Origin of the sequence: Sphingopyxis fribergensis (assembly GCF_000803645.1) — a bacterium.
In the GTDB taxonomy this organism is placed as follows: Bacteria; Pseudomonadota; Alphaproteobacteria; order Sphingomonadales; family Sphingomonadaceae; genus Sphingopyxis; species Sphingopyxis fribergensis.
Window position 1 is genome coordinate 1,910,232 of record NZ_CP009122.1, and the last position, 57,671, is coordinate 1,967,902.

At 64.5% G+C, this 57,671-nt stretch carries 50 protein-coding genes (2 of these 50 cut by a window edge); 24 read left to right on the top strand and 26 right to left on the bottom strand.

All coding sequences use genetic code 11. From position 1 onward, the window contains the following. The 3 genes from SKP52_RS08880 to SKP52_RS08890 form a co-directional block, all read right to left on the bottom strand. A protein-coding gene (locus tag SKP52_RS08880; RefSeq protein ID WP_039574049.1) for a DUF3419 family protein crosses the window boundary here: on the bottom strand, positions 1–387 show its beginning. It extends 831 nt beyond the left edge of the window; the window shows 387 of its 1,218 coding nt (coding positions 1–387); its start codon is at positions 385–387; its stop codon lies off the left edge, out of view. Positions 388–507: 120 nt separating this feature from the next. Continuing rightward, complete coding sequence (locus SKP52_RS08885) at positions 508–960, bottom strand: hypothetical protein (protein ID WP_228383875.1); 453 nt, start codon at positions 958–960, stop codon at positions 508–510. A 50-nt stretch (positions 961–1,010) separates the two neighbouring features. Then, the gene (locus SKP52_RS08890; RefSeq protein ID WP_039574053.1) at positions 1,011–2,000 is read right to left on the bottom strand and encodes a threonine ammonia-lyase; all 990 of its coding nucleotides are present in this window, start codon (positions 1,998–2,000) and stop codon (positions 1,011–1,013) included. Positions 2,001–2,065: 65 nt separating this feature from the next. On the opposite strand from SKP52_RS08890, the gene SKP52_RS08895 reads away from it, so the two are divergent. The 3 genes from SKP52_RS08895 (at position 2,066) to SKP52_RS08905 (ending at position 4,936) form a co-directional block, all read left to right on the top strand. Next, on the top strand, positions 2,066–3,274 hold the full coding sequence (locus tag SKP52_RS08895) for a saccharopine dehydrogenase family protein (protein WP_039574057.1): 1,209 nt from the start codon (positions 2,066–2,068) through the stop codon (positions 3,272–3,274). A 121-nt stretch (positions 3,275–3,395) separates the two neighbouring features. Continuing rightward, positions 3,396–3,746, top strand: a complete 351-nt coding sequence (locus tag SKP52_RS08900) for a DMT family protein (RefSeq protein WP_039574060.1) — start codon at positions 3,396–3,398, stop codon at positions 3,744–3,746. 17 nt (positions 3,747–3,763) lie between these two features. Beyond that, a complete protein-coding gene (locus SKP52_RS08905) occupies positions 3,764–4,936 on the top strand; it encodes a carboxynorspermidine decarboxylase (protein ID WP_039574063.1) in 1,173 nt (390 codons plus the stop codon). Positions 4,937–4,943: 7 nt separating this feature from the next. Here the strand turns inward: SKP52_RS08905 and SKP52_RS08910 are convergent, their stop codons facing one another. Then, positions 4,944–5,684 carry a hypothetical protein gene (locus SKP52_RS08910; RefSeq protein WP_039574065.1) on the bottom strand — a complete coding sequence of 247 codons (741 nt, stop codon included), beginning with the start codon at positions 5,682–5,684 and terminating at the stop codon, positions 4,944–4,946. A gap of 56 nt (positions 5,685–5,740) precedes the next feature. Further along, positions 5,741–7,438 (bottom strand): FAD-dependent oxidoreductase, encoded by a 1,698-nt coding sequence (locus tag SKP52_RS08915; RefSeq protein WP_228383876.1) that lies wholly within the window; start codon positions 7,436–7,438, stop codon positions 5,741–5,743. A 219-nt stretch (positions 7,439–7,657) separates the two neighbouring features. On the opposite strand from SKP52_RS08915, the gene SKP52_RS08920 reads away from it, so the two are divergent. The 5 genes from SKP52_RS08920 (at position 7,658) to SKP52_RS08940 (ending at position 12,433) form a co-directional block, all read left to right on the top strand. Beyond that, on the top strand, positions 7,658–8,851 hold the full coding sequence (locus SKP52_RS08920) for a type III PLP-dependent enzyme (protein ID WP_039574067.1): 1,194 nt from the start codon (positions 7,658–7,660) through the stop codon (positions 8,849–8,851). A gap of 87 nt (positions 8,852–8,938) precedes the next feature. Next, positions 8,939–10,264 carry an MFS transporter gene (locus tag SKP52_RS08925; RefSeq protein WP_039574069.1) on the top strand — a complete coding sequence of 442 codons (1,326 nt, stop codon included), beginning with the start codon at positions 8,939–8,941 and terminating at the stop codon, positions 10,262–10,264. An 81-nt stretch (positions 10,265–10,345) separates the two neighbouring features. Then, positions 10,346–11,491 (top strand): CaiB/BaiF CoA transferase family protein, encoded by a 1,146-nt coding sequence (locus tag SKP52_RS08930; protein ID WP_039574072.1) that lies wholly within the window; start codon positions 10,346–10,348, stop codon positions 11,489–11,491. A 62-nt stretch (positions 11,492–11,553) separates the two neighbouring features. Next, positions 11,554–11,985, top strand: a complete 432-nt coding sequence (locus SKP52_RS08935; RefSeq protein WP_039574074.1) for an MAPEG family protein — start codon at positions 11,554–11,556, stop codon at positions 11,983–11,985. Between the two features lie 13 nt (positions 11,986–11,998). Then, entirely contained in the window at positions 11,999–12,433 is a 435-nt protein-coding gene (locus tag SKP52_RS08940) for an MAPEG family protein (protein ID WP_039574077.1), read from the top strand. Here SKP52_RS08940 and SKP52_RS08945 read toward each other — a convergent pair whose 3' ends face one another. Genes SKP52_RS08945 through SKP52_RS08980 form a run of 8 tightly spaced genes read right to left on the bottom strand, consistent with a single transcriptional unit; the run spans position 12,434 to position 22,203 of the window. Next, entirely contained in the window at positions 12,434–13,633 is a 1,200-nt protein-coding gene (locus tag SKP52_RS08945; protein ID WP_039574080.1) for a class I SAM-dependent RNA methyltransferase, read from the bottom strand. 1 nt (position 13,634) lies between these two features. Next, positions 13,635–14,987 carry a bifunctional ADP-dependent NAD(P)H-hydrate dehydratase/NAD(P)H-hydrate epimerase gene (locus SKP52_RS08950; protein WP_039574083.1) on the bottom strand — a complete coding sequence of 451 codons (1,353 nt, stop codon included), beginning with the start codon at positions 14,985–14,987 and terminating at the stop codon, positions 13,635–13,637. A 25-nt stretch (positions 14,988–15,012) separates the two neighbouring features. Beyond that, the gene (locus tag SKP52_RS08955) at positions 15,013–15,402 is read right to left on the bottom strand and encodes a hypothetical protein (protein WP_039574086.1); all 390 of its coding nucleotides are present in this window, start codon (positions 15,400–15,402) and stop codon (positions 15,013–15,015) included. Beyond that, positions 15,399–17,261, bottom strand: coding sequence for a dihydroxy-acid dehydratase (gene ilvD / locus SKP52_RS08960; RefSeq protein ID WP_039574088.1), 1,863 nt, complete (start codon positions 17,259–17,261; stop codon positions 15,399–15,401). Before ilvD ends, SKP52_RS08955 begins: the two co-directional genes overlap by 4 nt. Before the next feature lie 59 nt (positions 17,262–17,320). Next, the gene (locus SKP52_RS08965; protein ID WP_039574091.1) at positions 17,321–18,052 is read right to left on the bottom strand and encodes an N-formylglutamate amidohydrolase; all 732 of its coding nucleotides are present in this window, start codon (positions 18,050–18,052) and stop codon (positions 17,321–17,323) included. Then, positions 18,049–18,897 carry a 4-(cytidine 5'-diphospho)-2-C-methyl-D-erythritol kinase gene (locus SKP52_RS08970; RefSeq protein WP_039574093.1) on the bottom strand — a complete coding sequence of 283 codons (849 nt, stop codon included), beginning with the start codon at positions 18,895–18,897 and terminating at the stop codon, positions 18,049–18,051. Before SKP52_RS08970 ends, SKP52_RS08965 begins: the two co-directional genes overlap by 4 nt. Next, entirely contained in the window at positions 18,894–20,504 is a 1,611-nt protein-coding gene (locus tag SKP52_RS08975) for a hypothetical protein (RefSeq protein WP_228383877.1), read from the bottom strand. Before SKP52_RS08975 ends, SKP52_RS08970 begins: the two co-directional genes overlap by 4 nt. A gap of 43 nt (positions 20,505–20,547) precedes the next feature. After that, positions 20,548–22,203: an electron transfer flavoprotein-ubiquinone oxidoreductase gene (locus tag SKP52_RS08980; protein WP_039580433.1), complete on the bottom strand. Its 1,656-nt coding sequence runs from the start codon at positions 22,201–22,203 to the stop codon at positions 20,548–20,550. Positions 22,204–22,321: 118 nt separating this feature from the next. Here SKP52_RS08980 and SKP52_RS08985 point away from each other — a divergent pair, with 118 nt between their 5' ends. Genes SKP52_RS08985 through SKP52_RS09000 form a run of 4 tightly spaced genes read left to right on the top strand, consistent with a single transcriptional unit; the run spans position 22,322 to position 26,529 of the window. After that, entirely contained in the window at positions 22,322–23,116 is a 795-nt protein-coding gene (locus SKP52_RS08985) for a uracil-DNA glycosylase family protein (protein ID WP_039574096.1), read from the top strand. Between the two features lie 12 nt (positions 23,117–23,128). Beyond that, positions 23,129–24,880 (top strand): lytic transglycosylase domain-containing protein, encoded by a 1,752-nt coding sequence (locus SKP52_RS08990; protein WP_052208916.1) that lies wholly within the window; start codon positions 23,129–23,131, stop codon positions 24,878–24,880. Then, positions 24,870–25,394, top strand: coding sequence for a molybdenum cofactor biosynthesis protein B (gene moaB / locus SKP52_RS08995; protein ID WP_039574101.1), 525 nt, complete (start codon positions 24,870–24,872; stop codon positions 25,392–25,394). The genes SKP52_RS08990 and moaB overlap by 11 nt, the downstream gene beginning before the upstream one ends. A 46-nt stretch (positions 25,395–25,440) precedes the next feature. Further along, positions 25,441–26,529: a PA0069 family radical SAM protein gene (locus tag SKP52_RS09000; RefSeq protein ID WP_187337289.1), complete on the top strand. Its 1,089-nt coding sequence runs from the start codon at positions 25,441–25,443 to the stop codon at positions 26,527–26,529. On the opposite strand, the gene SKP52_RS09005 is transcribed toward SKP52_RS09000, so the two are convergent. From SKP52_RS09005 to tpiA, 9 genes are all read right to left on the bottom strand, one after another. Further along, on the bottom strand, positions 26,526–28,130 hold the full coding sequence (locus SKP52_RS09005; RefSeq protein WP_039574103.1) for a long-chain fatty acid--CoA ligase: 1,605 nt from the start codon (positions 28,128–28,130) through the stop codon (positions 26,526–26,528). The genes SKP52_RS09000 and SKP52_RS09005 overlap by 4 nt on opposite strands. Positions 28,131–28,341: 211 nt before the next feature. Then, positions 28,342–31,827, bottom strand: coding sequence for a DNA polymerase III subunit alpha (gene dnaE / locus SKP52_RS09010; protein ID WP_039574106.1), 3,486 nt, complete (start codon positions 31,825–31,827; stop codon positions 28,342–28,344). 152 nt (positions 31,828–31,979) lie between these two features. After that, positions 31,980–32,456, bottom strand: a complete 477-nt coding sequence (locus SKP52_RS09015; RefSeq protein WP_039574109.1) for a glutathione peroxidase — start codon at positions 32,454–32,456, stop codon at positions 31,980–31,982. A 27-nt stretch (positions 32,457–32,483) separates the two neighbouring features. After that, positions 32,484–33,161: an ABC transporter ATP-binding protein gene (locus tag SKP52_RS09020; protein WP_039574112.1), complete on the bottom strand. Its 678-nt coding sequence runs from the start codon at positions 33,159–33,161 to the stop codon at positions 32,484–32,486. Continuing rightward, positions 33,154–34,404 (bottom strand): lipoprotein-releasing ABC transporter permease subunit, encoded by a 1,251-nt coding sequence (locus SKP52_RS09025; protein ID WP_039574115.1) that lies wholly within the window; start codon positions 34,402–34,404, stop codon positions 33,154–33,156. Before SKP52_RS09025 ends, SKP52_RS09020 begins: the two co-directional genes overlap by 8 nt. A 524-nt stretch (positions 34,405–34,928) precedes the next feature. Next, positions 34,929–35,612 carry a Crp/Fnr family transcriptional regulator gene (locus tag SKP52_RS09030; RefSeq protein WP_039574118.1) on the bottom strand — a complete coding sequence of 228 codons (684 nt, stop codon included), beginning with the start codon at positions 35,610–35,612 and terminating at the stop codon, positions 34,929–34,931. Between the two features lie 26 nt (positions 35,613–35,638). Continuing rightward, the gene (locus tag SKP52_RS09035) at positions 35,639–37,270 is read right to left on the bottom strand and encodes a CTP synthase (RefSeq protein ID WP_039574121.1); all 1,632 of its coding nucleotides are present in this window, start codon (positions 37,268–37,270) and stop codon (positions 35,639–35,641) included. A 108-nt stretch (positions 37,271–37,378) separates the two neighbouring features. Further along, positions 37,379–37,825 carry a preprotein translocase subunit SecG gene (gene secG, locus SKP52_RS09040; protein WP_039574124.1) on the bottom strand — a complete coding sequence of 149 codons (447 nt, stop codon included), beginning with the start codon at positions 37,823–37,825 and terminating at the stop codon, positions 37,379–37,381. A 70-nt stretch (positions 37,826–37,895) separates the two neighbouring features. After that, positions 37,896–38,648 (bottom strand): triose-phosphate isomerase, encoded by a 753-nt coding sequence (tpiA, locus tag SKP52_RS09045; protein WP_039574126.1) that lies wholly within the window; start codon positions 38,646–38,648, stop codon positions 37,896–37,898. 179 nt (positions 38,649–38,827) lie between these two features. Between tpiA and SKP52_RS09050 the strand changes: the two genes are divergently transcribed. The 9 genes from SKP52_RS09050 to lexA all read left to right on the top strand — a co-directional run bounded on the left by SKP52_RS09050 (position 38,828) and on the right by lexA (position 48,321). Further along, entirely contained in the window at positions 38,828–40,774 is a 1,947-nt protein-coding gene (locus SKP52_RS09050) for a peptidylprolyl isomerase (protein ID WP_039574128.1), read from the top strand. A gap of 4 nt (positions 40,775–40,778) precedes the next feature. After that, positions 40,779–42,296: an anthranilate synthase component I family protein gene (locus SKP52_RS09055; RefSeq protein ID WP_039574131.1), complete on the top strand. Its 1,518-nt coding sequence runs from the start codon at positions 40,779–40,781 to the stop codon at positions 42,294–42,296. 35 nt (positions 42,297–42,331) lie between these two features. Further along, positions 42,332–43,396, top strand: coding sequence for an alpha/beta fold hydrolase (locus SKP52_RS09060; RefSeq protein WP_039574135.1), 1,065 nt, complete (start codon positions 42,332–42,334; stop codon positions 43,394–43,396). Positions 43,397–43,547: 151 nt separating this feature from the next. Next, on the top strand, positions 43,548–44,138 hold the full coding sequence (locus SKP52_RS09065) for an anthranilate synthase component II (RefSeq protein WP_039574138.1): 591 nt from the start codon (positions 43,548–43,550) through the stop codon (positions 44,136–44,138). Then, positions 44,135–45,133: an anthranilate phosphoribosyltransferase gene (gene trpD, locus SKP52_RS09070; protein WP_039574141.1), complete on the top strand. Its 999-nt coding sequence runs from the start codon at positions 44,135–44,137 to the stop codon at positions 45,131–45,133. The genes SKP52_RS09065 and trpD overlap by 4 nt, the downstream gene beginning before the upstream one ends. Next, a complete protein-coding gene (gene trpC, locus SKP52_RS09075) occupies positions 45,130–45,924 on the top strand; it encodes an indole-3-glycerol phosphate synthase TrpC (protein WP_039574144.1) in 795 nt (264 codons plus the stop codon). The genes trpD and trpC overlap by 4 nt, the downstream gene beginning before the upstream one ends. Then, entirely contained in the window at positions 45,921–46,391 is a 471-nt protein-coding gene (moaC, locus tag SKP52_RS09080; protein ID WP_039574147.1) for a cyclic pyranopterin monophosphate synthase MoaC, read from the top strand. The genes trpC and moaC overlap by 4 nt, the downstream gene beginning before the upstream one ends. Beyond that, positions 46,388–47,578 carry a molybdopterin molybdotransferase MoeA gene (locus SKP52_RS09085; protein WP_039574151.1) on the top strand — a complete coding sequence of 397 codons (1,191 nt, stop codon included), beginning with the start codon at positions 46,388–46,390 and terminating at the stop codon, positions 47,576–47,578. The genes moaC and SKP52_RS09085 overlap by 4 nt, the downstream gene beginning before the upstream one ends. A 65-nt stretch (positions 47,579–47,643) precedes the next feature. Beyond that, positions 47,644–48,321, top strand: a complete 678-nt coding sequence (lexA, locus tag SKP52_RS09090) for a transcriptional repressor LexA (RefSeq protein WP_039574154.1) — start codon at positions 47,644–47,646, stop codon at positions 48,319–48,321. On the opposite strand, the gene SKP52_RS09095 is transcribed toward lexA, so the two are convergent. Beyond that, positions 48,275–50,434, bottom strand: coding sequence for a ComEC/Rec2 family competence protein (locus tag SKP52_RS09095; RefSeq protein ID WP_039574157.1), 2,160 nt, complete (start codon positions 50,432–50,434; stop codon positions 48,275–48,277). The genes lexA and SKP52_RS09095 overlap by 47 nt on opposite strands. Positions 50,435–50,493: 59 nt before the next feature. On the opposite strand from SKP52_RS09095, the gene gltX reads away from it, so the two are divergent. Together gltX and SKP52_RS09105 are read left to right on the top strand one after the other, a co-directional pair. Next, entirely contained in the window at positions 50,494–51,972 is a 1,479-nt protein-coding gene (gltX, locus tag SKP52_RS09100) for a glutamate--tRNA ligase (RefSeq protein ID WP_081997274.1), read from the top strand. Positions 51,973–52,010: 38 nt separating this feature from the next. After that, a complete protein-coding gene (locus tag SKP52_RS09105; RefSeq protein ID WP_039574161.1) occupies positions 52,011–53,294 on the top strand; it encodes a citrate synthase in 1,284 nt (427 codons plus the stop codon). A 58-nt stretch (positions 53,295–53,352) separates the two neighbouring features. Here the strand turns inward: SKP52_RS09105 and SKP52_RS09110 are convergent, their stop codons facing one another. Genes SKP52_RS09110 through SKP52_RS09120 form a run of 3 tightly spaced genes read right to left on the bottom strand, consistent with a single transcriptional unit; the run spans position 53,353 to position 56,885 of the window. Then, entirely contained in the window at positions 53,353–54,720 is a 1,368-nt protein-coding gene (locus SKP52_RS09110; protein WP_039574162.1) for a sensor histidine kinase, read from the bottom strand. Further along, on the bottom strand, positions 54,713–55,612 hold the full coding sequence (locus SKP52_RS09115; RefSeq protein WP_039574164.1) for a hypothetical protein: 900 nt from the start codon (positions 55,610–55,612) through the stop codon (positions 54,713–54,715). The genes SKP52_RS09110 and SKP52_RS09115 overlap by 8 nt, the downstream gene beginning before the upstream one ends. A 58-nt stretch (positions 55,613–55,670) precedes the next feature. Next, a complete protein-coding gene (locus tag SKP52_RS09120; protein WP_039580440.1) occupies positions 55,671–56,885 on the bottom strand; it encodes a hypothetical protein in 1,215 nt (404 codons plus the stop codon). 304 nt (positions 56,886–57,189) lie between these two features. Between SKP52_RS09120 and gyrA the strand changes: the two genes are divergently transcribed. Continuing rightward, a protein-coding gene (gene gyrA / locus SKP52_RS09125; protein WP_267128056.1) for a DNA gyrase subunit A crosses the window boundary here: on the top strand, positions 57,190–57,671 show its beginning. 2,182 nt of this gene lie beyond the right edge of the window; the window shows 482 of its 2,664 coding nt (coding positions 1–482); the start codon lies at positions 57,190–57,192; its stop codon lies off the right edge, out of view.

A 57,671-nucleotide genomic window follows, 5' to 3' on the forward strand; every position in this document is an offset into this window, starting at 1 on the left:
GAAGGCGCGATAATCGGCAATGTTCGCTTCATTGTCGGCATCGGCGAAAAAGCGGTGCAAGCTGCCGTGATCGGGCAGCCGCTGGATCGCCACGCGCTTGAGGTTGTTCAGCGCGACATGCGCCGTGTTGAGGTCGACCGCGATGATCTCGGCGGGGTCAGCCGTCAGATAGGAAAAGACATTGCAGCCACCGCTCGCGATCGTCGCGATTCGGTTGCCCGGTTTTATCGCCAGGGCCTCCATGTCGACAACGGGATCTTCCCAGATCTGGGCATAAACAAGACCTTTGAAGGCCAGCGCAAAGGCGCGGTCGAGCAGGCGCTGCTTCTGTTCGCCGTCCTCGCGAACGACGGCGGCGGCGATCTTGCGATTAGGTAGGCTTGCCATGCGAACGGGTTCCCCGGAATGTTGATCCGGGGCCGCCCATGACAGGCTTTCATGCCATTCCCGTGCCGGTTCGATGACAGTCCGGCGACAACATCAAAAACATGTGTCGCCGGAGTGGCTTCAGTCGCGGCAATAGCCCTCGCCTTCCTTGACGATCAGGCATTCCTTCTTGCCGGCGAGGTATTTGAGGCCGGTTTCGTCGCCGTTTCCGCGGCGCAGGCTCAGTTCTTCGGTGCCGCGCTTGAACTTGATGCCATGTTCGCTGTCTTCGCCGTCATAAGTCCCCTTGGTGTCGAGGTCCGACTGCATCTCGAGCTTATATTTGCCGGGCTCGCCTGGCGTGATCGTGGCGTACATGCCCTCAACCCCGGTCCATTTGCCTGCCCAGCTTGCGAAGCGGTGCGGCGCGGTTGCGGGATCGGTCGCCTCGGCGCCTTCGGGCGGCATAGTCTCGACCGGAACCTCGGTCGTCGTTGCATCGGTCGGCGTCGGTGCGGGCGCCTCGGCCTTTTCGCAGCCTGCCAGCAGCACCAGCGCCGCGGCGCTCGCCAAAATTACACTCTTCTGCATCATGCTTCTCCTTCCCCGTCCAAACGCATGCCGGCGGATAAGTTTCCGCCAGCCTATTCGGTGATAATCTCCGCGAATTTCAACGGATCGACATTGCCGCCCGACAGGGTGACGAGCGTCGCGTCGGTCAACGGCACCTTACCCGCCAGCACCGCGGCGAGCGCCGCCGCGCCGCCGGGCTCGACGACGAGGTGCAATTTCTCGAACACCGTGCGCATAGCGTGGCGTACCTCGCTGCGCGTCACGACGACACCGCGCACCCCGCGCGCCTGCAACACCGCAAAGTTGATCGGCCAGGTTTCGGGGGTCTGAAGCGCGTCGCACTCGGTGGGATAAGCCATGTCCTCGACTGACAGGATTTCGCCGGCGGCAAGGCTGCGCGTCACATCGTCCCAGCCCTCGGGCTCGACCGCGACGATCTCGGCATCGGGCAGCGCAAGCGCGAGGCCCGCCGAAAGACCGCCGCCGCCGCAGCAAGCCACGACCTTATCGGGACCGGCAATCCCGCGCGCCATCATCTGCGCCTTTGCTTCGGTCCCGGCGCTTCCCTGCCCCTCGATGATCCACGGATCGCCATAGGCATGGACGAGCGTCCCGCCGCGTTCTTCGAGTAATTTGGCCGCGACCGAATCACGCGATTCGGTGACGCGGTCGTAGAGTACGACCTCGGCGCCCAGCCCGCGCGTCGCCGCCAGCTTCATCGCCGGCGCGTTGCTCGGCATCACGATCGTCGCCTTGATCCCCAGCCGTTTCGCCGCCCAGGCGACGCCCTGCGCATGATTGCCGCTGGACACGCCGACGACGCCTTCGTTCGCCTGTTCGGGGCTCAGGTCGGTCAGGCGGTGCCACGCGCCGCGAATCTTGAACGCGCCGACGGGCTGCAGGCACTCGGCTTTGCACCAGATTGTCCGGCCCTCGATTTCGAGCGGCAGCAGCGGGGTTTGCGGCAGCAATGCAGCGACTTTCGCCGCCGCGCGTTCGACCCCTGCGAGCGTGGGTGCACGGCGCGGGTCGATCAGGGCTTCGGGGCTTTGCTGTGTCATCGCTTCGTCCTATAGGGCCGGGCATACAAGACAAGCCGCATAGCTAGGCGCAGGAGATTTTTCACATGAGCAAGGTTCTGGTGATCGGCGCAGGCGGCGTCGGTTCGGTCGCGGTGCACAAGATGGCGATGAACCCCGATGTTTTTCCCGACATCACGCTGGCCAGCCGCCGCAAGTTTAAGTGCGACGCGATTGCCGACTCGGTGAAGCAACGCACCGGCGTCACGATCCAGACCGCCGAAGTCGATGCCGACCATATCGATGCGACCGCGGCGCTGATCCGCCAGATCGGCGCAACGCATGTGGTAAACCTCGCGCTCCCCTATCAGGACCTCACGATCATGGAGGCGTGCCTGTCGACCGGCGCGCATTATCTCGACACCGCCAACTATGAACCGCGCGACGAGGCAAAGTTCGAATATCATTGGCAGTGGGCGTATCAGGACCGCTTCAAGGACGCCGGCCTGATGGCCTTGCTCGGCTCGGGCTTCGATCCGGGCGTGACGAGCGTGTTCACGACCTGGCTCAAGAAGCATCATTTCGACCGCATCGACACGCTCGACATTCTCGATTGCAACGGCGGCGATCATGGCCAGCATTTCGCGACCAACTTCAATCCGGAGATCAATATCCGCGAAGTGACCGCGGTCGCGCGTCACTGGGAAAATGGCGACTGGGTCGAAACCCCGCCGATGTCGGTGAAGCAGAAATTCGACTTCGAAGCCGTGGGCGAGAAGACGATGTACCTCATGTATCATGAGGAAATCGAAAGCCTCAAAACCCACTTGCCCGAAATCCAGCGCATCCGTTTCTGGATGACCTTTGGCGAAGCCTATATCACCCACCTGACCGTGCTGCAGAATGTCGGCATGACGCGCATCGACCCCGTGATTTACGAAGGCCGCGAGATCGTCCCGCTGCAGTTCCTGAAGGCCGTGCTCCCCGAACCGTCGAGCCTCGGCGAGACGACGAAGGGCAAGACCAACATCGGCGTCATCGCGACCGGCCTGGGCAAGGACGGCAAGGAAAAGACTCTCTATCTCTACAATATCTGCGACCACGAGGACGCCTATGCCGAGACCGGCAATCAGGCGGTGAGCTATACCACCGGCGTTCCCGCGATGATCGGCGCGGCGATGATGGTCACGGGCACGTGGAGCGGCGACGGGGTGTTCAACATGGAACAGATGGATCCCGACCCCTTCATGGAGATGCTGAACAAGCATGGCCTGCCGTGGCAGGTGAAGGAATTGGACGGTCCGCTCGATTTCTGACGCCAGTGAAGTCCATTCCGACCTGTCCGTTGAGACAGGTCGGGCCATCTTTGAGAGGAGCTTGTGCGGCGTCCGGGTTCGGCGCAAAGCGTGACGCTTTGCCGCTTACGAAAGACCCCAAATGACCGCCTATCTCGCGCCGATTGGCCTGCTGTTCGTATCGAACATCTTCATGACCTTTGCCTGGTATGGACAGCTCGGCGCGGTGTCACGCCCGATCTGGCTTGCGGTGCTGATCGCGTGGGGAATCGCCTTTTTCGAATATTGCCTCGTCATCCCCGCAAACCGCATCGGCTACGGCGTTTACAGCGCCGCCGAACTCAAGACCTTGCAAGAAGTCATAACCCTGATCATATTCGCCGGGTTCGCGGTCTTCTGGCTCGGTGAGAAGCTGACCTTGAACCATCTCGTCGGCTTCGGTCTGATTGCGGCGGGGGCGTTCTTCATCTTCAAGGGACCAATTGCGGTCTGACAGGAATATACAGCGACATGGAAACCCGTGCCGGCGATCCCGGAGCCTTTGCCCGCTTCGACCTGACAAGCGTGCCCTCTCCCGCCTTTGTCGTCGATGCCGCCAAAGTGCGCGCCAATCTGTCGGTGCTCCGCCACATCGGCGATGCGTCGGGCGCGCGCGTGCTCGCCGCGCTCAAGGCTTTTTCGATGTGGTCACTGGGGCCGGTGGTTGCCGAATATCTCGATGGGGTGTGTGCGTCGGGCCTCTATGAAGCCCGGCTTGGCCACGGCGAATATGGCGGCGAAGTCGCGACCTATTGCGCGGGCTACAAGGAAGCAGACCTGCCCGAGATCGCGGCGCTCTCCGACCATCTCATCTTCAATTCGCCGGGTCAGATCGCGCGCTTTCGTCCGCTACTTGATGACCTCCGCGCCAAGGGTGCGAGCTTCGACATTGGCCTCCGCATCAACCCGATGCACAGCGAAGGCGAGGTTGCCAAATATGATCCCGCCGCGCCGTGCAGCCGCCTCGGTTTCCCGGTCACCCAGCTCCTTCCCGAACATATGGAGGGGATCGACGGCATCCATATGCACAGCCTTTGTGAACAGGATTTTCCGCCGCTCCAGCGGACATGGGAATCGGTGCAACCGATGCTGCGCCCCTTCTTCAACCAGCTCAAGTGGATCAACTTCGGCGGCGGGCACCATGTGACGCGCGCCGATTATCAGGTCGACGATCTGATCGCCTTCCTGAAGCAGGTCCGCGCCGCGACCGACTGCGACGTGATGATCGAACCCGGCGAGGCGATCGCGCTCGACGCCGGCATCCTCGTCGGCGAGGTACTCGACCTGTTCGACAATGGCATGCCGATCGGTATCACGGACATTTCGGCGACCTGCCACATGCCCGACGTGATCGAAGCGCCCTATCGCCCCGCGATGCTGGGCGAAGGTGACGAGGGTATGCCCGTCCGCCTCGGCGGCCCGTCGTGCCTCGCGGGGGACGTCATCGGCGACTACCGCCTGCCTGGCGGCGCTCGCATAGGCCAGCGCTTCGCTTTCCTCGATCAGGCGCATTATTCGATGGTGAAGACGAACACCTTCAACGGCGTCCCGCTGCCGTCGATCTGGCTGTGGGACAGCGAAACCGACGAACTGAAGCTGATCCGCGAATTCGGTTACGAGGATTTCAAGACGCGGCTGGGGTGACCGCGCATCAGAAATGCGAGCCGTCGAAGATCAGTGCGACCGCGCGCCCGCGCGCGTCGGTCGCCGCGAGCGCGTTCCAGACGTCTTCGCACTCGAACCCGCATGAAATCGTTCGGTTCTCGTAGCGCGCGGTGATCTTGTAACGTCCGGCGGCCGCCTCGCGGCAAGAATTGGCGGTTCGCGCCTTGGTGAATGCCGCGGTGCGCGTAGCCTCGCTGCCCTTCGCCGGAATGGCGCGGACGGCCGCCCGCGCGCCCTCGACCGTCGAGCAGAGATAGAGCTTGTCCATCGTCGCCGGATCGTGGTTCAGCACGCCATCGGGCATGAACTCAGCAAGCCAGCGCTCGAATTCGGTGCGCGGATGCCTGGTGTTGCCTGTCTCGTCGACGATTCCGACGACCCGGGCTCCGCTTGCGTTTACCCCGCGATAGACGAGATAGGTTTCGCGCCCCGGCGCGAGCGCCAGCGTCCGGCGGTGCAGGGCCTGCTGAATCGTGATCGTCGATTTTGCATCGGGGCTGTTTTGCGTACAGCCGGTCGCCGCCAGTCCCTTGAAAAACAGGCCGGTATCGATCGTGTGATTACGCGGCGCCGACTGGACGCCATAATAGCTACCGAGCATCTCGCGGGCTGCCGCCTCGGTCGGGCAAATGACGGTCGAAAAATCGTTCGGGATATCGGTTTTCGACGGCAGCGGCTCGCCGCCCCCTTGCGCCGCCATCATCATCGCCAACGCTGCCAGGCTCATCCGAGACTCCCTTTTCGGTTCGAAGACAGGAGTTTACCGCTCTAACAGATGTAAGGTCAACCGACGGGAGTGCCCGTCTCCGCTAACGCCTGATGGATGTGGCTCACTACCACAGATCCCTCGCCGACCGACGACGCAACGCGCTTCACCGATCCCTTGCGCACGTCGCCGACGGCGTAGATACGCGGCCAACTGGTTTCGAGATGGCTCGGCATGCGGTCAAGCGACCAGCCCGCCTTGACGAGTTCGAGCGGTGCAATGTCGGCACCGGTCTTCACGAAACCGCGCTCATCGCAAACCATTTCCTTGGGCAGCCAGCGCGTGTTCGGGCTCGCGCCGAGGAAGAGGAACAGGAACTTGCAGTCGCAATGGTCCTCCGCACCGGTCTCGCGGCAGCGATAAGTCACCCCGGCCAGATGCTCCTCGCCGTGCAACGCGACGACGTCGGTCGAGGGGATAATCTCGATATTCGGATGCTCTTCGAGCCGTTTAACCAGATATTCGGACATCGTATCGCGCAGGCTAGACCGGCGGAAAATGACATAGACCTTCTTCGCGACGCTCGCGAGATAGATTGCGCCCTGCCCCGCCGAATTGCCCGCGCCGACGACGCTCACCTCGGCATCGCTGCAGAGCTGCGCTTCCATCGGCGTCGCGCCGTAATAGATGCCGCGGCCCTCGTAGGATTCGATGCCCTCGATCGGCAGGCTTTGATATTTGGCGCCGCTCGCAATCACCACCGCGCGGCTGCGCAACTTGCGTCCGTCGGCAAGGTGCAGGCAATAGGCGTCGGCGTCGTCGCGGTTGATCGATGCCGCGCTGACCGGCGACACCAGTCGGGCGCCGAATTTCTGCGCCTGCACCGTCGCGCGGCGCGCCAGTTCGTTGCCCGAAATCCCGGTGGGAAAGCCCAGATAATTTTCAATCTTCGACGAAGTACCCGCCTGCCCACCGGGCGCCAGCGCGTCGAGCGCAATGACCGACAGCCCCTCCGACGCGGCATAGACCGCCGCCGCCAGCCCGCCAGGACCGCTGCCGACGACGATGACGTCGGCCGTGGCGCCATCGGGAAGCAGGTCGAGCCCCAGCCCCGCCGCCAGTTGCTCGGGCGTCGGTTGGATCAGCACGTCGGCGGCCCCCAGTATGGCGACCGGTAAATTATCCTCGGTCAACCCGCGCTCGGCCAGCAGATGTCCCGCAACTGGCCCGTCGGCTGGGTCAAACCAGCGATGTGCGACGCCATGCTTCATGAGGAGGTCTCGTAGCGCATAAACGCTGCGATCCATCGCCGCTCCGATGACGATCGTCACCGCAAAGCCGCGATTCTTGCTGAACTCGCGCCGCGCCGACAGCACGCGGATGAAGATGTCCGAATAATAGCTGTTGCCCGCGATCAGCCGCTGAAAATCGGCATGGACAATGCGAAGAATCTCACCATCGGCGCCCATCTCGACGCGCGACAAATGCCGTTGTCCGGTGAGCACCGACAGGTCGCCCGCGAACTGCCCACGTTCCATCCAACCGACGCGCTTGCGCCCTTCATCGGTCGAGGCGAAAATGTCAGTGTGCCCCGACAAAGTGATAATGCAATCGGGCGCCATCGCGCCTTCCTCGATAATCAGGTCGCCCGCCTTGTGCGATTCGATCGCGCCGAACGCGCGTAGTTCGTCCAGTTCCGCGTCGGTGAAGTTATAGTTGACGTCGGCGCGAGACACCATGGCGAACGGATCCTTTCCGGGTTCGAGAACGTTCATCTTTAGCGCCGCAGAGCGGCCTTGTCTTGCGTTTGCGCGGTTTGGCGTGCGTCTGCCCCGGTTCGCCCTTCATGTTACCGCTCTATTACAAAATTGCGCGATAGGGACTTTACAGGGGGGACCCCCCTCCATATATGCGCCTCCGCTGCCCCAGGGGGACTTCCAATAACCGCAAGGCAGCCTTGTCGTTTACCGTTACACTTTTGGGGGTCCCTTGCATTGCACCAGCATCATAGCGCCCACGGGCTGATTCAGGCACTTTCGCCGGTCGAACCTGTTACGCTTGTCCGCCCGCACGCGGCGCGGCGCGCAGCGCGTTTCTTCATCGACCGCTTTCCCGGCACGACCATGTATGCGGTCAAGGCGAACCCTTCCGCCGACCTGCTGCGTGTGCTGTGGGATTCGGGTGTCACGCATTATGACGTCGCCTCGATCGCAGAGGTCCGGCTTGTCGCGCGCACGCTTCCCGCTGCGACGCTTTGCTTCATGCATCCGGTAAAGGCCGAGGAAGCGATTTCCGAAGCCTATTGGAAGCATGGCGTGCGCACCTTCTCGCTCGACACGCTCGACGAACTTGAAAAGATCGTTCGTGCGACCGAAGGCGCGCAGGACCTGAACCTGCTCGTGCGCCTCCGCGTCTCGTCGGATCATTCGAAGCTCAGCCTCGCCGCCAAATTCGGCGCCGAAGCCGACGAGGTCGTCGAACTGCTAATGGCAACGCGGCAGGCGGCCGACGCGCTCGGCATCTGCTTCCACGTCGGCAGCCAGGCGATGACCCCGCATGCCTATGCACAGGCGATGGAACGCGTCCGCGCGGCGATCGTCGCGGCGTCGGTCACCGTCGATATCATCGATGTCGGCGGCGGTTTCCCCTCGTCCTATCCGGGCATGGAGCCCCCGCCGCTCGACGCCTATTTCGAGACGATCCACCGCAGCTTCGAAAGCCTGCCGATCAGCTACTCCGCTGAACTCTGGTGCGAACCGGGCCGTGCGCTGTCGGCCGAGTATAGCTCGCTGATCGTCCGCGTCGAAAAGCGCCGCGGTGAGGAATTGTATATCAACGACGGTGCCTATGGCGCGCTGTTCGATGCCGCGCATGTCGGCTGGCGCTTCCCCGTCACGCTGCAGCGCGACGTGGACAGCGATGCCGAGATGGTGCCGTTCAGCTTTTATGGCCCGACGTGCGACGATCTCGACCATATGGCAGGCCCCTTCTTCCTGCCGGCGGATATCAAAGCGGGCGATTTCATCGAAATCGGCATGCTCGGTGCCTATGGCTGCGCGATGCGCACCAAGTTTAACGGCTTTGGCGCCGACGAGACGCATGTCGTCAGCGACGAGCCGATGGTCAGTCTCTACACCGGCGAAGTCGAACAGGAACGCCGGAGCGCGACAGTAACCAAGTTGTTCTGACGAACCGCGACCGCTGAACAGAAAGGCCGGCGCAGCGATGCGACCGGCCCTTTCGCTTTTGGGCGAGGCCGCTAGATTGCGCGCCCCATGCAGCCTTTCCATCATCTCCTCGCCAATAATCTGGTCGCCAACATCACCAACTTCACGGTGTGGTTCGCGCTGACCTTTTGGACCTTCCTCGAAACCCAGTCGGTGTTCGCGACGGGGATGATCGCGGGCATCTATCTGGTGCTGACCGCGATGCTGGGCATCTGGTTCGGCAGCCTTGTCGATCATCATCGCAAGCGCAGCATGATGATGGTTTCGAGCATCGCATCGCTGATCCTCTACGGGGTCGCGCTCGCCGGCTATCTGCTCGATCCCGATATCCGCAATGCTGATGTGCGCAGTGTGACGCTCTGGCTCTTCATTCTCGTCTCGATGTTCGCGGTCATCGCCGGCAACATCCGCATGATCGCGCTACCGACGCTCGTGACCTTGCTCGTGCCCGAGAGCCGGCGCGACAAGGCGAACGGGCTCGTCGGCATGGTCAGCGGCATCGGTTTCCTGACCACTTCGGCCATCAGCGGTTTCCTCGTCGCATGGGGGGGGATGGTTGCGACGCTGGGGTTTGCGATCGTCCTGTCGCTGATTGCCGCGATCGACCTGCTTTTCGTACATATCGACGAGCCGCGCGAGACGGAGGAGAATGCCGAGCCGCGCCGTATCGACCTTGCCGGAACCTTCCGCATCGTCCTCGGCATTCCGGGGCTGTTCGCTCTGATCCTCTTTTCCGCCTTCAATAATCTGCTCGGCGGCGTCTTCATGGCGCTCATGGACGCGTATGGCCTGTCACTGATGAAGGTCGAGGCATGGGGGCTGCTGTGGGCGGTCACGTCAAGCGCCTTCATCCTCAGCGGCGCGCTCATATCGCGGACGGGGCTCGGAGCGAACCCGGTGCGGACCCTGCTTCTCGTCAACCTCGTCACCTGGGCCGTCGCGGCAGTCTTCACCATCCAGTCGTCGATCATCCTGCTGGCGATCGGTTGCTTCATCTGGATGTTCTTCGGCCCCTATGCCGAGGCAGCCGAGCAGACGACGCTGCAAAAGGTCGTGCCGTTCGAGCGGCAGGGACGCGTTTTCGGCTTTGCCCAGTCGGTAGAGCTCGCGGCCTCGCCGCTCACCGCTTTCCTGATCGCGCCGTTGACGCAGTTCGTCTTCGTGCCGTTCATGACCGACGGCGTGGGAGCACGGGCCATCGGCGACTGGTATGGGCGCGGCCCCGAGCGCGGGATCGCCGTTGTCTTCACCATCGCCGGCCTGCTGGGTGTCGCCTTGACGATCATCGCCCTGCGTTCGCGGTCCTATCGCAAGATTTCGGCTGCCTATGCTGCCGGAAATGGCAATGTCGAAGCGGCGCCCGCAGCGGCGTAAGGAAAATCGCCGAAGCCCTCTTCCGTTTTACTTTGCAATCATTCTATCCTGCGCCGCAAAGCAGAGAGAGGATGTGCGCCTATGTTGTCAGGGATCCGGATCGTCGACCTCACCACGGTCATCTTCGGCCCCTATGCGACGCAGATGCTCGCCGATCTCGGCGCCGAGGTAATCAAGGTCGAAACGCCGGGGACGGGCGACATCTCGCGCTATCTTGGCAACGGGGCTCCCGATCCGACGATGGGGTCGATCCACCTGACCGTGAACCGCGGCAAACGCTCGATTGCGCTCGACCTCAAAAGGCCCGAGGATGCCGCGACATTGCGCGACCTGATCGCGACTGCCGACGTCTTCTTTCACAATGTCCGCGGCAAGGCGATCGCGCGTCTCGGTTTCGATTATGAAGGCTGCAAGGCGCTCAAGCCCGACATCATCTATGTCCATGGCACCGGTTTCGGCCAGGATGGCCCCTATGCGGATCTTCAGGCCTATGACGATGTCATCCAGGCCGCGACCGGCACCACCAGCCTGCTCCCCCGCGTCGATGGCGACCCGCGTCCGCGCTATTTCCCCTCGCTGATCGCCGACAAGATCGCGGGCCAGTTCGGCGCGCAGGCAATTCTCGCCGCGCTCGTTCACAAGTTCAGAACCGGCGAAGGCCAGCAGGTCGAGGTGCCGATGTTTGAATGTTTCGCCTCGTTCATGCTCGTCGAGCATCTGCGCGACGCGACGCTCGACCCGCCGATCGGCCCCGCGGGCTATCCGCGCCAGCTCGATCCGACGCGCCAGCCCTTTCCGACCAGCGACGGCTATCTGGCCATCGTTCCCTATACGCCTGAATCGACCGCACGGTTGATGGTCCTGCTCGGGAGCGCGGGACTCACCGAAACGCCCGAGTTCGAGGCGGCGAAGGCGAAGGGCCAGCACATGCCGATCGTCTACGCCGAAATCGCGCGCAAAACCCCGGCGAAGACCACCGCCGAATGGCTCGAACTGTTCGCAGCGAACGATATCCCCGCAATGGCGGTTCGCGATCTGCAGGATATCAAGGAAGACCCGCATTTCGTCGCGACGGGATTTTTCCGGCGCCGCGAACATCCCGATGTCGGCGGGTTTCACGAGATGCAGCCACCGGTGAAATATGGCGCGATGCCGGGTCGCGACCTTGGCTTCGCCCCGCGCGTCGACGGCGACGGCGAGGCGATCCGCGGCGAACTGAAGCGTTGAACTTCGCCCATTGCATTGTTCGCGCCGCGGCGTAGCATCTGTCAAAGAACAAGGGGGAGCCAATGCCAGAAAATCTGCTCGCGCCCGGCGCGGTGCTCGCGTTGTGGACGCTCGTCATGCTGACCTGGGCGGGGGTGACGCGCTTCCAGGCTTTCTCCAAGGTCGGCATCGACCTCAAGACCGCCCCGCCGGGCGGCCGCGGGGTCGATCTGGAGGGCGTGTTGCCCCCGCTCACCAACTGGAAATCGCATAATTACACGCATCTGTGCGAGCAGCCGACGCTCTTCTATGCGGTCATCATCTTTCTGCACCTGTCAGGCGGCAGCACCGACCTGACGCGTGCGCTCGCCTGGGCTTATGTCGTGCTGCGCATCGTCCACAGCTTCTGGCAGTCGACGGTCAATCGCGTGCCGGTGCGTTTCGTCATTTTTTCGGTCGCGACGCTGTGCCTTTTTGCGCTGTCGCTGCTCGCGGTGATCGCTACTTTGGGTTGAGGGGGAGAGAGATATGGATACGAACGACATACTGGGACCGGTCGCGACATTGGTGCTCTGGTCGATGATCATGTGGGTGTGGATGTACGCGACGCGCATCCCGGCGATGAGCCGCGCCAAGATCGACGCCGCCAAGATGGTCGGCGGGACGGGGAAGAGCCTCGACGAAGTGCTGCCGCCCGAGGTGCAGTGGAAGGCGCACAATTATAACCATCTGATGGAGCAGCCGACGGTCTTCTATGCCGTCGCACTCGCGCTCGCGATCGGCGGCATGGGCGGCGGTCTCAATGCGCAGCTTGCCTGGGCCTATGTCGGCCTGCGCATCCTGCACAGCTTGATCCAGGCGACGGTCAACCGCGTGATGTGGCGCTTCGGCATTTTTGCCCTCGCCAGCCTCGCGCTGATCGCGCTGTGTCTGCACGCCTTCATCGGCTTCGTGCTGCACTGATCAGCGCGAAAAGCGCGCGGCCAGTTCCACATGGGTCGACCAACGGAACTGGCCGACGGGCTGCACCCAGTCGAGCGTATAGCCGCCCTCGACGAGCATCTTCGCGTCGCGCGCGAAGCTCGCGGGGTTGCAGCTGACATAGGCGATCACAGGCGCCGCTGACGCCGCGATCTGCTGCACCTGCTCTTCTGCCCCTGCACGCGGCGGGTCGATGATGATCGCGCCGAACCGGTTTAGCTCGGTAGGGATGAGCGGGCGACGGAACAGATCGCGATGCTCGGTTGCGACGAGCGCCCGCGCGCGGTTTGCGGCCGCCGCAAGCGCGGCAATCGCATCGCGCGCGCCTTCGGCGGCATAGATCTTGCGACCCGCCTGTACCGACAGCGCAAAAGTGCCGACCCCCGCGAACAGATCGGTGACCGCGCCGGCATCGCCGATCGTTTTGGTAACCGCCTCGATCAGCGCGGCCTGCCCTGCGCTCGTCGGCTGGAGAAAGGCAAAGGGCGGGACTTCGACAGTCACGTCGCCAAAGCGCATCGTTGGGGGTTCGGGCTGCCAGAGGATTTCGAGGCCATCGCCCTGATCGATCGCGAAGCGCGCGAGTTTGTGCGCTCCGGCAAAATCCTGCAGCGCCATCGCGGCATCGAGCCCCTCGGCCTTCACGCCTTCCAATATCAGCTCGACGCCCTGATCGAGCATCTGCATTTTGACCTTCACCGGTCGCCGCTGCTGCGCGATCATCGTCAGCAATTCGCGCACCGGTGCGACCAGCGCGAAGAGTTCGGGCATCAGCAGCGGACACATCCGCATATCGACGATCTGGTTGCTCTGCGCGGCATTGAAACCGATCGCGACCTGCTTGCCCGTGCGGAGCGCCGTCAGCACGGCGCGCCGGCGGCTCTCCGCGGGTGAAAGCACGGCGGGCAGAACGTCGCCGAACGCGACCTCCTGCCCCTGCAATCCGCCAACCACGCGGTCGCGCACAAAATCGGCAAGCGCAGGTTCGGCGACGTGCTGGAGTTGGCAACCGCCGCATTTCCCGAAATGCCGGCACGGTGGCTGGGTGCGGTTCGGGCCGGGGATGATGATACCGTCGTCGCGGACGCGGTCACCCGGCACGCCGCCCGCCACATGGCGGCCGTCGCCCGTCACGCCATCGCCGCGCGCAGCGATGCGCTCGATCAGCGCAGCTTCAGTCATTTCATTCCCTAACCAGATCGTCGGCGACAAGGCCGGGGCCTATACGCGCGGCCTGCGCGATATGCCAGCCCACCGCGGCCACCGCCGCATCGAACGCATCACCCCCGCGCGCCAGCATCGCACCGCATGCGCCCGCGAGCACATCTCCCGTCCCGGCGGTGGCGAGCCAAGGGCTGCCTGGCCAGGCAGCGGCAACGCGGCCATCGGGCGCGGCAATGATCGTGTCGGCGCCCTTGTAGATCACCACCGCCTGCGTTCTCGCGGCAGCGGCTTTGGCACGGTCGATCTTGCTCCCGTAAAGCTGCGGGAAGGCGCGCGCGAACTCGCCCTCATGCGGGGTCAGGATCGCGTTGCGCGGCGTTTCGGACAGGCGTGGTAGCGCGGCGTCGATGGCCGCCGCGTCGAGCACGAGCGCCTTGTTCGAATCGAGCGCAGCTTCGACATCGAACAGCAATTCGTCACCAGCCGGGAACCCGGGCCCGATCACGACCGCGCCGACGCGCGGATCGTTCAGCCGTTCGCCAAACCGTTCATCACTCTCCGCGATGATCGCCGAAAAAGGTGCGCGTTCGCTCCCCTCGAGTACGACATAGCCCGCCCCAGCGCGGAGTGCCGCAGCCGCGCTTAATGCCGCCGCACCGCGCATGGGGCCAGCGAAGACCAGCACCATTCCACGGTTGAATTTGTGCGCCGTCGCATCGGGTTTCGCCGTCCCCGGTTTGGGCAAAGTACCGATCGCCTTGCTCGCCGAAATGCCGATCGGAGCAAGCAGAACGCGCCCGCAAGCTGGCGCTGTCGGGAGCAGCACATGCGCAGGCTTCAGCGCCCCCAGTGCCAGCGTCACATCGGCGGAAAGCGGAGGAGTCCAATTGGCGCCGCCGTCGCTATCGACCCCGCTCGGAACATCGACCGCCAATATACGCCGGTCGTCAAAGTGCCCAAGGATCACGGCCAGTTCATCCGAAATCGGCCGCGACGATCCGACGCCGAACAGCGCGTCCACGATCAACGGCGCGGGGGCGAGGCGGCCGTTCAGCGGTTCGATGGGCCCGCTCCACCCCGCCCGCGCCGCCTTGGCAAGATCGGTCACTGGTTCGGCCAGCGCCGCGACGCGGACCGATGCGCCGCGCTCGGCAAGCAGACGCGCCGCGACATAACCGTCGCCGCCATTGTTACCGGGGCCGCAGAGGATTAGGATCGGGGCGCCCGCCGCCATGCGCCGCGCGGTATCGGCAACCGCTGCGCCCGCCAGTTCCATCAGTTCGGACAGCGACGTTCCCTGGATCGCGCACGCGGCCTCGGCCTCGCGCATCGCCTTGGTGGTCAGGATCGGGGCGTCAGCGGGAACGGACATCGCCGGCTCACTAGCATGATTCCCGCTACTTCGCGCCGCCCGTATTGGCGGGCAGGCGATAGCGGTCGTTGCCGATCGCCACTTCGATCACATTGTCGCCGACAATACTGACTTTCGCGGACTCGGCTCCGTCAGCCGACACGACGCCGCGCCCGTCGGTGGTGATCTGCAGGCGGCGGTAACCGACATTGCCGCGTCCGACGACGAGGATCGCTCCGCCCTCGCCGCTCATTTCCTCGACGGTGCATGTCCGGTCGAACAGTTTGGTGCCCTCGAGCGCGCATTCGATGCGGCCATTCTCCGCCGCTTCGCGCGAACCGCGCGCTTCCGCATCGGCGAGTTCGCCATTGTCAGGTGCGCGGTTACAGGCCGCCAGCAGCAAAAGCGGCAGGATCGCGCCCCTTTTCAATATCATCCCTTGCCCCCCTTAAGCTGCGACAGGTCACGTACTGCGCCCCTTGCAGCACTGGTCGTCATCGCGGCATAGGCCTGAAGTGCTACCGAAACCTTGCGCGGGCGCGGCTTGGCGGGCTGCCATGCGGCGTCGCCCTTCGCTTCCATCGCGGCCCGGCGTTCGGCGAGGACGTTGTCAGCGACCATCAGATTGATCGTGCGCTTCGGGATATCGATCTCGATCATATCGCCATTTTCGACCAGCCCGATCGTGCCGCCCTCTGCGGCCTCGGGCGACGCATGGCCGATCGACAGCCCGGAGGTGCCGCCCGAAAAGCGCCCGTCGGTGACGAGTGCGCACGCCGCGCCGAGCCCTTTCGATTTGAGGTAGCTCGTCGGGTAGAGCATTTCCTGCATCCCCGGCCCGCCCTTCGGTCCCTCGTAGCGGATGACGATCACGTCGCCTGCGACGACCTGCCCCGTAAGAATTGCCGCAACCGACGCGTCCTGGCTTTCGTAAACCTTGGCCGGGCCGGTGAATTTCAGGATGCTGTCGTCGACGCCAGCGGTTTTCACGATGCAGCCGTCGAGCGCGATATTGCCCGACAGCACAGCGAGCCCGCCATCCTGGCTGAACGCATGGTCTGCCGAGCGGATCACACCATTTTCGCGGTCGAGGTCGAGCGAATCCCAGCGCCGCTCCTGGCTAAACGCGACCTGCGTCGGCACCCCGCCCGGCGCTGCCATGAAGAATTTCTGCACATCGGGATCGTTGGTCCGCGAAATATCCCATTTGTTGAGCGCGTCGCCCAGCGTCGCGCTGTGCACGGTCGGCAGATGTGCATGAAGCAACCCCGCACGCTCAAGCTGGCCCAGGATCGCCATGATCCCGCCGGCGCGGTGGACATCCTCCATATGGACGTCCGACTTGGCGGGCGCGACCTTCGACAGGCACGGCACGCGGCGCGAGAGCCGATCGATGTCGTCCATCGTGAAATCAACGCCCGCTTCAAATGCGGCAGCAAGCAAATGCAGCACCGTGTTCGTCGAGCCGCCCATCGCGATGTCGAGGCTCATCGCATTCTCGAACGCCTCGAAGGTCGCGATATTGCGCGGGAGCACGCTGTCGTCGTCTTGCTCATAATGACGCTTGCACATCTCCACGACGATCCGCCCGGCGCGCAGGAACAGTTCCTTGCGGTCGGCGTGCGTCGCGAGGGTCGAGCCGTTGCCCGGCAGCGACAACCCGAGTGCTTCGGTCAGGCAGTTCATCGAATTGGCGGTAAACATCCCCGAGCACGACCCGCATGTCGGGCATGCCGCGCGTTCGATCTCGTCTACCTCGGCATCGGTGTATTTTTCGTCGGCAGCCGCCACCATCGCATCGACCAGATCGAGCGCGACCTCCTTGCCCTTGATCACGACCTTCCCCGCTTCCATCGGTCCGCCCGATACGAAGACGACGGGAATATTGATCCGCAGCGCTGCCATCAGCATGCCCGGCGTGATCTTGTCGCAGTTGGAAATACACACCATCGCATCGGCACAATGCGCGTTGACCATATATTCGACGCTGTCGGCGATCAGGTCGCGGCTCGGCAGCGAATAGAGCATGCCATCGTGTCCCATCGCGATCCCGTCATCGACCGCGATCGTGTTGAATTCCTTGGCGACCCCGCCCGATGCTTCGATTTCGCGCGCGACAAGCTGGCCGAGGTCTTTCAGGTGGACATGGCCGGGTACGAACTGGGTAAAGCTGTTGACCACCGCGATGATCGGCTTGCCGAAATCGCTATCCTTCATCCCGGTAGCGCGCCACAGCCCGCGCGCGCCCGCCATGTTGCGGCCGTGGGTGGTGGTGCGCGAACGATATGAAGGCATTTTAGGATATCCTGATAATTTTATTTCAAAAACAAGCGAAGAGACGCGCCTCTACACACCTATCCTGCCAGATTCAATGCAACTTTGCTGCACATGCGAGAAAGCCGCTCGGTAAAGAGCGCCTGCCCCGCCGCGTCGCGGACCAGATCCTGCCGCATCTCGATCCCCACATAGGGAATGCCGTTGGCTTCGGCGTGGCGATTCATCGTCGCGTTGAGCAGCTTGCCCGAATAGGGCTGCTGGTCGCCGACCATCATCTCTTCGGCTTCCAAAGCCGCGATTGCCGTGGCAGCGAGCCGGTCGTCCTCATTGTAGAGCACCCCCACATGCCAAGGCCGCGCCTGCTCGGGATGCGCCGCGAGCGTAGGTGTGAAGCTGTGAAGCGACAGGATCATCGCCGGGCGACGTGCCGCAATCGTCGCGGCGATATGCGCGTGATAGGGCCGGAAAAACCGCGCCAGCCGCGCCTCGCGTCCCGCGTCGTCGAGCGCATTACCCGGAACCGCATGCCCGTCGCTCGCGATCGGCAGCACGCCGGGTGCATCCTCGTCGCGATTGCAGTCGACCACCAATCGCGACACGCCGCCTAGGATCGCCGCATCGACGGCGCCGCTTTTGACGAGCAGCCCCGCCACCTCGGCAACGCCGATGTCGATCGCGATATGGTTCGCCAGCAGCGCGGGATTGATACCCAGTTCGATGTCGGCAGGCACAAGGTTCGAAGCATGATCGGCGATCAGCAGGATACCGCCTGGGCGCGCTTCGCCGAGTTGCCGCCACGCTTCGCTCACCTTAATGCTCCTGCCATCGTCCACCAGTCCGGATGCCGCTCCGCCAGTTGCGCCACCGCCGCATCGCGCTCAGCCGCCGCATCGAATAGGGCAAAACAGGTCGCGCCTGACCCCGACATGCGCGCAAGCCATGGGCGCAGTCCGCCAAGTTCGAGCAATATGTCCGCGATCGCCGGGCACTGCGCGATCGCCGGACGCTGCAGGTCGTTGCGGGCGCTGAACAATTGCGCGCGAAAATCGGCGCCGGTGAACAGCGGCCCGCGATCGATCCCGTCCCACGCCGCAAAGACGGGACCCGTCGCGACGGGCCGACGCGGATTGACCAGCAGCACCGGCGTCCCCGCCAGCCGCAATTCGGGGACCTCGCTCAGTTCCTCACCGACGCCGACGCCAAGGCAGGTCGCGCTGGCGACACAGGCTGCGATATCGGCGCCGAGCGGGCTGACGAGCCGCGCCAGCGTCGCATCGCCGATTTCGGGCAGGAAATGCGTCCGGATCAGCCGCGCCATCGCGGCGGCATCAGCGGACCCGCCGCCAATTCCCGCCGCCACCGGCAGCCTCTTCGTCAACCTCACCGCCAGCGTTGGCACCCGATCCGCGCCGTAACGACCGCGCAGCAACGCGAGCACTTGCATCACGAGATTGTCGCCTCCTGCGCTCAACCCCTCGCCAAATTCGCCGTCGATCGTCAAACCGTCGGCGTCAGCGAATTCGGCCGAGATCGCGTCGCCGCCGTCGACAAAGGCAAACAGGGTCTCGATGTCATGGTAGCCGTCGGGGCGCCGTCCCCGCACATGCAGCGCGAGGTTGATCTTGGCCCAGCCGGTCTCGCTAAACGCCGTCACGGCGCGGTGTTGGCGGGGGTCAGCCCGTCGCGCAGCTTTGCCTCCAGCCGCATTGCCATCTCGGCCTCGGCGAGCAGCGCGGCAGCGCGCCAATTATATCGCGCCTGGAACTTACGCCCCGCCTGCCAGTAAGCATCGCCCAGATGTTCGACGATCACCGCATTGCCGGGCTCACCGCGCTGCGCCGTTTCGAGCAGTTTCACGGCATCATCGGTCCGGCCCGTCAGGAAATAGGCCCAGCCGAGCGAGTCGGCGATGCTCGCATTCTGTGGTTCCTTGACCCACGCCATCTCAATCCGCGCAAGCGACTGCTTCACGTCCTTGCGCCGCTCGAGTGCCGAATAGCCAGCGAAATTGAGTACCGAGGCATCGTCGGGCCGCAGCGCGACCGCCTTTTCCATGAGCCGCCGCGCGGCATCCCATTCATCCGCCTGCAACAGCAATTCGGCGCGCGCAATAAGCAGGGTGCCGCGGAGTGCCTGATCGCCTTCGCCGTCGCCCAGCGCCGCTTCGAGGCGCTCATAGGCCCGCCCTGTCGCTTTCGGATCGTTCGATCGCCGCATGATGTCGGCAAGCCGCACCAGCAGACTGCGCGCGTCGCTTTGCGTCGCCGCGGCCTCGGCGAGCTTCGCCGCACCAGGCAGGTCGCCCGCATCGGCCATCAATTCGGCGCGCCGCATCGCGAGCACCGGCGGTAACTCCGTGCCGCCAATATCGAGCAGTGCCATCGCTTCGGCCTGCTGTCCGTTGCGATCGAGCGCTTCGATCAGCGTCGCGCGAACCGCCCAATCCCGATCGTTCAGCCAATGCGCCGCGCGCGCGAACAGCAAAGGCACTTTCGAACCGCCGCCCGGCGCGCGGGCCAGCCCGTCGGCGAGCAGCCCAAGCCACAGCGCCGTCCCAGCGCGCGGGGTGGAAACCGGCTGGTCGGGGAGCAGCAGCATCGGGTCTTCGCGTTGCCCCGAAGCGAGCGCGATCCGTCCGCGAAGCCGCTCGACGGCATCGCGCTGGCCTGCCCTTTCAAGCGTCGCCGCAACGCGTAGCCCGACAAGTTGGCTCGTTCGGTCGGTGAGCATGATCCCGTCGGTCAGCGTCGTGGCTTCCGCCGTACGCTGAGTGGCGAGTTGCACCAGCGCGACCTGAAGCGACAGCGATGGTTCGGGGCGCAGCCGGTTGTTGACCGCGATCAGATGCCGTTCGGGCAGTTTTTCGCGCGCGCCAACATCGATCCACGCATTGACCGTCGGCAGGATCAGCCGTCCGATCGTGTCTGCTCCCGCCTTGTCGCTCCGCCCCGCCATATAGTCGCGCGCGGCCTTCCAGTCCGATCGCCGCATCGCGTCGACTATCAGCACGAGCTGGGCATCGAAGCGGCGGTCGCCTCCGGTCCACAGCCGCAGCGCGGCCGCGCGTGCGGCATCGAGGTCGCCGGCTTCGATCGCCTGTTCGAGCATTCGGCCGCGAAGCCCCGGCAGGTCGGGCGCGACGCTCGACACGGCCGTGAGCGCGGACAGCGCCGCGGCGGGTTCGCCGCCCTCTTCCGCCAGTCGCGCGCGCACCAGCGCATTCAATGCGGCGCCGTTGTCGTCGGCGGCTTCCGCGGGCAAAGCCGCCGCTAGCGCGCCGAGGGCCAACAGGAAATATGCGGGCTTACATGTTCGGGTAATTGGGGCCTCCGCCGCCTTCGGGTGTGACCCAGTTGATATTCTGGGTCGGGTCCTTGATATCGCACGTCTTGCAGTGGACGCAATTCTGCGCGTTGATCACGAATTTGGGATCGCCCTCGGCCTCGCCGACGATCTCGTAAACCCCCGCCGGGCAATAACGCTGCGCAGGCTCGTCATACAGCGGCAGGTTGTACGCGACCGGGATCGACGGATCCTTGAGTTGCAGATGGACCGGCTGGTCTTCCTCGTGATTGGTGTTCGATACGAACACCGAGGAGAGGCGGTCGAAGGTCAGCACGCCGTCGGGTTTGGGATAATCGGGTTTCGGCATGATGTCGGCCCGGTACAGGCTTTCATTGTCCGGATGGTGCTTCATCGTGAAGGGCATTTTGACCTTTAGCGTTTCCGCCCACATCGTGATCCCCGACAGGATCGTGCCAGCAAGGTCGCCATATTTCTCGACGAGGGGCAGCACGTTGCGCACGACGCTGAGTTCCTTCTTGACCCAGCTCTCGTCAAAGGCCGTCTGATAGGCATCGAGCGTGTCGCTGCTGCGTCCGGCGGTCACCGCAGCGAACGCCGCTTCCGCCGCCATCATGCCCGACTTCATCGCAGTATGCGTACCCTTGATACGCGGCACATTGAGGAAACCGGCGGTATCGCCGATCAGCGCGCCGCCCGGGAATGCGAGCTTCGGCACCGACTGCAACCCGCCGTCGCTGATCGCGCGCGCGCCATACGAGACACGCTTGCCACCCTTCAAAATCTTCGCGATCTCGGGGTGCGTCTTCCACTTCTGCATCTCCTGGAACGGAGAGATGTGCGGGTTGCGATAGTTGAGCCACGTCACGAAGCCCAATGCCACCTGCCCGTTCGCCTGATGGTATAGAAAGCCGCCGCCGTTGGCGTGCTGGTCGAGCGGCCAGCCCTGCGTGTGGATGACGCGACCCTGGGCATGATTCTCGGGCTTGATATCCCACAGTTCCTTCACCCCAAGGCCATAGACCTGCGGCTCGCAATCGGCGTCGAGCGCGAATTGCGGCTTGAGCATCTTGGTCAGATGGCCGCGCACGCCTTCGGCAAAGAAGGTGTATTTCGCGTGGAGTTCGAGGCCGGGGGCGTAATCGCCCTTGTGGCTGCCGTCGCGCGCAACGCCCATGTCGCCCGTCGCGACGCCTTTCACCGAACCATCCTCATTGTAGAGGATCTCCGCCGCCGGAAAGCCGGGAAATATCTCGACGCCCAGCGCTTCGGCTTGCTCGGCGAGCCAGCGGCACAGATTGCCAAGGCTGCCCGTGTAGGTGCCGACATTGTGCATGAACGGCGGCGTGATGATATGCGGCAGGCTGAACTTTTTCGCCTTGGTCAGCACCCAATGCTGGTTGTCGTTCACCGGCACTTCCGCGAGCGGGCAGCCCTGCGTCCGCCATTCGGGCAGCAGCTCGTCGAGCCCCTTGGGGTCGATAACCGCGCCCGACAGGATATGCGCGCCGACCTCGGACCCTTTTTCGAGGATGCACACCGACAATTCGCTGCCTGCGTCGTTCGCCAGTTGCTTGAGGCGGATCGCCGCCGAAAGTCCCGCCGGCCCTGCGCCAACGATGACCACGTCATAGGGCATCGATTCCCGTTCGCTCACCGCAAATACCTTTCTGCCGTCCCTGCGCGGACATTCATCGTGCCCTGCGCTCATTCTGTCACGAATTGCGATGCCCGCCAATTGACGCGTCCGTCAACTGCCTGTTTTAAACAAAATCATGGGTGGGCCAAATACAGCCTTGCTGGCACAAAGCACATGCGACTGGTGGTCGCTGGCGGGCGTCGACGCGCTCGTCGGCGAGGAACCTGCGGGCTGGCTCATCTTGCCGCCCGCGAATGACGCTGCGGCATCCAAGCCGAAAACCAGGCCGTCGCTCGCCGCCGAACCCGAACTCGCGCCTCTTCCCCCCGCGCTCCAGCGGCAGGAAGCACCCCACGCCGTCGAGGCCAAGGGGCCGGTGGTTTTTCCCGACGACTGGACCCAATTCCAGCAATGGTTTGCCGAAGGCGCCGATGTGCCCGGCAGCCAATGGGATGCGCGCCGCGTCCTTCCCGTCGGCGATGTCGGCGCGCCGCTGATGCTGCTCACCGCCTGGCCCGAGATCGACGACCAGCGCGACGGCGCGCTGTTTTCGGGGGCCGCGGGTAAATTGCTCGACGCGATGCTGCAGGCGATCGGCAGGACGCGTGGCGATTGCTATGTCGCCAGCCTCGCGGTGACACGCCCCGCGGGCGGACGATGTGACGGCGAAGAGGCGGCCGAACTGGACCGGCTGCTATGGCATCACCTGCGGCTCGCGAAACCCGGCAGGCTGCTGCTGATCGGCGGCGACATCGTCCGCATGGCAGCAAGCACCGCCCTGCCCGATGCCCGCGGAAAGTTACTATATATTAACCAAGATGGCGGCAAGGTGGAGGCTGTGGCTGTCGCGCATCCCGCGATGCTGCTGGCCCGGCCCGCTCAGAAGGCGGCCGCCTGGGATAGCCTGAAACTGTTCAACCGGGGACGTTGACAGATGCAGAATATGACCAAGACTTTCATTTCATGCGCGGTTCTGGCCGCGATGCTCGCTGCTGCGCCCGCTTACGCTGCGGATGCAGGCGACCGCAATCTGGTGGCGGCGCCGCAAACCGTTCCCGACATATTGTCGTCGAAGCAGAAGCAGCTTTACACGCAGGTGCTCACCGCGATCCGCGCGCAGCGCTGGGCCGATGCCAAATCCTTGCTCGACAGCTCGGAAAACGGCCCGCTCACCGATTTTCTCCGCGCCGAACTGCTCACTGCGGCGAACAGCCCGCGCGCCGAAGTCGCCGACATTATGCCGATTCTGTCGCGCTCGCCCTGGCTGCCGCAGGCCGAACAGCTTAGCCGGCTTGCGGCGAAGCGCGGCGCGACCGATCTGCCGACGCTGCCCTCTCAGGCGCGTCTGGCCTGGGCCGGCAGCGCGCCCCGCCGCCTCGGCGCCGATGCGATTAGCGACCCTGCCTCCGCGGCGCTCGCAAGCTCTATCCCCGACCGGATCAAGAATGACGATCCCGCCGGCGCCGAAGCGTTGCTCAACGCCGCCGCCGACCGGCTCTCACCCGAAGCGCGCGACGAGTGGCGGCAAAAGGTCGCCTGGTCCTATTATATCGAGAATGACGACGCCAACGCGCTTCGCCTCGCCAGTGAGTGCAGCAATGGCCACGGCGCCTGGTCGACGCAGGGCGCGTGGGTCAAGGGGCTCGCTTCGTGGCGCACGCGCGATTACCGCACCGCGCTCATCGCTTTCGACCGCGTAGCCAAGGAAGCGCCCGATAGCGAACAGCGCGCCGCGGCCTATTACTGGTCGGCGCGCGCCGCGATCGCCGCGGGCGAGCCCGCATCGGTGCAACAGCGCCTGCGCGCCGCCGCCGCGAATGAGGAAACCTTCTACGGCCTGCTCGCCGCCGAAACGCTCGGTGTCGAGCCGAACCGCCAGCGCGAGAATGTCCGCGCCGACCGCAGCGCATGGCGCGCTTTGGAGGACCTGCCCAACGTCCGCGCCGCGATGGCGCTGGCCGAAATCGGCGAGGATAAATATGCCGACGCAGCGCTCCGCCATCAGGCGCGGATCGGCGATATGCGCCAGCATGAACAATTGCTCGCGATCGCGGGCGTGTTGAATCTGCCCGAAACGCAGCTTTACCTCGCACACAATACGCCGCAGGGCCGCAAACCTTCGGCGCAGGCGCGCTATCCGCAACCCAAATGGGAGCCCAATGGCGGGTGGAAGGTCGATCCTGCGCTGGTTTTTGCCCACACGCTGCAGGAATCGCGATTCCAGCGCAGCGTCGTCAGCCCCGCGGGCGCGTTCGGTCTGATGCAGGTGCGTCCGGGCACCGCGCGTGACGTTGCGCGCTGGCGCGGCGATCTCGGGACCGGTGATCTCCGCATCCCCGCGGTCAACATGGATATGGGGCAGAGCTATCTGCAATATCTCAGCAAGGATCCCTCGACCGGCGGGCTGCTGCCCAAGGTGATCGCGGCCTATAACGCCGGGCCTGCGCCCGTCGCACGCTGGCAGTCCGAAATCCGCGATAATGGCGATCCTTTGCTCTACATGGAATCGATCCCCTATTGGGAAACGCGCGGGTATGTCGGCATCGTGCTGCGCAATTACTGGATGTATGAGGCGCAACAGGGCAAGCCGTCGGTCAGCCGCGCCGCATTGGCGCAGGGCAAATGGCCGCGCTTCCCCGATGGCAAGGACCGCACGCGCCTGAGCTATGCCGGCGACCTGTCGAATGCCGATTGACGAAAACCTGGTCTTCAAGCCGGTCCGCATTGCGGTCCTGACGATTTCGGACAGCCGCAGCGCGGCCGAAGACCGGTCAGGCGACAAGCTTGAGGAATTGCTCACCGGCACGGGCCATATCCTCGCCGCGCGCGCGATCATCAAGGACGAGACCGCGCTGATCGTCTCGCGCCTCCACAACTGGATCGACGACCCCGAGGTCGATGTCGTGATCACGACCGGTGGCACCGGGCTGACGGGCCGCGACGTGACGCCCGAGGCGCTGCACCGGCTGGACGGCAAGGACATCCCCGGTTTCGGCGAGCTGTTCCGCTGGCTCAGCTACCAGACGATCGGTACTTCGACGATCCAGTCGCGCGCCTGCGCCGTCGTCGCACGCGGCACCTATATCTTCGCGCTCCCCGGATCGACTGGGGCCGTTACCGACGCATGGGAAGGCATTTTGTCGACCCAGCTCGATAGCCGCCACAAGCCCTGCAACTTCGTCGAGCTGATGCCGCGGTTGACCGAATAGCAAGTTTGTTCTTTATTTGTTCTTGCTCGAGGTTTAACCTTCTCGGGTGGAATCGACGAAACCCCTCCCCCCAATCGCAGGCCGCGGTGCGCCCACGAACTTGCGGCCGACGCGCACCGGGGCGGCCGAGCGCGTCGCCGACGGCGACTGGCTCGACGCGGCCGTGGACGTGGATGGCGACGCCCCGCCGCTGCGCACGACGGTGACGGTCGAACACCCCAAGACGATCATCTCGCGCAACACATCGCCCGACATCGGGTTCGACCGCTCGATCAACCCGTATCGCGGCTGCGAGCATGGCTGCATCTATTGCTTCGCCCGCCCGACGCATGCCTTTCACGACCTGTCGCCCGGCCTCGATTTCGAAAGCAAACTGTTCGCCAAACCCGATGCGGCCAAGCTACTTCGCGCCGAACTGGCGAAGCGCAACTACGCTGTCGCGCCGCTGGCCATTGGCACTAACACCGACGGCTATCAGCCGATCGAGCGCGAATGGGGAATCACGCGTTCGGTTGTCGAAGTCCTCGCCGAAACGCGCCACCCGCTGATCATCACGACCAAGTCTGACCGGGTGCTCCGCGACATCGACCTGCTCGCGGACATGGCGCGTGACAATCTCGTCGGCGTGGCGGTTTCGGTGACCTCGCTCGACCCCGAAATCGCACGCACCCTAGAACCGCGCGCGCCGCACCCGCGCCGTCGTCTCGCAGCGATCCGCCAGCTGATCGACGCAGGGGTGCCGACACAGGTCAATATCTCGCCGATCATTCCCGCGATCACCGATCACGAGATCGAGGCGATCATGGCGGCAGCGGCTGAGGCGGGGGCGATCCGCGCGTCCTACATCTTGATGCGCCTGCCCTACGAGGTTGCGCCGCTCTTCCGGGCCTGGCTCACCGCTCATTATCCCGACCGCGCCGACAAGGTGATGCATATGGTGCAGGACATCCGCGGCGGCCGCGACAACGATCCCGATTTCTTCACACGCATGAAGGGGCAAGGCGTCTGGGCACAACTGATCCGCACCCGCGTCAAGCGCGCGGCACGCGAACATCGCATGGACCGGAAGTTTCCGCCGATCCGTAGCGACCTGTTCAAACCGCCCGAGCGCGATGGTCAGATGGAGCTGTTCTAGGCGGCCGCCAGCGACTTCAGCTTGTAATCCTTATAGTCGTCCCGGATCTGACGTTTCAAAATCTTGCCCGTCGCGGTGTGCGGCAGTTCGTCAACGAACACGACCTCATCAGGTAGCCACCATTTCGCGACCTTGTCCTTGAGGTATTCGATGATCGCCGCCTCGCTCGCCTCTGCGCCGGGCTTCTTGACGATCAGCAGGATCGGCCGTTCGTCCCATTTGGGGTGATAGACGCCGACCGCCGCCGCCTCCTGCACCCCCGGCGCGCCGATCGCGGCATTTTCGAGCTCGACCGAGCTGATCCATTCGCCGCCCGATTTGATGATGTCCTTGGCGCGATCGGTGATCTGCATGACGCCGTCGCGGTGCAGCACCGCAACGTCGCCCGTGTCGAACCAGCCGTTGGCATCGGCGGCATCGGTATCGGCTTTGAAGTAACGCTGGATGATCCAAGGGCCGCGACACTGCAACCGCCCACTTGTCGCTCCGTCGCGCGGTAACTCTCTGCCCTCGTCGTCGACAATGCGCAGTTCGACCCCGAAAGGCGGGCAGCCCTGCCGGCATACGATGTCGACCTGTTCGTCGAAGCTCATTTCATCCCAGTTCCACGGCCGCTTGCCCATCGTTCCGATCGGGCTCGTCTCGGTCATCCCCCATGCGTGCCCCACTGCAATCCCTGCCCGCATGAAACGCTCGATCATCGCGCGCGGCGCTGCCGATCCGCCGATGATCACGCGCTCCAACTTGCCATAACCGATGCCGGTCGCATCCATATGCGCAAACATCGCGATCCACACGGTCGGCACGCCGGCGCTGTGCGTCACGCCCTCGTCGTGCATCAGATCGCAAAGCACCTTAGCGTCATTCGTCGCAGAAAACACCAGTTTGGATCCGACCGTCGCTGCCGCAAACGGCACACCCCAGCTGTTGGCATGGAACATCGGCACGATGGGCAGGATCACGCTGCGGTTCGACAGGCCGAAGACGTCGGGTTGGATCTCGGTGATCGCATGGATAACGTTCGAGCGATGCTCGTACAGCACGCCCTTCGGGTTGCCCGTCGTCCCGCTCGTGTAGCAAAGCCCGACCGGATCGCGTTCGTCGAGTTCGACCCACTCGAATCTGCCGTCCTCGGCATCGATCAGGTCGCGATATGACAGATAGCCTTCGCGCGCGGGGGCATCGAAAAATATGAAATGCTCGACCGTCGGCAACTGCGACCGAAGCCGCTCGACGATGGGCAGGAACATGGCGTCGAACAGCAAAACGCGGTCGCCGGCATGGTTGATGATATAGATCAGCTGCTCGTCGAACAGCCGCGGGTTCACCGTGTGAAGGACCCCCCCGACACCCGCGCTGCCGTACCAGCTGACAAGGTGATGACCGTGGTTCATCGCCAGCGTCGCGATGCGATCGCCCTTGTTTATCCCCATCTTTGTCATCGCAGCGGCGAAGCGGCGTGCATCGGTTCCGACCTCGCCCCACGTCGTCCGCGTCATGCTGCCATCCGCCCAGCGCGACACGATCTCGCGCCCCGCATGCTCGCGCGCGGCATGATCAATCAGGCTGGTGACGAGTAACGGCTGGCCCTGCATTCCCATAACGGCATCCTCTTTTGGTTTTGCCTAGGGATAAGGCCGCAAAGGGTCGCGGTGCAAGGGGCCAAACCAAAAACAACCGCTCTTGCCAAGCGGGAGGGCTCGTCACACATCCTTTCGGCCGGACCACAGGGTCTCTGCGATTTAATCGAGCATGCCGCCCATGTGGGACACATCAGTCAGGTCGTCTTCCGCTTTGCCATGCGAGCCCCGCCTAGCGCACCCGGAAATCGCGTTGCCCAACGAGCGACAGCGCCGCTTCGGTCACGCCGGCGACCATATCGAGGCGCGATACGGTGTCAGGGCCGAGGGCAAACCCACGACCCAGCTCGATACGAATATCCTCGTCGGTCAGCGGATCGCGCGTGGCGATGATGACCTTTCCGCGGGCATCTTCGCGTTTTTGTAGGAAGCGTGCGATTTCGGGGATCGCGTCGGGCAGCTCGACCCTGCACGTCAGCTGCAGCGCGGCCGTCGCGGCCATGTCGACGAGCGATTGCGCACCGCGCACCGTCACGCGCGGCGTTTCCTCGCCCTCGAGCAGGTCGAGTTCGACCGACAGGATCGCGCAGCCGCCGTCGGCCGCCAGCGCTTCGAGCGTCTTGCTCGCGATCTCGTCGAAACAGCTCGACTGGAATTGCCCGCTGCGATCTGACAGCGTCAGGTTGAGGAAACGATTGCCGCGCTGCGACATGCGTGGCCGCGCGCTTTCGACCATGCCCGCCATCACCATCGGAATGCGCGTTCCTGGCGTCATTTCGACATTGGCGCAGATATCGCCATAGGATCGCGCACCGCGCGCCGAGATGATCGCTTCATATTGTTCGACCGGATGCGACGAGAAATAGAAACCGAAGGCGTCCTTCTCGCGCGTCATCCGCTCGGCGAGCGTCCACGGTTCCGCCGCAGGCAGTTGCAGTGACGGTGCGATTGCGATGTCGCCGCCGAACAGGCCGCCCTGCCCCGTCGACCGTTCGTGCGCCGAACTGTTCGCGCAGGCGAGCAGGCTCTCGGCGCCTGCAAAGGCGCGCGGACGGTCGGGCTCGATCGGATCGAACGCCCCCGCGCCTGCCAGCGCCTCGATCTGCCGCCGATTGAGCAGCTTCGGGTCGATGCGGTTCGCAAAATCGTCGAGCGACGCGAAATCGCCCTTGGCGCGTTCGGCGACCAGCGCCTCCATCGCCTTTTCGCCGACCCCCTTGAGCGCGCCGAGCGCGTAGCGCACCGTCAGCCCCTCATCGCTTCGCCCGACCGAGAAATCGGCCTCGCTGTCGTTGACCGAAGGCGGCGAGATCCCGACGTCGAGCCGTCGCATATCGTCGATGAAGATCGAGAGCTTGTCGGTCTGGTGGCTGTCGAACGACATCGATGCGGCGAAAAACTCATGCGGATAATGCGCCTTCAGCCAAGCCGTCTGGTACGACAGCAACGCATAAGCGGCGGCGTGGCTTTTATTGAAGCCATAGCCCGCGAATTTGTCTATCAAGTCGAACAGCTCGTTCGCGGCCTTGGGGTTGATCTGGTTATGCTCACCGCAACCCTTGACGAAGGTGTCGCGCTGCGCGTCCATCTCGGCCTGAACCTTCTTGCCCATCGCACGGCGCAAAAGGTCGGCGCCGCCAAGGCTGTAGCCAGCCAGGATCTGCGCCGCCTGCATCACCTGTTCCTGATAGACGAAGATGCCGTATGTTTCGGCGAGGATGCCTTCGAGCAGCGGATGCGGATAGGCGATCGGCTCGCGCCCGTTCTTGCGCGCGCCGAACAGCGGGATATTGTCCATCGGACCCGGCCGATAGAGCGCGACGAGCGCGATGATGTCGCCGAAATTGGTCGGCTTCACCGCCGACAGCGTGCGACGCATGCCTTCGGATTCCAGCTGAAAAACCCCGACCGTCTCGCCGCGCTGGAGCAGCGCATAAACTTCCTCATCGTCCCACGCGAGCGTATCGAGATCGACGTCGATACCCCGCAGCGCGAGCAGGCGCTTCGCCTCCTTGAGCACCGACAGCGTCTTGAGCCCCAGGAAGTCGAACTTAACCAGCCCCGCCGTCTCGACATATTTCATGTCGAACTGTGTCACCGGCATGTCCGAACGCGGGTCGCGATAGAGCGGGACGAGCTGGTCGAGCGGCCGGTCGCCGATCACCACGCCCGCAGCGTGCGTCGAACTGTGCCGCGGCAGGCCTTCCAGCTGGCGTGCCATGTCGAACAGGCGGCGCACGCCATCGTCCTGCTTATATTCGGTCATCAACTCGCTGACGCCGTTGAGCGCGCGTTCGAGCGTCCACGGGTCGGTCGGGTGGTTCGGCACCAGCTTCGCCAGCCGGTCGACCTGGCCATAGCTCATTTGGAGCACGCGGCCTGTATCCTTCAGCACCGCCCGCGCCTTCAGCTTACCAAAGGTGATGATCTGCGCGACAGTATCGCGGCCATATTTCTCCTGCACATAGCGGATTACTTCGCCGCGCCGCGTTTCGCAGAAGTCGATGTCGAAGTCGGGCATCGAAACGCGTTCGGGGTTGAGAAAACGCTCGAACAGCAGGCCGAGCTTGAGCGGGTCGAGGTCGGTGATCGTCAGCGCCCAGGCGACGACGCTGCCCGCCCCCGAACCGCGCCCCGGACCCACTGGAATATCGTGATTCTTCGCCCATTTTATGAAGTCGGCAACGATCAGGAAATAGCCGGGAAAGCCCATCTGGACGATGACACCGACTTCGAATTCGAGCCGCTCGACATAAGCTCGGCGCTCGTCATCGGTCAGGTTGGGATAATGCGCGAGCCGGGCTTCTAGCCCGTCGCGCGCGTCCTGCGCCAGCTGCGCCGCCTCGCCCTCGCGGTCGCCGGCAAGGCTCGGCAGGATCGGTGCGCGCTTCGGCGCCATGAACGCGCAGCGCTGTGCGACCACCAGCGTGTTGTGGATCGCCTCGGGCAGGTCCGAGAAAGCATCTTCCATCGCCTCGGCGGGCTTCAGCCATGCTTCGGGGCTCGAAACACGCCGGTCTTCGCTCTCGACATAGGCCGATTGCGCGATGCACAGCATCGCATCGTGCGCCGCATGAAAGTTGGGTTCGACGAAATTGGCGGGGTTCGTTGCGACGATCGGCAACGCGCGCGCATAGGCCAGATCAATCAACGCGGCTTCGGCGGCGATTTCGGTCGCATCGCCGCGCCGCGACAGCTCGATATAGAGCCGACCGCCAAACAGCGCTTCCAATTGCTCGATATAATCGTCGGCGGCCGTCTTCTGCTCGCCCGCGAGCAACCGTGCGAGCGCACCCTCGCCGCCACCGGTGAGGCAGATCAGCCCGTCGGTCTTGCCCGCGATATCGGACAGCAGGACATGCGGGTCCTGATCGACCGGGCGGCCGAGATGCGCCGCCGAGACCAGCGCACACAGATTATCATACCCCCGATTGTCCTGCGCATAGAGCGCGAGCCAGTCGATCAACGGGGCGCCGTTGGCGAGCCGCTGTCCGGGGCGTGCGACGCTCAGCAGCGTGCCGACGATCGGCTGCACGCCTGCCGCCTTACACGCATCGCCAAAGGCCATGACACCGTAAAGCCCGTTACGATCGGCCACAGCAATCGCGGGAAAGCCGCGCTCGCGAGCAGCCTTGGCAATCAGCTTGGGCTCGATCGCCCCTTCGAGCATCGTGTAGCTGGAAAAGACGCGCAGGGGGACAAAGGGGCTATAGGCCATCGCCGGAACGCTAACGCCCCGCAGATGATTCGACCATCGATTCGATTCACAAAAACGTCATTGCGATGAGCCGGAGGCGACGCGGCAATCCAGAGCGGCCCAAACCGCCCCTAGATTGCTTCGCTCCGCTCGCAATGACGGGATTTGCAACACTAACCGAGCAGTTCCTCAATCTCTTTGCGCAGTTGCTCGGGCTTCGTCGTCGGCGCATGACGCGACACGGTCTTGCCGTTGCGATCGACCAGGAATTTGGTGAAATTCCACTTGATTCCGCTGCCGAGCAGACCGGTCTTTTCCTTCTTCAAATACCTGAAGATCGGATCGGCATCGTCGCCATTAACATCGATCTTGGCCATCAACGGGAAACTGACGTCATAGGTGAGCGAGCAGAAATTCGCGATTTCTGCGGCATCGCCGGGTTCCTGCGCGCCGAACTGGTTGCACGGAAACGCAAGTATCTCGAGCCCGCGATCCTTATAGTCGCGATACAGCTCCTCCAGCCCTTCATATTGCGGGGTGAAGCCGCATTTCGATGCGGTGTTGACGATCAGCAGCACCTTGCCGCGATAATCCGCCATCGATTGCGTACCGCCGCCGGGCAGCTTCGCCGAAAGATCGTAAAGTGCCATATTCCGTCCCCTGCTATTGGCCTCAGCCTAAGCCTCGATGCGCCCGTCATGCAAGCGCAGCACGCGATCCATCCGGGCGGCAAGCCGTTCGTTATGCGTCGCGACGAGTGCGGCCGATCCATGATCGCGCACCAGCTTGACGAACTGGTCGAACACCCGGTCGGCCGTCGCCTCGTCGAGGTTACCCGTCGGCTCGTCGGCGAGCACCAGCAACGGGCGGTTGGCCAGCGCGCGCGCCACGGCGACGCGCTGCTGCTCGCCGCCCGACAGCTTGCTCGGCTTGTGATGCAGCCGTTCGGCGAGCCCGAGCCGTCCGAGCAGATCGGCGGCGCGTTCCTCGGCTTCCGCCTGCCCCGCGCCGCGGATCAATTGCGGCAGCACGACATTCTCGATCGCGTTGAAATCGGGAAGCAGGTGGTGGAATTGATAGACGAACCCGATCTTCTCACGCCGCGTCTTCGTCCGCGCGCCCTGTTCAAAGCGCGTCACATCCTCTCCATCGATGCGGATCGTACCGCCGAACCCGCCTTCGAGCAGGCCTACCGCCTGCAGCATCGTCGACTTGCCCGACCCCGATGGCCCCAGCAGTGCGACGATTTCGCCGCGTCGCAACGACGCATTGACGCCGCGCAGCACTTCGATGGTGACGTCGGCCTGCGTGAAGCTGCGTTTGAGGTCGACCAGTTCCAGCGCGATATCACTCATAACGCAGCACCTGCACGGGGTCGGTATTGGCGGCCTTGTAGGCGGGATAGAGCGTCGCGAGGAAGCTGAACACGATCACCATGATGACAATCGCAGTGATTTCGACCGGATCGGGTTTCGACGGCAATTCGGTCAGAAAGCGGATCGACGGATCCCAGAGGGGCTGACCGGTCAAAAACTCGACCCCGCGCAGCACGCCTTGCCGAAAATAGAGCAGCGAAAAACCAACGACCATGCCGGCGATTGTTCCCGCAATGCCGATCGAAAGCCCGATCGCCATGAAGATGCGCATCACGGAATCGCGCGGCGCGCCCATCGTGCGCAGGATCGCCATGTCGCGCGTTTTTGCGCGCACCAGCATGATCAGCGACGAAATGATGTTGAACGAGGCGACAAGAATGATCAGCGACAGGATCACGAACATCGCGACGCGCTCGATCGACAGCGCCTCGAACAAGCTCGCGTTCATTGATCGCCAGTCGGACACCACCGCCTTTGCCGCCACCTTTTCGGCGAGCGGCTGCAATATCTCGCCGACCTTGTCGGGGTTGGTGGTCTTGACCTCGATCATCTGCACCTGATCGCCGGTGAGCAGCAGCAATTGCGCATCCTCCATCGGCATCACGACATAGGCCTTGTCGAAATCATAGACGCCGATCTCGAAAATCGCCGACACGCGGTAACTGATCTCGCGCGGCACCGTGCCGAAGGGCGTCGAACGCCCAGCGGGGTTGATGATCGTCAGGTTCGACCCCACCGTGGCGCCCAAATTGCGGGCGAGTTCGCTGCCGATCGCGACATTACCCGATCCAGAGGTCAGTGAATTGAGGCTACCCTGAAGGACCTTGCCGTTCAGCGTCTCGTTCTTGCGGATGTCTGGCACGGTCATGCCGCGCACCAAAATCCCTTCGACGCGTCCGCTATAGGTGCCGAGCAAGGGCTGCTCGATCAGCGGCGTCGCCGACACGACGCCCGGGGTCGCCCTCGCCTGTTTCAGGACATCCTGCCAGTCGTCGATCCGCCCGCCAAAACCTTGCACCACCGCATGGCCGTTCAAACCGACGATTTTGTCGAACAGGTCGGAACGAACGCCGTTCATCACGCTCATCACGATCACCAGCGCCGCGACACCGAGCATGACCGCCGTGAAGCTGAACGCCGCAGCAACGAAGATGAACCCTTCGCCGCGCTGCGGAAGCAAATAGCGTTTGAAGATGGTGCGTTCGTACGGACGCAGGATCATGGAGCGGTGTGCCTTTGCGGCGCATGGGAAATGACACGCATGTGGGCCGCTTTAAGCACCGCCGACACCGCTGGCAATGGCCCCCGGCACGACCTAAAACTGCAAATGATTTGCGATAATGTGTTGCCCATCGGCCACAGCGCGAAGCAAAAGCAGGGCCAAGTCCCCGTCAGAGGGTGACAAAGGCCCCCAGTAGACCTACCCACCTTGCTTCTGGTTCAACGCGGCCCAAAGGCCCGGCTCCAGGGAGTGCAGACCTTTCGCCGGGTCTGCAACAAAGGGGGATGGCGAGTGTTCGTCACACGCGCCCGGGTCTTGGAAACGAGGCCCGGGCGTTGTGATTCCGGTGAGGCTCGATTTAGCGGGACGACCGCTTTGGGGTGGTGAGCTGCCATTCCCAACCTTCGTCATTCCCGCGAAAGCGGGAACCCAGCGAGCTACCGTTGCTACTGGGTTCCCGCTTTCGCGGGAATGACGAAGTGAGGGCGGGGACAGAGTCAGCAACCGGTCGCTAGCTGCGGTTTCTACCCTTCGCTCTCGCTAATATCTTCCAGCATGACGGCATCGAGCACCCGCACACGGCCCTGTTCGAGCGAAATCACGCCCGATTCCTCCCAGCTCTTGAGCTGACGGTTGATATGTTCGCGGCTCATGCCCGCAAAATTCCCAAGCTCGGTCTGGCTCAGCTCGACGCGCTGGGACGCCTCGACATCCTTGCGAATCAAGCGCTTGAGGTAGCGCGCAAGCCGCGGGCCCGACGCGTAAGCGCGGTCGCTCTCGATCGTCTGGTCGGCGGTCCGCAGCCGCCGCGCGAGCTGTTGCATCAACGACCAGGCGAATTCGGGATGGCTGGCGGCAAAATCCTTGAGCGCATTTCGGCCGAGTTGCAACGCGCTCCCCGCGCTCGTCGCGGTCACCGATGCGGTGCGTTCACCCCCGTCAAGCAGCGCGATTTCGCCCAAAACCGCGCCGGGTTCGGCATAAGCGAGCACGATTTCACGCCCGCCCGAGGTCAGCATCGACACACGCGCGGTGCCTTGGGTCAGGATCAGCATCATGTCGCCGGGGTCGCCCTGGACGAGCAATTCCTTGCCCTTGACGAAATTGACGAGCACCGCACGGCTGCCGATTTCGGCCCAATCTTCGGCAGAAAGCCCGGAAAAGATGCTGTCGGGGCCCTGCAATTCGGCGAGTTTCGCGTGATCCATGGCCCCTACACCCCTTTTATCCGGCGCTAGACCAGCCGGCTCTGTTTCACCGCCGCTTCGATGAAACCCGCAAACAAGGGATGCGGATCGAACGGCTTCGATTTGAGTTCCGGATGGAACTGCACCCCGATAAACCACGGATGGTCGGGGCGCTCAACGATTTCCGGCAACATGCCGTCGGGCGACATGCCCGAAAAGACGAGACCGCCCTTCTCCAGCCGCTCGCGATAGGCGTTGTTGACCTCATACCGATGGCGATGCCGCTCGCTTATGTCGTTCGCGCCATAGATGGTCGCGACATGGCTGTTCGGCGACAGCTTTGCCTCATAGGCGCCCAGCCGCATCGTGCCGCCCATGTCGGTATCGGCGCCGCGCTTCTGCAAGCCTTCGGCGCTCATCCACTCGGTGATCATGCCGACGACGGGCTCGTCAGTCGGGCCGAATTCGGTGCTCGACGCGTCGGCGATGCCGCTCGTGTTCCGCGCGCCCTCGATGCACGCCATCTGCATGCCGAGGCAGATGCCAAAGAAGGGCACACCCCGTTCGCGCGCGAAGCGCACGCTCGAAATCTTGCCTTCGGAGCCGCGCTCGCCGAACCCGCCGGGCACGAGAATGCCGTGCATCGGCTCAAGATTGGCGGCCAGATCCTCGTCGCGTTCGAACATTTCGGCGTCGAGCCAGCGGATATTGACCTTGACCCGGTGCGCCATGCCGCCGTGGACCAGCGCTTCGTTGAGCGATTTATAGGCATCGGGCAACGACACATATTTGCCGACGACGCCGATCGTGACCTCGCCTTCGGGATGCTGTTTGCGGTCCATGATGTCGTACCAGCGGGACAGGTCGGGCGCGGGCGCATCGTGGATGCCGAACGCGCGCAGAACCTCGCCGTCCAGCCCCTCGCCATGATATTGGACCGGGACCGAATAGATGCTGTCGGCGTCAAGCGCCGGGATCACGGCTTCCTTGCGGACGTTGCAGAAGAGCGCGATCTTCGCGCGCTCGGTTTCGGGCAGCGGTTTTTCGCAGCGGCAGAGCAGGATGTCGGGCTGGACGCCGAGCGAGGCGAGTTCGCGCACGCTGTGTTGCGTTGGCTTGGTCTTCAGCTCGCCCGCGGCGGCTATATAGGGCACCAGCGTGACGTGGACCGAAATCGCGTTTTCGCGTCCTTCTTCATTCTTAAGCTGGCGGATCGCCTCGATGAAAGGCAGCGATTCGATATCGCCGACCGTGCCGCCGATCTCGCAGAGCACGAAATCGAGGTCGTCGATCTCGGCGCGCGCAAATTCCTTGATCGCATCGGTGACGTGCGGAACGACCTGCACCGTCGCGCCAAGATAGTCGCCGCGGCGTTCCTTGGCGATGATGCCCTGATAGATGCGGCCCGAGGTGACATTGTCGCTCTGCCGCGCCGCAACGCCGGTAAAGCGTTCATAATGCCCAAGGTCGAGGTCGGTTTCGGCGCCGTCGTCGGTCACATAGACCTCGCCGTGCTGATAGGGCGACATCGTCCCCGGATCGACGTTCAGATAGGGATCGAACTTCCGGATACGGACGCGATAGCCGCGCGCTTGCAACAAAGCCGCGAGGCTAGCCGCCATCAAACCTTTGCCAAGCGAGGAGACCACGCCGCCGGTGATAAAAATGAACCGCGCCATGGGAGGAAAGACTTACTCAACGGGAGGGGGACGGCGCAAGCCGTCGAATCGCATCCGGCGGAAATTATTTCCGCCGGGCGGGCTGAAGGTGGAGGCCGAAGCCGCCGGTTATTTCTTGGCGGGCGGTGCCTGTGCCGGAGCCGGAGCGGCTTCCGGGCTGGCCGCGGCAGCGGCGGCGGCGGCCAGCGGATCGTCGCTCGCCACGGCGGGGGCGGCGGGCGTCCCCTGGGCGGGCGGAGCCGCGCCGGTCAGGGACGAAGAGCCGCTCGTCTGCGGCTGCGCGGTTTTCGACAACGACGTGTCGATCGTCGAACCGCTACGGCCAACCGAGGCCATGGCCGCAAGCAGGATCGACAGCGCGACGAACGCCGTCGCCAGGATCGTCGTCGCCCGGGTCATGAAATCGGCCGCGCCGCGCGCCGAAAGCAGGCCCGCAGGACTGCCACCGACGCCCAGGCCACCACCTTCCGACTTCTGCATCAGAATGACGCCGATCATCACCGCAGCAACGAGCGCCTGCAGGACAAGTACGAAGGTGAAGAGACTGGACATCATATTTTCCCGAACTTGCGCGACCTCAAACGGACCGCGCCCGCGGCGCACATAGAGACGAAGGGGCCTCGCTTCAACCCGCGAGTGTCGCCGCCGCCGCAATGATCGGCACGAACTTTGCGGCCGTCAGGCTCGCGCCGCCGACCAGCGCGCCGTCGACGTCGCCGGCGTCGAGCAGTTCGGCGGCATTCTCGCCATTGACCGACCCGCCATAGAGAATGCGCATATCCTCCGCCGCGTCGCCGAAACGCGCCGCCAGCGCCCCGCGGATGGCGCCATGCATCGCGGCAACATCGGCGACGGTAGGCACCAGCCCGGTTCCGATCGCCCAGATCGGTTCATAAGCGATGGCAAGGCTTTGCGCGTCGAAATGGTCGGGCACCGATCCAGCAATTTGCGACAGCACATAATCGATCGCGCCGCCGGATTCGCGTATTTCGCGCGGTTCGCCGACGCACAGGATGACCGAGAGCCCCGCCTCGAGGCCCGCTTCGGCCTTTGCGCGCACATCGGCGTCGCTTTCGGCGAAGCCTTCGCGTCGCTCGCTATGCCCGACGATGACGACGCTCGCGCCGATATCGGCCAGCATCTGCGCGGCGACCGATCCCGTGAAGGCGCCCGAGACGGCGCTATGGCAATCCTGCCCACCGATTGCCTTACCCGGCGCTGCCGCGGCCATCGCGCCGATCAGCGTGAAGGGCGGACAAATCGCGACATCGACCATGGGATGACCGTCCGCCGCAGCAAAGATCGCCTGCGCCTCGCCGAGTGCGTCCGACAGACCGTTCATTTTCCAGTTGCCGACCACATATTTGCGCCGCGCCATCCCTATCTCTCCCGTTGTTCGAACCTTGCCCGTGCCCTAGCGGCGCGCAGGGCCGATAGGCAAGCCGCGTCGCACGCGCATGAAAAGCGCCTTTCCAGCCTTGATGCGGCACCGCCTCCCGCCTAAAGCAGCGCGCAACCGCGCCTGACCCGCGCCCTGCCGGAAAGAATGCCCGTTCCATGATTACCGCCATCCGCGCCATGTTTTCCTCGACGATCGGCAAATTCCTTGCCCTCGGCTTCGTCGTCCTCGTCGGGCTCGCCTTCGCGCTCGGCGATGTGACGGGCAATTCGAGCTTTGGCGGGATCGGCGGCGCGAATGTCGCCAAGGTCGGCAGCGAACAGATCGGCGTAGGCGAATTGCGCGAGCGCGCGCGGCAGGCTTATGATCAGGCGCGCCAGCAGCAGCCGGGTCTCACCATGGCTGCCTTCGTCGAATCGGGCGCGCTCGACGAGGTGCTCGATCAGCTAGTCGAAGGGCTCGCGTTCGACCAGTTCGCGACCGACATGGGTTTCAGCGTCAGCAAGCGCCTCATCGACGGGCGCATCGCCGACCTGCCCGCCTTTGCCGGCGTGTCGGGGAAGTTCGATCAGAAGGTCTTCGAGAATTTCCTGCGCCAGAACGGCCTCACCGAAACCCAGCTTCGCCGCGACCTGCGCCAGCAGCTGCTCATCGAACAGCTCGCCGCGCCGATCGCCACGATGCCGCGCATCGCACCGGGGATGGCGCAGCCTTATGCCGCTCTGTTGATGGAACAGCGGCGCGGACAGGCAACCTTCATACCGGCAAGCCCCTTCGCGCCGACCGCCGACCCCGGCGATGCCGCGCTCAAGACGTTCCTGTCCCAAAATGCGACAAAGTTCACCGTCCCCGAACGCCGCGTCATCCAATATGCGCTTTTCGACCGCAGCGCGGTGCCGGTTCCGGCGGTCACCGACGCCGAAGTCGCCAAGGTCTACAAGGACAATGCCGCGCAATATGCCGCGAGCGAAACCCGCCGCTTCGCGCAGGTGATCGTTCCTGACCAAGCAGCGGCAACGGCGCTCGCTGCCAAGGTTCGAGGCGGCACCTCGCTCGCCGCCGCCGCACAGGCGGCGGGCCTGTCGGCCTCGACCACCGGCGACCTCACCCAGTCGGCCTATGCCGCAACGAGCAGCGCCGCTGCCGCCAAGGCTGCTTTCGCCGCCAAGCGCGGCGACCTGATCGGCCCGACGCAGACCGGCCTCGGCTGGACAGTTGCGCGCGTCGAGGATGTCACTGCGAAACCCGCGCGCAGCCTTGCCGACGCCACCCCTGAAATTCGCACCGAGCTTGCCAAGAACAAGGCGAACGAAGCGATCGTCGATTATTATAACGCGCTTCAGGACGCCGTGAACGGCGGCGCCGCGGTCGAGGAAGTGGCGGCAGATCGCAAGCTCCAGCTTGTCGAGACGCCCGCGCTTCTGCCCAGCGGTCGCGCGCCCGCACAGCCCGCTTTCGCACCGGCACCTGAACTCGCCCCCCTTGTCGCGCAGGCTTTCCAAGCCGCAGGTGAAGGCGAAGCGCATATCGCAACGCTGGTCGAGAATGAGAAATTCGCGGTCTATGCGGTGAAATCGATCACGGCTGCGGCTCCCCCGCCATTCGCGCAGATCCGAGGTGACCTGCTCAGCGAATGGCGCTTTGCCGAAGGGCAGAAGGTTGCCCGCGGCAAAGCGCGCGCGATCGTGAAGGCTGTCGAGGGCGGCAAGAGCCTCAGCGAAGCTGTCGCGGCCGCTGGTCCCAATATCGGCAATGTCCAGACGATCGGCGGCCGCCGCGCCGAACTCGGTGCCGGCGGCAAGCCCGTTCCGCCCGAACTCGCGCTGCTCTTTTCGATGGCCAAGGGCAGTGTGAAGACGCTGGAAATCCCCGCCAATCGCGGCTGGATGGTGATCGCACTGAACGACGTTCAGCGCCCCGATCCCAAATCGATCGAGCCGCAGCGCGTTGCCGCGATCGCCCAGCCGCTCGCCCCCGCCTTCGGTAACGAGCTGATCGAACAGCTTTCCGCCGAGGCGAAGCGCCGCGTCGGGGTGACGATCAACAAGAAACTCGTCGACCAGCTGCGCGCTGAGCTGACCGGCACCACGCCGGTCGTCGAATAGACGGGTGAGTCTGGAGGGCAAAGCCGCTGCGCTCGAAGCGCTGGCCGGGGCGCGCGGCGCGGTCGTCTGGCAGCGGCTGATCGCCGACATCGAAACCCCAGTCTCGGCGGCGTTAAAGCTCATCGAGCCGGGGCGCGGCGACTGGGTGCTCGAATCGGTCGAAAGTGGCGAGACGCGCGGGCGCTACAGTCTGATCGGCCTCGACCCCGATCTGATGTTCGAGGTCACTGGCGAAACCGCGCGGATCAACCGCGACTGGCGCCGCGACCGTGACGCCTTCACCCCGCTTGCCGCCCCCGCGCTCCAGGCGCTGCGCGATCTCGTCGCCGAATGTCGCTTCGACGTGCCCGAAGGCTTGCCGAAAGCACTGGCAACGCTCGTCGGTTTTTTCGCCTATGAAACTATCGGCCTCGTCGAACGCATCCCGCGTGCGCTGGGCGGCGGGCTCGGCCTGCCCGACATGATCTTCGTGCGCCCGACGGTGGTCCTCGTCTTCGACCGCCTCGCCGACGAACTCTTCCTGATCGCGCCGATCTGGCCCGACCCCGCCGGAGCGATCGACCGGATGATCGAGGCGGCGCAGGACCGGCTGGACACGATCGCAGCGCGCCTTTCAAGCGTCAGCGCCCATGCCGACCGTGCTGCAACCGAAGCACTGCCCGCCGATATCGGCCCGAACGCGGTGACGCCGCCCGCCGAATTCGCGTCGATGGTCGCCAAAGCGAAAGATTACATCGCCGCGGGCGACATTTTCCAGGTCGTGCTGTCGCAGCGTTTCTCGACCCCGTTCGACCTGCCGCCCTTCGATCTTTATCGCGCGCTTCGCCGCGTGAACCCCTCGCCCTTCCTCTATTTTCTCGACCTCCCCGGCTTCGCGCTGATCGGATCGTCGCCCGAAATCCTCGTCCGGGTTCGCGATGGCGAAATCACCATTCGCCCGATCGCCGGCACCCGCCCGCGCGGCCGAACCAGCGCAGAGGATGTCGAAAACCGCGAATCGCTGCTTGCTGATCCCAAGGAGCGCGCCGAGCATCTGATGCTGCTCGACCTCGGCCGCAACGACGTGGGGCGCGCGGCTGTGGGCGGCAGCGTGACCGTCACCGACAGCTACACCGTCGAATATTACAGCCATGTCATGCACATCGTGTCGAACGTCATCGGGCGCATCGCCCCCGACAAGGACGCGATCGACGCCCTGTTCGCGGGCTTCCCCGCGGGCACCGTCAGCGGCGCGCCAAAGGTTCGCGCCTGCCAGATCATCGCCGAACTCGAAGCCGATGTGCGCGGGCCTTATGCGGGCGGCGTCGGCTATTTCGCCCCCGACGGCAATATGGACAGCTGTATCGTGCTGCGCACCGCGATCGTGAAAGACGGCGAAATGCACGTCCAGGCCGGCGCCGGCATCGTCGCCGACAGCGATCCCGCCTATGAACAGCGCGAGTGCGAAGCCAAAGCGGGGGCGTTATTTGCGGCGGCCCGCGAAGCGGTGCGGCTCGCGGGGACTCCGGGGTACGGGCAATAGCTTGACCTGATCGGGACGCGCGCTAGCGTCCCGCTATGCGCAAACTCCTCGCCCCGCTCGCTCTGCTGCTCGCCAGCGCTACCCCCGCCCATGCCCAGACCGTCGAGGGGGCCGCAGAAGGTGACGCAATCCTCAAGGATTTCACCTTCGCAACGGGCGAAAAGCTGCCCGAACTCAAGATGCATTATACGACGCTCGGGACGCCGCAGCGTGACAAAAAGGGTAATGTCACCAACGCCGTGATGATCCTTCACGGCACCGGCGGTACAGGCAAACAATTCTTCCAGCCGCAATTCGCGAACGAACTCTTCGGCCCCGGCCAGCCGCTCGACACGAGGAAATATTACATCATCCTGCCCGACAATATCGGTCACGGCGGCTCGTCGAAGCCGAGCGACGGGATGCGGATGACCTTCCCCAAATATGATTATGACGACATGGTCGGCGCGCAATACCGGATGCTCACCGAAAAGCTCGGCGTCCACAAACTCAAGCTGATCCTCGGCACCTCGATGGGCTGCATGCACGCCTTCGTCTGGGGGCAAACCCATCCCGATTTCGCCGAAAAGCTCGCACCCTTCGCCTGCCTTCCGGTCGAGATCGCGGGCCAGAACCGCATGTGGCGCACGCTCTCGATCGACGCGATCAAGGCCGACCCGTTGTGGAACGGCGGCAACTACATTAATCCGCCCGCATCGAGCCTGCGGACCGCCGCCTCGCTGACCATGATCGCAGGCGCCAACCCCTATGCGCTGCAGGCGCAATATCCGACGCGCGCAGCGGCAGAAAAATACAAGGACGAAGCCTTCGCGCGGACCTATGGCCGGAACGACGCCAACGACGTTATTTATCAGCTTGATAGCTCGCGAACCTATAATCCCTGGCCCAACCTGGAAAAGATCAAGGTGCCGATGCTGTGGATCAACTCGGCCGACGATTTCATCAACCCGCCCGCCTATGGCATCACCGAGAAAGCGGCAGCGCGCCTGCCGACGGCGAAGTTCATCCTGATCGCCGCGAGCCCCGAGACCAAGGGCCACGGCACCCACACCTGGGCGAAATTCTGGAAGGACGATCTGGCGAAGCTGATGGCCCAGTAACACAACCCCTCGTCATTCCCGCGAAAGCGGGAACCCAGTTGCAACCTCGGCTCGCTGGGTTCCCGCTTTCGCGGGAATGACGAAGGTGGGTTTGGGAGCCGAAAAGCTTCTATCCCTTCCCCAACTTCCCCAAAACCGTTAGTGCGCCCCCATGATCCTCGTCATCGACAATTACGACAGCTTCACCTTTAACCTTGTTCATTATCTGATCGAACTGGGCGCCGAGGTGCGTGTCGAACGCAACGACGCGCTGACCGCGTTGCAAGCGCTCGCGACCGGCGCTGATGCCATCCTCATATCGCCCGGCCCTTGTACGCCGAACGAAGCCGGAATCAGCCTTGATCTCGTTGCAGCCTGCGCCGATGCGCGACGGCCGCTGCTCGGCGTTTGCCTTGGGCATCAGGCGATCGGCCAGCATTTCGGCGGGACCGTCCAGCGCGGCCATCTGATGCACGGCAAGACCTCGCCCGTCTGCCACGACAACAGCGGCCTTTACGTCGGCCTGCCGTCGCCATTCCAGGCCACACGTTACCATAGCCTCGAAGTCGTTGATATTCCAGAAAAGCTGATAATCAACGCGACGAGCGACGACGGTGCGGTGATGGGCTTCCGCCATGCCGAGCTGCCGATTCACGGTGTGCAATTCCATCCCGAAAGCATCGCGACCGAGCATGGCCACGCGATGCTCGCGAACTTCATGGCAATCGCGGGATTGCCCATCGGCGCGCGGAAGGCGGCATGAGCCGTTTCGGGCCGTTTCCCGATCCGGCGCAGTTGCTCGATCACGACGAGGCCGAGGACGCCTTCGCGACGATGCTCGACGGCGGCGCGAGCGATGAGCAGGTTACCGAATTCCTGATCGCTCTGTCCGATCGCGGCGAAACGATGGTCGAAATCGCCGCAGCGGCGCAGGCGATGCGCGACCGGCTGATCCCCGTCGCAGCACCTGCGGGCGCGATTGACGTCTGCGGCACCGGCGGCGACGGTCATCATACGCTCAACGTCTCGACCGCCGTTTCGATCGTCGTTGCGGCGTGCGAAGTTCCGGTTGCAAAACACGGGAATCGCGCTGCTTCTTCCAAATCTGGCGCCGCCGACACGCTGGAGGCGCTCGGTCTCGACATGGAACGGGCCGACCGGCAAGCCGAGGAACAACTCGCCGACCTCGGCATCTGCTTCCTCTTCGCCGGAACTCGCCATCCGGCGATGAAGCGCATCATGCCGATCCGCAAGGCGATCGGTCGCCGAACGATCTTCAACCTGATGGGGCCGCTCGCCAATCCCGCGCGCGTCACGCGCCAGCTCGTCGGTATCGCCCGTCCCGCCTATGTGCCGGTCTATGCCGAGGCGCTGCACCGGCTCGGCACCGAACATTCGCGCGTCATTTCGGGCGACGAGGGGCTCGACGAGCTCTCGCTTGCGGGCGGCAACGAGGTTGCGGTGGTGATGCCCGAGGGGGTCCGGATGCAGCGCAGCGTTGCCGCCGATGCGGGCCTTCCGACACGCTCGCTCGCCGAAATTCGTGGCGGCGACGCTGAATATAACGCAAAGGCGCTTCGCCGCTTGCTCGAAGGCGAGCCAGGTGCGTATCGCGATGCCGTCCTCTACAACGCCGCCGAAGCGCTCGTTGTTGCGGGTGCGGCCGCAACGCTGATCGAGGGTGTCGAGGAAGCCGCCGAAGCGATCGACAAAGGCCTTGCCAACGCGCTTCTCAATTGCTGGATCGCGTATAAATGAACAAGCTGACCCAAATCCTCGCCACCAAGGCCGACGAAGTGACCGAGCGCCGCGCGCTGCGCACGCTGTCCGAACTTGACGCAATCGACGCCGGCCCGGTTCGCGGCTTCGCGGCGGCGCTTCAGGCCAAGATCGACGCGGGCGGTTTCGGCCTGATCGCAGAAATCAAGAAAGCGTCACCATCCAAGGGATTGATAAGAGATGATTTCGACCCTGCCGATCATGCGCGCGCTTATGCAGCGGGTGGAGCGGCTTGCCTGTCGGTCCTGACCGATGCGTTCTATTTTCAGGGACATGAAGATTATCTGGTCGCGGCGCGCGCCGCCTGCACCCTCCCTGCGCTGCGCAAGGATTTCATGGTCGACCCGTGGCAGGTCGCCGAAGCGCGCGCGATCGGCGCCGATGCGATCCTGATCATCGTCGCCGCGCTCGAGGATGGCGTGATGCAGGAAATCGAGGCCGCAGCGATCGAACGCGGCATGGACATACTCGTCGAAGTCCATGACGAGGCCGAACTCGATCGCGCGCTGACAAGGCTGACGTCGCGCCTCATCGGTGTCAACAACCGCGACCTCAGAACCTTCGAAACCGATCTGGGCGTCACAGAACGCCTTGCAAAGCGCGTCCCGCCCGGAACATTGCTCGTCGGCGAAAGCGGCATCGCCAGCCACGCCGATTGCGAAAGACTGGCGCGGAGCGGCGTCAAAACCTTCCTCGTCGGCGAAAGCCTGATGCGCCAGGACGACGTCACGGCGGCAACGCGCGCGCTGCTAACGGGCGCCGCCGCGTGACTCGCCCGACGCACCTCGACGAAAGCGGGGCTGCGTCGATGGTCGATGTTGGCACCAAGCCCGCCACGCAGCGCCGCGCGGTCGCGGGTGGGCGCATCACCATGTCCGCGGACGCGCTCGACGCGATCCGCAGCGGCAACGCGCCCAAGGGCGATGTTCTATCGACCGCGCGCATAGCCGGGATTATGGCCGCGAAGCGCACCGCCGACCTCATCCCGCTCTGCCATCCGCTTGCCCTGACCAAGGTCGGCATCGATTTCGCATGGGAAGAAAATGGCATCGCTGTCACCGCGACGGCGGCCACAACGGGCCCCACCGGAGTCGAGATGGAAGCGCTGACCGCCGCTTCGGTCGCACTCCTCACCCTCTACGACATGGCCAAGGCGCTCGATCGCGAAATGATCGTCGGCGATATTCGCCTGCTCGAAAAGAGCGGCGGCCGCTCGGGCGACTGGCGCGCCGGATGACGGGCCTGCTTCCCGTCGAGCAGGCGCAGGCACGGCTTTTCGCGCTTCGGGAGCCGCTGCCGCGCCAAAATATCAGCCTGTCCGAATCGCTTGGCCGCTATCTTTCAGACGATGTCCTCGCCCAGCGCGATCAGCCCGCCGCGCCGCTGTCGGCGATGGACGGCTACGCGATTCGTTTCGACGACCTACCGGGCCCGTGGGCCGTAATCGGCGAAGTGGCTGCGGGCGCCGCGCCCGATCGGGCGGTCAGTGCGCGCGAAGCGATGCGAATCTTCACGGGCGCGATGGTGCCCGCTGGCGCCGACACGGTGGTCGTGCAGGAAGATGTCGCCGTCGACGGCACGCACCTGAGGTTGACCGGCGATGGCCCGGGCACGCGCGGACGTCATATCCGCGAACGCGCCGCCGATTTCGCGAGCGGGGAGTGCCTGCTCCCCGCAGGAACGCGCCTGACCCCCGGTGCCATCGCCGCAGCGGCGATGAGCGGGGCGGGCGGGCTCGCCGTCGGAACGCGCCCAAGCGTCGCGATTATGACCACGGGTGACGAACTCGTCCAGCCGGGGCGCCCCCCCGCACCCGGCCAGATTCCGGACAGCAACGGCGTGATGCTCGCAGCGATGCTCGCAGGCGAGGTGCCCGAGCCGATCTTGCCGCATCACGTCCGCGACGACCGGCTGCTACTTTCCAAGGTTCTCAAAGATCTGGCGCGACGTCACGACGTCATCGTCACCGTCGGCGGCGCGTCGGTTGGCGATCACGACCATGTCCGCGGCGCGTTCGAAGACGCAGGCGGCCATATCGATTTCTGGCGCATCGCGATGCGTCCTGGCAAGCCGTTGATCGCCGGGACGATGGGCGATGCGATATTGCTCGGCCTGCCCGGCAACCCTTCGTCGGCCTTTGTCACCGCGACGCTGTTCCTTCTCCCGCTCATCCGCCATCTCGCCGGCGCGCGCGATCCGCTGCCCACCGTCCAACGGGCGCCGCTTGCCGAACCGTTGCCCGAAGGTGGCACGCGCCGCGATTACCTGCGCGCGCGCCTTGAAAATGGATATCTGACGCCGTTCCTCGGGCAGGAGAGCGGCCTGACCCTGCCGCTGGCTTCGGCGAACAGCCTGTTGATCCGCGAGATCGGCGCCCCGGCGCAGGACGCGGGCGCGATGGCGGACTATCTCGTCATCGCTTGACAAGTTCCGCTTTGTTCCACTATCGTTCTCTCTATGTCCGGAACTGGCATCATGGAGAACAACCGATGTTGACCGCCAAGCAGCACGAGCTGCTCCACTTCATCCAGCAACGTCTCGACACGAGCGGCATTTCGCCATCGTTCGAGGAGATGAAGGAGGCGCTGGGTCTGAAGTCGAAATCTGGCATACATCGCCTGATAAGTGCTTTGGAAGAAAGAGGTTTTCTCCGTCGTCTCCCCAATCGCGCTCGCGCGCTGGAGGTGCTCAAAGTGCCTGAAGCGGCAAAAACCGCTCCGCCGCGCGAAAATGTCGTGCCGCTGCGCAAACCCGCCCCCGCGCTGCGACCGATCGCCGCCAACGACATCGTCGAGGTGCCGCTGCATGGCAAGATCGCGGCCGGCGTGCCGATCGAGGCGTTCGAGGACCATAATAATCTGACGGTCCCCGCCGCGTTGCTCGGCTCCGGCGAACATTATGCGCTCGAAGTATCGGGCGACTCGATGGTCGAGGCGGGCATCTTCGACGGCGACTATGCGCTGATCCAGAAAGCGAGTACCGCACGCGAAGGCGATATCGTCGTCGCGCTCGTCGACGGACAAGATGCGACGCTCAAATATTTCCGCCGCGAAGGCCCGATGATCCGCCTCGATCCGGCAAACGCCGCCTATGAACCGCAGCGCTACCCCGCCGATCGCGTCATCGTGCAGGGGCGGCTGTCGGGACTGCTTCGTCGTTACCACTAAGCTGTTGCGGTAAACGCCACGGATGGCTGTCGCCCGCGCGCAGCGTGGCGACGGCCCCCGGTGTTTCGCCCAGATAGAGCGCCAGCCCGCCGGTTTCGGCCAGGCTGTCGCGATCGATGGTCATCCATCGCCCGACGCACTCGCGCGGCAGCCAGCGGTCGCTGATCACGACATCGGCGGCGGCACAGGCGGCCGCCATGTCGGCACCCTCGATCCGGTCGCGCCCGCGCGAGGCGAGGATGATGTAGCGTCGCGGGCCCTTTCCCTGGCTCCAGCGGCAGAAATCGCGATTGCATTCGACATGAGGGAGCTCGGTGAGCGCCGAGAAAGGAGCATCGACACCTGCGGCCTCGGCCATGCTGCCGCGCACAAAATCGCCCGCCCGGTCGCGAAGCAGCGCGTAGCTGCCACCGGGAATCGCCGCGGCGATATGGCGGCCGTCGCCGGTCACCAGCAGATCGGGACGCGGCTGGACGAGCAGCGCCGCCATTCCGATCGCCGACGGCAATGCGCCGGCGCGACGCCAGGGCGTGTTCCACAGCAGCAGCCAGAGACCGCCGAAGACTGCCAGGGCAAAGCCCCAGCGCGGAAACGTCGGCAAAGTCGCAACCGCACCCGGCGCGTTCGCAACGCCATGGGCCAGTCCGATCAGCGCGCTAAGCGCCTGTTCGGCAATCCACCAGAAGGGCGCGCCCAGTCCGACGCTGTCGAACAGCAAGGCGAGCGCCTCGGCGGGCATGATAACAAAGGTCGTCAGTGGGATCGCGACGACATTGGCGAGCGCGCCATAGAGGCCCGCCTTGTGGAAATGGAACAGTGCGATCGGAGCGAGCGCGACTTCGACGACAAGCCCGGTGACAAGCAGCCCTGCAATGGCGCGACCGAATCGCAGCAGCCACGATTCCTCGCGCCGCGCCAGAAAGCCGCGCATCGGGCGGCTCTCGTGCAGCGCGATGATCGCGGTGACCGCCGCAAAACTCAGCTGGAAACTAGGCCCCGCAAGCGATTCGGGCCGCCAGATCAGCACGACGAGCGCGCCCGCCGCAACCAGCCGCAGCGTCAGCGCCTCGCGCCCCATCAAAAAGGCGACAAGCACGAGCAGCGCGGCGATAAACGAGCGCAGCGTCGGCACTTCGGCGCCGGCCAGCCATGTATATCCACCGCCCGCAAGCGCCCCTGCCGCTGCCGCGAGGGGAAGGACATAACCCGCCAGCGCCAGCCGCCGGCTCAGCGCGAACAGCCGCATCGTCAGCAGCATCGCAAACCCGACGACGGCGGTCACGTGCAGCCCGCTGATCGACAGCAGATGCGCCAGTCCGCTGCGCCGCATCGCCCCCTCGTCGATTTCGCTGATCGCGCCGCGATCCCCCGTCACCAGCGCCGCAGCAATGCCGCCCGGCGATCCCGCAACCTGATCATGGATATGCGCGCTGAGCCGCGCGCGCAGAGGCGGTATCCCGCCCCAGCTGCCCGGCGCCCGCGAAACCTCGCCCAACACCGTCCCGACCGCCCCGATGCGGTCGAACCATGCGCGCTGCGCAAAATCATAGCCGCCGGGAAGGCTCGCCGTTGGTGGCGGCATCAGCCGCGCCCTGACCCCGATCGTCGCGCCATCGGTGAGGTCGGCCGCCTGTTCGCTGCGCAGCGTCAACCGCACGCGCGGCGGCAAATCGGCGCGGTTCCGCGGCAAAGCTATAATGCGAATTTGTCCCTTCGCAGGCAGCGGCTCGACGCGCTCGACGATCGCAGAAAATTCGGTCACCACCGGTGCCGCCAACACCGCCGCCGCGACCCATAGGGCGCGCGCCCAGATCAGCAAAACGCCCGCTGCCGTCACTCCGCACCCGATGACGATCAGCCGCCCGAGCCGGCTATGCCAGCCGATGAGCAGCCCCGCGCACAAGCCGCCTGCGAGCACGAACAGCAATCCCGTCCAGTGCGCCTCGGCGGGTAATGCGAACCATGCGGCGATACCGGTGCCGAGCGCAACGGGCAGCCAGAGCCCGACCCGCTCGCGCTCGGCCTCGAGCCGCGCTTCGAGCCCATCGGCGATCCGACACCAATGTATGACCCAAGCTCGCGCAATGGGCGTTTGAAGCAGCCTTGTCGCCATGCTAGGGGCTCCCCCGATCCCCGCCCAGAAGGGCGGCAAATTGAGTGAAAGAGGCCGCAGTGGCAACCGAAAACCAGACCAAAGTGGCAGCAGCGAGCCGCGACGCGACACCCGAAGCAACCGGCGCCGACGTGGTGACGCGATTTGCTCCCTCGCCGACCGGTTTCCTGCATATCGGCGGCGCGCGCACCGCCCTGTTCAACTGGCTGTTCGCTCGCCATCACGGCGGCAAATTCCTGCTGCGGATCGAGGACACCGACCGCGCGCGCTCGACCGACGCCGCGATCGACGCGATTCTCGACGGCATGCAGTGGCTCGACCTCGACTGGGACGGCGAGACGGTGTTCCAGTTCGCGCGCGCGCCGCGCCACGCTGCGGTTGCGGCGGAACTGCTCGCGAAAGGCGAAGCCTATCGTTGCTACCTCACACAGGACGAACTCGCCGCGATGCGTGCCGAGGCGCAGGAAAAACGCCTGCCCTTCCGCGTCCGCAGCCCGTGGCGCGACCGCGACGACGGCGACCCGTCGGCTCCTCATGTTATCCGCCTGCGCGCGCCGCAGGACGGCGCCGCGACGATCGCCGACAAGGTCCAGGGTGACGTCACCGTCCAGAACGCCGAACTCGACGATTTCGTCCTGCTGCGCAGCGACGGCACGCCGACCTATATGCTCAGCGTCGTCGTCGACGACAACGACATGGGCGTGACGCATGTGATCCGCGGCGACGACCATCTCAACAACGCGTTCCGCCAGCTCGCGCTGATCCGCTCGATGAACTGGTGCGAGCCCGTTTATGCCCATGTTCCGCTGATCCACGGCGCCGACGGGGCAAAGCTGTCGAAGCGCCACGGCGCGCTCGGCGTCGACGCGTACCGCGACGAACTCGGCTATCTTCCCGAATCGGTGAACAATTATCTGCTCCGCCTCGGCTGGGGGCATGGCGATGACGAAATCATCAGCCGGGCGCAGGCGACCGAGTGGTTCGACCTTGCGCATGTCGGCCGTTCGCCGTCGCGGTTCGATTTCAAAAAGCTCGAAAATCTGAACGGCCATTATCTGCGTGAAGCCGATAATGCGCGCCTCGCGGGCCTCGTCGCGCCGCGCGTCGAAAAGCTCGTTGGGCGCGCGCTGGACGATGCCGACCGCGACCTGCTGGCGCGCGCGATGGAGTCGCTGAAGCCGCGCGCCAAGACGCTCGACGAGATCGCCGATGGCGCTATTTTCCTGTATCAGCCGGACCCGTTGCCAGTGGACGAAAAGGCGGCCGAGGTGCTAAGGGCCTCGCCCGAAGGCCTGCTTGCTGCGGTGACAGAGCGACTGCGCGGACTGAACGATTGGACGACAGAAGAGCTGGACGCCGCCGTGCGTGCCGAAGCCGAAGCCGCCGAACTGGGGCTCGGTAAATTGGCGCAACCGTTGCGCGCGGCGCTAACCGGCCGAACCATTTCCCCGGGGATTTTCGACGTGCTGCTGTTGCTCGGACGCGATGTGAGTCTGGCGCGACTTGACGCAGCGCAACATTATCCGGCAGGGGCGTAGCCACTCTCTCCCCCCGCCGTCAGTACAGGGAACAAAATATGACCGACACTGCGAAAATCACCCTCGGCGACAAGACCGTCGATAGCCCTGTCCTGTCGGGCACCGTCGGCCCCGACGTCGTCGACATCCGCAAATTCTACGCCCAAACGGGCGCCTTCACCTATGATCCCGGCTTCACCTCGACCGCGAGCTGCGAATCGCAGCTCACCTATATCGACGGTGACGAGGGCGTGCTGCTCCACCGTGGCTACGCGATCGGCGACCTCGCCGAACAATCGAGCTTCATGGAAACTTGCTATCTCCTGCTCAACGGCGAACTGCCGAACGGCGAGGAACTGCAGACGTTCGAAAATACGATCACGCGCCACACGATGCTGCACGAACAGCTCGCGACCTTCTATCGCGGCTTCCGGCGCGACGCGCACCCGATGGCGGTGATGTGCGGCGTCGTCGGTGCATTGAGCGCCTTCTACCCCGACTCGACCGAGATCCACGATCCGCACCAGCGGATGATCGCCAGCCACCGGCTGATTGCGAAAATGCCGACGATCGCGGCGATGGCGTATAAATATTCGGTCGGCCAGCCCTTCGTCTATCCCGACAATTCGCTGAGCTACACCGGCAATTTCCTGCGTATGACCTTCGGCGTGCCTGCCGAACCCTATGAGGTGAACCCGGTCGTCGAACGCGCGCTCGACCGCATCTTCATCCTCCACGCCGATCACGAACAGAATGCATCGACCTCGACCGTCCGCCTCGCGGGTTCGTCGGGTGCCAATCCGTTCGCTTGCATCGCCGCGGGCATCGCCTGCCTGTGGGGCCCCGCGCATGGCGGCGCGAACGAGGCCGCCCTCAATATGCTGCGCGAAATCGGCCGTCCGGAGCGCATCCCCGAATATATCGCGCGTGCGAAGGACAAGGACGATCCCTTCCGCCTGATGGGCTTCGGTCATCGCGTCTACAAGAATTACGATCCGCGCGCGACGGTGATGCAAAAGACCGTGCGCGAGGTGTTCGAGGCGCTCAAGGTCAACGACCCGGTGTTCGAGGTCGCGCTGCAGCTCGAGGAAATGGCGCTCAGCGATCCCTATTTCGTCGAAAAGAAGCTGTTTCCGAACGTCGATTTCTATTCGGGCGTGATCCTGTCGGCGATCGGTTTCCCGACGACGATGTTCACCGCACTCTTCGCGCTTGCCCGCACCGTCGGCTGGGTCGCGCAGTGGAACGAAATGATTTCGGACCCCGCACAGAAAATCGGCCGTCCGCGCCAGCTCTACACGGGCCCGACGCACCGCCCCTATGTCGCGGTCGACAAGCGCTAAGCGGCAAATTCCTTATAATTTCGAGCGGCGGCGTGGGCGACCAGGCCGCCGTTTCGATTCAGACTTCGCGCGCCGGTAAACTCAGCGTAAACCGCGCGCCCTGTCCCGGCGCGCTATCGACCGTCAGCTCGCCGTCCATCGCCCGCGCCAGCCGCCGCGCGATATAGAGACCGAGCCCCGAACCGCCGCTGTCGGTGCGGCCCAGTCGCTCGAACTTCTCGAACACCACCGCCTGCTGTTCGGCGTCGATCCCCTGCCCCTGGTCGGCGACGGTGACCATCGCGCGGTCGCCCTCGCGGTTCACGCGGATCCAGATCAGCGAGTTCTCAGGCGAATAGCGGATCGCATTGCCGAGCAGATTGAGCAGGACCTGCAGAACACGGCGAAATTCGCCCGTCGCGGGCATTTGGTCGTCCGTGCGCGGCGCGTCGATCCGGATGCCTTTTTCCTCGGCCTTCATGCCGAGCAGGCCGACCGCGCGGCGCGCCAGATCGCCGAGGTCGATCTCATCCTGTGCCGCCTTGAACCCGGGCCGCTCGATATTCTGCAGATCGGCCAGGTCGTCGACCAGGCCCAGAAGATGGCGCCCGGCGTGCGCGATATCGCCGGCATAGCGTGCATAATCGGCGCGAATGGGGCCATCGAACTGTCCGGAAATCGTCTCCGCCGTCGCGATGATACGGCTGAGCGGACCGCGCAGCGCGCCGTCGATCCGGCGCCCGAACTGCGGATCGGACAGCGGCAGCGACCCGAAGGCCGGATCGATCAGCGTGGCGCTCGAGGGTGGCTCGGCGGGCGACTCGGCTTCGGCGACGACCGCGAGCCCGCGAAAGCCCGTAAAACGACCCGTTGCGTCGAACAGCGCCTCGCCTGACAGCGTCATCGCCCTGCCCCCAGCCTGCACGCGCTGACCATCGAAGCGCGATTGCCTTGCGAGCGCGCGGAGCACGGGGAAACGCCCGTCTTCATCGGGTTGCAACTCGAATAGTTCGGAGAGCGAGCGCGCTTCCCAGCTCTCCGGTATCGGTGGCGCTTCGGCGGCTGCCCGCAAAGCGACGATGCGCAGATGCTGATCGCATTCCCAGGTCCAGCTTTGCGGCACCGCGGTGCTATCGGCGATCGCGGGCACCTGCGGCTGTGTGACAGGGCGCGTGCGCCAGTCGCTGATCTCGAGGCTCGCACCCTCGGCATCGGGTATGATGCGGACCAATGCGTGGATGTCGCTATGATCGTCGGCGGCATGAAGCGGGCGGCTGATATCGCGATTTAGGCGCTGGGCCAGCGTAACGAGCCGCGCGAGGTGCGGTAGCGCCAGCGGCTTGTCGAGCCCCGCCCCGGCGCGCTGTTGCAGGCGCAGCAGCGGCGCGTCGGCGCTGACCAGCGCCCCCGACCGGTCGATCCGGCCCCGGATGATACGCTCACTCATCGCTGCTCGCATCGGCCACCGCACGCGCGGGCAGCATCATCAGCGAGGCCTCGAGCGGCGCCAGCGCGGCGTGATCGAGGCGCAGCGGCGCGAGCAACGAAGGCAATGCGGCACTTTCGGCGGTCAGCAGCGTCATCGCCAAGTCGCCATAGGTACGGCGGTGCGCGGCGGCGGCAAGCGCAATCAGCGTCGGCCAATTGTGGCGCGCGATCGCCGCTGCGGCCGCGTCGGGCAAGGCGGCACCCAAAATCTCGTAATAGGCCTGTCCGGCCGATTCGATGCCGCGCTCGCCCGCCTGCCGTTCGGTCGCGCCCCGCACCGCGTCTCCCAACTCGGCGGCGCGTGCCGTATCGCCGCTTACCGCGGCGAGCCGCCACGCGGCGATATCGAGCAACAGGGTGCGGAAAATTTCGCCATCGAGATCGGCGATCGCGAGCGCGGGATTGCCCAGCGCGTCGAAGCGGCGACGGTCGGCGATCTGCAGCGCCAGATATGCGCGATCGACGTCGGACAGCGGTTCGCCGACCGCGGACGCATCGGCATTCGTCGCGTCGGTTTCGGCAAGGATCGGCGGCGGACTGGTCCGCAGCGCCGATTGCTCGCGCCAGCGATGCTCCTCGGCGCGCGCGAAACAAATGCCGGCAAGCCGCGTCGCAGACGGCAATCCGCCGCGCACCCATTCACCCCACAGCGCGCCCGGATCGATACCGGGATGAAGCCGCGCCGCGACATCGACGACCAACCGGCGTGCGATGCCCAGCGACAGCGCGCGCTGCTCTTCGGTCAGCCGTCCGGCAGCGGGCGCAGCCAGATAGCCCGCCAACTCGCGAAGGCGGGCAGACAGCGTCGGCGAGGGCGGGTCGATGCCGGGGGAGGAAACCGAGTCAATCATGCGCGTCCGCCAATAACAGGATCGCGTTAATAGGCCTTAAACCTTCAATATCTTTGTTTTACCGCGCCTCCGGGCGCCGAGCGAGCCGCAGCCAGAGCAAAATCTGGAGCAACGCCAGCAGCGGCAGGATGGCGAACATCAACGACGCGAAGCCGAAGAGCAGCGCCGGCGCAAGCATAATCCAGGCCTGGTCGGCGTCGGGGAGCAGCCAGTGGAAGCGCCGCCGCGCGCCCGAATCCTCATAGAGCCAGCGGGCCAACAGGATCGTCGCAGCAAGGCACGGCGCCAGCGCAGCCTCGGCAAACAGGGGCATCTTGTGCGCCGGACCGCTGAGCGACAGCAGCCATGGGAAGCTCGCAAGCAACACCCACGCAAAGCTGCGGATCACATCGCGCGTCCGGTCCTGCGCGGCGCTTTCGGCGCGAAAGGCCGAGAGGAACCGCATCGCGGCGAGCCCCAGTCCACCGAAAATCGCCACCAGCGCCCCCGCCGCCGCCAGCCCGCTCGCCGCGAGCAACGCGACGATCACCCACAGCAAAGCGGTGACATAGGGCAGATAGCGCGCCGTCATTGGCGATTTGACCAGCAAGGGCCCGGCGAGCCGGATCAGCGGCATCATGATCGCCGAGCGCCCGAGCCCCATGCCGCCATATTCGACCTGTTGCAGGCTCGATTGCTCGATCAGTACCGCGGTCGGGCGATCGACGATGATCGCAATCTCGCCCTGCTCGAACAGCGCAGGCTCGCAATAGAGCCGCCGCGCGCCCGATTGCACCGCGAGCCGCAGCAGCGTCAGCATCATGTCCCATTCGCCTGGCATCGCGGCGAGTTCGGCGACCATCGTGTCGGAAATGCACGCCAGCCCGCCCCAGCGCCGCGTCGCATCGATCCGTTCGAACATCTGCGTCAGCGGCGTATCGCCGGTGACCAGGATGGCGGGCGATCCGGGCTTCGCGATCGCCGCATAATGCGTCCCGCCGGCCCGCAAGCCGTCGGCAACGAGGATGATACGGTCGTCGCCCTCGACCAGCACCATCAGGTCGGCGGCGGCCCGCACGGGGGTCACTTTCACCCCGCGGCGGCGGATGCGGTCGCACGTTGCCAGCAATTCGGCGGGGACCGCGGCGACCGCGACCGCGATATGCGTCACACCGACGTCGGAAAGGCGCGCCGCCTGCCGTTCGATCAGCGTTTCGCCCGCCACGGTGACGAGCGCACGGAGCGACCCGTCGGGCAACGTTTCGGAAGCGCCGACCAGCGCGATCAGGGCCATCGGCGCCGAAGGATTGGAGCAGCGGTCATCGACGCGAAGCTTTAGGGCCGACGAGGCGATTGGCAAGCCCCGCAATGGCGCACGATGACGTCACGCCTTCACCCTCGTTTCCCTTACTTTCCGTGTCCTTTTCGCCCGCAAAAAAATACGGAAAAAAGGACCGAATCGCTGGCCTTTCCACCCATCATCGGCTAGGCTAAATCCACCTCCCGAAAGAACGAAAAAAGGCCGGGTCTTGACCGAAGAAAATACGCCTACGCCGCCGTCCGAGGATGGCGTTTCATCGATCAATATCGTCGATGAAATGAAAACATCGTACCTCGATTACGCGATGAGCGTGATCGTCAGCCGCGCGCTCCCCGACGTCCGCGACGGGTTGAAGCCGGTGCACCGCCGCATCCTCTACTCGGCGTTCGAAAGCGGCTATGTCGCCGGGCGTCCCTATCGCAAGTCGGCGCGTATCGTCGGCGACGTCATGGGTAAATATCACCCGCACGGCGACAGCTCGATCTACGAAGCGCTCGCGCGCATGACGCAGGACTGGTCGATGAGCGTCCCGCTCGTCGACGGTCAGGGCAATTTCGGCTCGATGGACCCCGATCCGCCGGCGGCGATGCGCTACACCGAATCGCGCCTCGCCAAGGTCGCGAACACGCTGCTCGGCGATCTCGACAAGGACACCGTCGATTTCCAGCCGAACTATGACGGCTCGGAATCCGAACCGACCGTTCTTCCCGCGCGCTACCCCAATTTGCTCGTCAACGGCGCGGGTGGGATCGCGGTCGG

Coding starts and splice junctions, on each gene's coding strand:
- SKP52_RS09095 (WP_039574157.1), bottom strand. CDS start 50,434: ATGGCGACAAGGCTGCTTCAAACGCCCATTGCGCGAGCTTGGGTCATA.
- SKP52_RS09120 (WP_039580440.1), bottom strand. CDS start 56,885: ATGGCCCTGATCGCGCTGGTCGGCGCTTCCGAAACGTTGCCCGACGGG.
- SKP52_RS08950 (WP_039574083.1), bottom strand. CDS start 14,987: ATGTCCGTTCCCGCTGACGCCCCGATCCTGACCACCAAGGCGATGCGC.
- SKP52_RS08935 (WP_039574074.1), top strand. CDS start 11,554: ATGCCAGAAAATCTGCTCGCGCCCGGCGCGGTGCTCGCGTTGTGGACG.
- SKP52_RS09035 (WP_039574121.1), bottom strand. CDS start 37,270: ATGGCGCGGTTCATTTTTATCACCGGCGGCGTGGTCTCCTCGCTTGGC.
- SKP52_RS09105 (WP_039574161.1), top strand. CDS start 52,011: ATGACCGACACTGCGAAAATCACCCTCGGCGACAAGACCGTCGATAGC.
- SKP52_RS08915 (WP_228383876.1), bottom strand. CDS start 7,438: ATGAACGTTCTCGAACCCGGAAAGGATCCGTTCGCCATGGTGTCTCGC.
- secG (WP_039574124.1), bottom strand. CDS start 37,825: ATGATGTCCAGTCTCTTCACCTTCGTACTTGTCCTGCAGGCGCTCGTT.
- SKP52_RS09005 (WP_039574103.1), bottom strand. CDS start 28,130: ATGGGAATGCAGGGCCAGCCGTTACTCGTCACCAGCCTGATTGATCAT.
- moaB (WP_039574101.1), top strand. CDS start 24,870: ATGCCGATTGACGAAAACCTGGTCTTCAAGCCGGTCCGCATTGCGGTC.
- SKP52_RS09060 (WP_039574135.1), top strand. CDS start 42,332: ATGCGCAAACTCCTCGCCCCGCTCGCTCTGCTGCTCGCCAGCGCTACC.
- SKP52_RS08940 (WP_039574077.1), top strand. CDS start 11,999: ATGGATACGAACGACATACTGGGACCGGTCGCGACATTGGTGCTCTGG.
- SKP52_RS08955 (WP_039574086.1), bottom strand. CDS start 15,402: ATGATATTGAAAAGGGGCGCGATCCTGCCGCTTTTGCTGCTGGCGGCC.
- trpC (WP_039574144.1), top strand. CDS start 45,130: ATGAACAAGCTGACCCAAATCCTCGCCACCAAGGCCGACGAAGTGACC.
- SKP52_RS08945 (WP_039574080.1), bottom strand. CDS start 13,633: ATGACTGAAGCTGCGCTGATCGAGCGCATCGCTGCGCGCGGCGATGGC.
- SKP52_RS08905 (WP_039574063.1), top strand. CDS start 3,764: ATGGAAACCCGTGCCGGCGATCCCGGAGCCTTTGCCCGCTTCGACCTG.
- SKP52_RS08925 (WP_039574069.1), top strand. CDS start 8,939: ATGCAGCCTTTCCATCATCTCCTCGCCAATAATCTGGTCGCCAACATC.
- SKP52_RS09115 (WP_039574164.1), bottom strand. CDS start 55,612: ATGATTGACTCGGTTTCCTCCCCCGGCATCGACCCGCCCTCGCCGACG.
- SKP52_RS08890 (WP_039574053.1), bottom strand. CDS start 2,000: ATGACACAGCAAAGCCCCGAAGCCCTGATCGACCCGCGCCGTGCACCC.
- SKP52_RS09015 (WP_039574109.1), bottom strand. CDS start 32,456: ATGGCACTTTACGATCTTTCGGCGAAGCTGCCCGGCGGCGGTACGCAA.
- SKP52_RS08900 (WP_039574060.1), top strand. CDS start 3,396: ATGACCGCCTATCTCGCGCCGATTGGCCTGCTGTTCGTATCGAACATC.
- lexA (WP_039574154.1), top strand. CDS start 47,644: ATGTTGACCGCCAAGCAGCACGAGCTGCTCCACTTCATCCAGCAACGT.
- ilvD (WP_039574088.1), bottom strand. CDS start 17,261: ATGCCTTCATATCGTTCGCGCACCACCACCCACGGCCGCAACATGGCG.
- SKP52_RS08990 (WP_052208916.1), top strand. CDS start 23,129: ATGACCAAGACTTTCATTTCATGCGCGGTTCTGGCCGCGATGCTCGCT.
- tpiA (WP_039574126.1), bottom strand. CDS start 38,648: ATGGCGCGGCGCAAATATGTGGTCGGCAACTGGAAAATGAACGGTCTG.
- SKP52_RS09050 (WP_039574128.1), top strand. CDS start 38,828: ATGATTACCGCCATCCGCGCCATGTTTTCCTCGACGATCGGCAAATTC.
- SKP52_RS09030 (WP_039574118.1), bottom strand. CDS start 35,612: ATGGATCACGCGAAACTCGCCGAATTGCAGGGCCCCGACAGCATCTTT.
- SKP52_RS08885 (WP_228383875.1), bottom strand. CDS start 960: ATGATGCAGAAGAGTGTAATTTTGGCGAGCGCCGCGGCGCTGGTGCTG.
- SKP52_RS08930 (WP_039574072.1), top strand. CDS start 10,346: ATGTTGTCAGGGATCCGGATCGTCGACCTCACCACGGTCATCTTCGGC.
- SKP52_RS08985 (WP_039574096.1), top strand. CDS start 22,322: ATGGGTGGGCCAAATACAGCCTTGCTGGCACAAAGCACATGCGACTGG.
- dnaE (WP_039574106.1), bottom strand. CDS start 31,827: ATGGCCTATAGCCCCTTTGTCCCCCTGCGCGTCTTTTCCAGCTACACG.
- SKP52_RS09065 (WP_039574138.1), top strand. CDS start 43,548: ATGATCCTCGTCATCGACAATTACGACAGCTTCACCTTTAACCTTGTT.
- SKP52_RS09025 (WP_039574115.1), bottom strand. CDS start 34,404: ATGATCCTGCGTCCGTACGAACGCACCATCTTCAAACGCTATTTGCTT.
- SKP52_RS09110 (WP_039574162.1), bottom strand. CDS start 54,720: ATGAGTGAGCGTATCATCCGGGGCCGGATCGACCGGTCGGGGGCGCTG.
- SKP52_RS08895 (WP_039574057.1), top strand. CDS start 2,066: ATGAGCAAGGTTCTGGTGATCGGCGCAGGCGGCGTCGGTTCGGTCGCG.
- trpD (WP_039574141.1), top strand. CDS start 44,135: ATGAGCCGTTTCGGGCCGTTTCCCGATCCGGCGCAGTTGCTCGATCAC.
- SKP52_RS09020 (WP_039574112.1), bottom strand. CDS start 33,161: ATGAGTGATATCGCGCTGGAACTGGTCGACCTCAAACGCAGCTTCACG.
- SKP52_RS09085 (WP_039574151.1), top strand. CDS start 46,388: ATGACGGGCCTGCTTCCCGTCGAGCAGGCGCAGGCACGGCTTTTCGCG.
- SKP52_RS08910 (WP_039574065.1), bottom strand. CDS start 5,684: ATGAGCCTGGCAGCGTTGGCGATGATGATGGCGGCGCAAGGGGGCGGC.